Origin of the sequence: Paenibacillus lactis (genome assembly GCF_017873605.1) — a bacterium.
GTDB classification, from domain to species: Bacteria; Bacillota; Bacilli; order Paenibacillales; family Paenibacillaceae; genus Paenibacillus_AQ; species Paenibacillus_AQ lactis.
Genome location: NZ_JAGGKI010000009.1, coordinates 1 through 57,499, shown reverse-complemented (window position 1 = coordinate 57,499; position 57,499 = coordinate 1). Strand labels below are relative to the sequence as shown.

General features: G+C 52.2%; 55 protein-coding genes, 1 tRNA gene and 1 pseudogene (1 of these 57 cut by a window edge). 41 read left to right on the top strand and 16 right to left on the bottom strand.

Annotation, left to right across the window (positions count from 1 at the left end; all coding sequences use genetic code 11):
- From J2Z18_RS17240 to J2Z18_RS17220, 5 genes are all read left to right on the top strand, one after another.
- Positions 1-271, top strand: partial view of an AAA family ATPase gene (locus J2Z18_RS17240; RefSeq protein ID WP_007128572.1) — the end only. It extends 710 nt beyond the left edge of the window; only the last 271 of its 981 coding nucleotides appear in the window; its start codon lies beyond the left edge, outside the window; the stop codon is at positions 269-271.
- Positions 272-283: 12 nt separating this feature from the next.
- Positions 284-1,393, top strand: coding sequence for a DUF58 domain-containing protein (locus tag J2Z18_RS17235; protein WP_210095079.1), 1,110 nt, complete (start codon positions 284-286; stop codon positions 1,391-1,393).
- Positions 1,390-2,691 carry a DUF4129 domain-containing protein gene (locus tag J2Z18_RS17230; RefSeq protein ID WP_210095078.1) on the top strand — a complete coding sequence of 434 codons (1,302 nt, stop codon included), beginning with the start codon at positions 1,390-1,392 and terminating at the stop codon, positions 2,689-2,691. The genes J2Z18_RS17235 and J2Z18_RS17230 overlap by 4 nt, the downstream gene beginning before the upstream one ends.
- Positions 2,692-2,703: 12 nt before the next feature.
- Positions 2,704-4,656 (top strand): type I pullulanase, encoded by a 1,953-nt coding sequence (gene pulA / locus J2Z18_RS17225; protein ID WP_007128569.1) that lies wholly within the window; start codon positions 2,704-2,706, stop codon positions 4,654-4,656.
- Between the two features lie 105 nt (positions 4,657-4,761).
- Complete coding sequence (locus tag J2Z18_RS17220; protein ID WP_007128568.1) at positions 4,762-6,369, top strand: S-layer homology domain-containing protein; 1,608 nt, start codon at positions 4,762-4,764, stop codon at positions 6,367-6,369.
- Positions 6,370-6,606: 237 nt separating this feature from the next.
- On the opposite strand, the gene J2Z18_RS17215 is transcribed toward J2Z18_RS17220, so the two are convergent.
- Together J2Z18_RS17215 and J2Z18_RS17210 are read right to left on the bottom strand one after the other, a co-directional pair.
- Positions 6,607-6,843, bottom strand: coding sequence for a WGxxGxxG family protein (locus J2Z18_RS17215; protein ID WP_007128567.1), 237 nt, complete (start codon positions 6,841-6,843; stop codon positions 6,607-6,609).
- 226 nt (positions 6,844-7,069) lie between these two features.
- Positions 7,070-8,053: an iron-hydroxamate ABC transporter substrate-binding protein gene (locus J2Z18_RS17210; RefSeq protein ID WP_007128566.1), complete on the bottom strand. Its 984-nt coding sequence runs from the start codon at positions 8,051-8,053 to the stop codon at positions 7,070-7,072.
- 247 nt (positions 8,054-8,300) lie between these two features.
- Here J2Z18_RS17210 and J2Z18_RS17205 point away from each other — a divergent pair, with 247 nt between their 5' ends.
- Positions 8,301-8,756, top strand: coding sequence for a RidA family protein (locus J2Z18_RS17205; RefSeq protein ID WP_007128565.1), 456 nt, complete (start codon positions 8,301-8,303; stop codon positions 8,754-8,756).
- Between the two features lie 52 nt (positions 8,757-8,808).
- Here the strand turns inward: J2Z18_RS17205 and J2Z18_RS17200 are convergent, their stop codons facing one another.
- Positions 8,809-9,657, bottom strand: coding sequence for an alpha/beta hydrolase family protein (locus tag J2Z18_RS17200; RefSeq protein ID WP_007128564.1), 849 nt, complete (start codon positions 9,655-9,657; stop codon positions 8,809-8,811).
- Positions 9,658-9,947: 290 nt separating this feature from the next.
- Between J2Z18_RS17200 and J2Z18_RS17195 the strand changes: the two genes are divergently transcribed.
- The 8 genes from J2Z18_RS17195 to J2Z18_RS17160 all read left to right on the top strand — a co-directional run bounded on the left by J2Z18_RS17195 (position 9,948) and on the right by J2Z18_RS17160 (position 14,614).
- Positions 9,948-10,020: transfer RNA gene (locus tag J2Z18_RS17195), tRNA-His, on the top strand.
- Between the two features lie 118 nt (positions 10,021-10,138).
- Positions 10,139-10,399, top strand: coding sequence for a YqkE family protein (locus tag J2Z18_RS17190; protein WP_007128563.1), 261 nt, complete (start codon positions 10,139-10,141; stop codon positions 10,397-10,399).
- Between the two features lie 145 nt (positions 10,400-10,544).
- The gene (locus tag J2Z18_RS17185) at positions 10,545-11,258 is read left to right on the top strand and encodes a DsbA family oxidoreductase (RefSeq protein ID WP_007128562.1); all 714 of its coding nucleotides are present in this window, start codon (positions 10,545-10,547) and stop codon (positions 11,256-11,258) included.
- 95 nt (positions 11,259-11,353) lie between these two features.
- Positions 11,354-12,160 carry a GNAT family N-acetyltransferase gene (locus tag J2Z18_RS17180; protein ID WP_007128561.1) on the top strand — a complete coding sequence of 269 codons (807 nt, stop codon included), beginning with the start codon at positions 11,354-11,356 and terminating at the stop codon, positions 12,158-12,160.
- Between the two features lie 131 nt (positions 12,161-12,291).
- Positions 12,292-12,888, top strand: a complete 597-nt coding sequence (locus tag J2Z18_RS17175) for a DUF4269 domain-containing protein (RefSeq protein WP_007128560.1) — start codon at positions 12,292-12,294, stop codon at positions 12,886-12,888.
- Complete coding sequence (locus J2Z18_RS17170) at positions 12,881-13,342, top strand: DinB family protein (protein ID WP_210095077.1); 462 nt, start codon at positions 12,881-12,883, stop codon at positions 13,340-13,342. Before J2Z18_RS17175 ends, J2Z18_RS17170 begins: the two co-directional genes overlap by 8 nt.
- Before the next feature lie 119 nt (positions 13,343-13,461).
- Positions 13,462-14,115: a TVP38/TMEM64 family protein gene (locus tag J2Z18_RS17165; protein ID WP_007128558.1), complete on the top strand. Its 654-nt coding sequence runs from the start codon at positions 13,462-13,464 to the stop codon at positions 14,113-14,115.
- 175 nt (positions 14,116-14,290) lie between these two features.
- Positions 14,291-14,614: a hypothetical protein gene (locus J2Z18_RS17160; protein ID WP_007128557.1), complete on the top strand. Its 324-nt coding sequence runs from the start codon at positions 14,291-14,293 to the stop codon at positions 14,612-14,614.
- An 81-nt stretch (positions 14,615-14,695) separates the two neighbouring features.
- On the opposite strand, the gene J2Z18_RS17155 is transcribed toward J2Z18_RS17160, so the two are convergent.
- Genes J2Z18_RS17155 through J2Z18_RS17145 form a run of 3 tightly spaced genes read right to left on the bottom strand, consistent with a single transcriptional unit; the run spans position 14,696 to position 18,253 of the window.
- On the bottom strand, positions 14,696-16,819 hold the full coding sequence (locus J2Z18_RS17155) for a CotH kinase family protein (protein ID WP_210095076.1): 2,124 nt from the start codon (positions 16,817-16,819) through the stop codon (positions 14,696-14,698).
- Positions 16,820-16,837: 18 nt separating this feature from the next.
- Positions 16,838-17,536 (bottom strand): DUF4956 domain-containing protein, encoded by a 699-nt coding sequence (locus J2Z18_RS17150; protein ID WP_007128555.1) that lies wholly within the window; start codon positions 17,534-17,536, stop codon positions 16,838-16,840.
- Between the two features lie 3 nt (positions 17,537-17,539).
- Positions 17,540-18,253 carry a polyphosphate polymerase domain-containing protein gene (locus tag J2Z18_RS17145; RefSeq protein WP_210095075.1) on the bottom strand — a complete coding sequence of 238 codons (714 nt, stop codon included), beginning with the start codon at positions 18,251-18,253 and terminating at the stop codon, positions 17,540-17,542.
- A gap of 186 nt (positions 18,254-18,439) precedes the next feature.
- On the opposite strand from J2Z18_RS17145, the gene J2Z18_RS17140 reads away from it, so the two are divergent.
- From J2Z18_RS17140 to J2Z18_RS17125, 4 genes are all read left to right on the top strand, one after another.
- Entirely contained in the window at positions 18,440-19,786 is a 1,347-nt protein-coding gene (locus J2Z18_RS17140) for a sensor histidine kinase (RefSeq protein WP_210095074.1), read from the top strand.
- Positions 19,783-20,415, top strand: coding sequence for a response regulator transcription factor (locus J2Z18_RS17135; RefSeq protein ID WP_007128552.1), 633 nt, complete (start codon positions 19,783-19,785; stop codon positions 20,413-20,415). The genes J2Z18_RS17140 and J2Z18_RS17135 overlap by 4 nt, the downstream gene beginning before the upstream one ends.
- 215 nt (positions 20,416-20,630) lie before the next feature.
- On the top strand, positions 20,631-21,593 hold the full coding sequence (locus J2Z18_RS17130; RefSeq protein WP_210095073.1) for a DoxX-like family protein: 963 nt from the start codon (positions 20,631-20,633) through the stop codon (positions 21,591-21,593).
- A complete protein-coding gene (locus J2Z18_RS17125) occupies positions 21,577-22,254 on the top strand; it encodes a DUF4166 domain-containing protein (protein ID WP_210095072.1) in 678 nt (225 codons plus the stop codon). Before J2Z18_RS17130 ends, J2Z18_RS17125 begins: the two co-directional genes overlap by 17 nt.
- Here J2Z18_RS17125 and J2Z18_RS17120 read toward each other — a convergent pair.
- Together J2Z18_RS17120 and J2Z18_RS17115 are read right to left on the bottom strand one after the other, a co-directional pair.
- Positions 22,244-23,590 (bottom strand): MFS transporter, encoded by a 1,347-nt coding sequence (locus J2Z18_RS17120; RefSeq protein ID WP_210095071.1) that lies wholly within the window; start codon positions 23,588-23,590, stop codon positions 22,244-22,246. The genes J2Z18_RS17125 and J2Z18_RS17120 overlap by 11 nt on opposite strands.
- Before the next feature lie 273 nt (positions 23,591-23,863).
- A complete protein-coding gene (locus J2Z18_RS17115) occupies positions 23,864-24,745 on the bottom strand; it encodes an AraC family transcriptional regulator (protein WP_210095070.1) in 882 nt (293 codons plus the stop codon).
- Positions 24,746-24,901: 156 nt separating this feature from the next.
- On the opposite strand from J2Z18_RS17115, the gene J2Z18_RS17110 reads away from it, so the two are divergent.
- The 10 genes and pseudogenes from J2Z18_RS17110 (at position 24,902) to J2Z18_RS17065 (ending at position 35,078) form a co-directional block, all read left to right on the top strand.
- Positions 24,902-26,221, top strand: a complete 1,320-nt coding sequence (locus J2Z18_RS17110) for a sulfatase-like hydrolase/transferase (protein WP_210095069.1) — start codon at positions 24,902-24,904, stop codon at positions 26,219-26,221.
- 269 nt (positions 26,222-26,490) lie between these two features.
- Entirely contained in the window at positions 26,491-27,246 is a 756-nt protein-coding gene (locus J2Z18_RS17105) for a DUF2087 domain-containing protein (protein ID WP_210095068.1), read from the top strand.
- Between the two features lie 144 nt (positions 27,247-27,390).
- Positions 27,391-27,753: a GIY-YIG nuclease family protein gene (locus tag J2Z18_RS17100; RefSeq protein ID WP_007128545.1), complete on the top strand. Its 363-nt coding sequence runs from the start codon at positions 27,391-27,393 to the stop codon at positions 27,751-27,753.
- Between the two features lie 182 nt (positions 27,754-27,935).
- The gene (fakB, locus tag J2Z18_RS17095; RefSeq protein ID WP_210095067.1) at positions 27,936-28,778 is read left to right on the top strand and encodes a fatty acid kinase binding subunit FakB; all 843 of its coding nucleotides are present in this window, start codon (positions 27,936-27,938) and stop codon (positions 28,776-28,778) included.
- Between the two features lie 313 nt (positions 28,779-29,091).
- Positions 29,092-29,247: a hypothetical protein gene (locus J2Z18_RS17090; protein WP_186311147.1), complete on the top strand. Its 156-nt coding sequence runs from the start codon at positions 29,092-29,094 to the stop codon at positions 29,245-29,247.
- 87 nt (positions 29,248-29,334) lie between these two features.
- Entirely contained in the window at positions 29,335-30,699 is a 1,365-nt protein-coding gene (nagZ, locus tag J2Z18_RS17085) for a beta-N-acetylhexosaminidase (RefSeq protein WP_244869291.1), read from the top strand.
- Between the two features lie 369 nt (positions 30,700-31,068).
- Positions 31,069-32,007: pseudogene (gene rpoD / locus J2Z18_RS17080) on the top strand (RNA polymerase sigma factor RpoD); the annotation flags it as partial.
- Positions 32,008-32,204: 197 nt separating this feature from the next.
- Complete coding sequence (locus J2Z18_RS17075) at positions 32,205-33,227, top strand: UDP-N-acetylmuramate dehydrogenase (RefSeq protein ID WP_210095064.1); 1,023 nt, start codon at positions 32,205-32,207, stop codon at positions 33,225-33,227.
- Between the two features lie 125 nt (positions 33,228-33,352).
- Positions 33,353-34,282: a manganese-dependent inorganic pyrophosphatase gene (locus tag J2Z18_RS17070; protein WP_028406260.1), complete on the top strand. Its 930-nt coding sequence runs from the start codon at positions 33,353-33,355 to the stop codon at positions 34,280-34,282.
- 280 nt (positions 34,283-34,562) lie between these two features.
- Positions 34,563-35,078: a hypothetical protein gene (locus J2Z18_RS17065; protein ID WP_040738154.1), complete on the top strand. Its 516-nt coding sequence runs from the start codon at positions 34,563-34,565 to the stop codon at positions 35,076-35,078.
- An 84-nt stretch (positions 35,079-35,162) separates the two neighbouring features.
- On the opposite strand, the gene J2Z18_RS17060 is transcribed toward J2Z18_RS17065, so the two are convergent.
- Entirely contained in the window at positions 35,163-36,191 is a 1,029-nt protein-coding gene (locus J2Z18_RS17060) for an LCP family protein (RefSeq protein ID WP_210095063.1), read from the bottom strand.
- A 293-nt stretch (positions 36,192-36,484) separates the two neighbouring features.
- Complete coding sequence (locus tag J2Z18_RS17055; RefSeq protein ID WP_007128536.1) at positions 36,485-37,234, bottom strand: hypothetical protein; 750 nt, start codon at positions 37,232-37,234, stop codon at positions 36,485-36,487.
- A gap of 281 nt (positions 37,235-37,515) precedes the next feature.
- Here J2Z18_RS17055 and J2Z18_RS17050 point away from each other — a divergent pair, with 281 nt between their 5' ends.
- The 7 genes from J2Z18_RS17050 (at position 37,516) to J2Z18_RS17020 (ending at position 43,451) form a co-directional block, all read left to right on the top strand.
- Positions 37,516-38,283: an amino acid ABC transporter substrate-binding protein gene (locus J2Z18_RS17050; protein WP_007128535.1), complete on the top strand. Its 768-nt coding sequence runs from the start codon at positions 37,516-37,518 to the stop codon at positions 38,281-38,283.
- Between the two features lie 144 nt (positions 38,284-38,427).
- Complete coding sequence (locus J2Z18_RS17045; protein ID WP_007128534.1) at positions 38,428-39,087, top strand: amino acid ABC transporter permease; 660 nt, start codon at positions 38,428-38,430, stop codon at positions 39,085-39,087.
- 14 nt (positions 39,088-39,101) lie between these two features.
- On the top strand, positions 39,102-39,848 hold the full coding sequence (locus J2Z18_RS17040) for an amino acid ABC transporter ATP-binding protein (protein WP_007128533.1): 747 nt from the start codon (positions 39,102-39,104) through the stop codon (positions 39,846-39,848).
- A gap of 204 nt (positions 39,849-40,052) precedes the next feature.
- Entirely contained in the window at positions 40,053-41,546 is a 1,494-nt protein-coding gene (locus tag J2Z18_RS17035) for an alpha-N-arabinofuranosidase (RefSeq protein WP_007128532.1), read from the top strand.
- Positions 41,547-41,551: 5 nt separating this feature from the next.
- Positions 41,552-41,827, top strand: coding sequence for a DUF6171 family protein (locus J2Z18_RS17030; RefSeq protein WP_007128531.1), 276 nt, complete (start codon positions 41,552-41,554; stop codon positions 41,825-41,827).
- Positions 41,828-41,994: 167 nt separating this feature from the next.
- A complete protein-coding gene (locus J2Z18_RS17025; RefSeq protein ID WP_007128530.1) occupies positions 41,995-43,230 on the top strand; it encodes an MFS transporter in 1,236 nt (411 codons plus the stop codon).
- Positions 43,231-43,250: 20 nt separating this feature from the next.
- Positions 43,251-43,451, top strand: a complete 201-nt coding sequence (locus J2Z18_RS17020; RefSeq protein ID WP_210095062.1) for a hypothetical protein — start codon at positions 43,251-43,253, stop codon at positions 43,449-43,451.
- Here the strand turns inward: J2Z18_RS17020 and J2Z18_RS17015 are convergent.
- Together J2Z18_RS17015 and J2Z18_RS17010 are read right to left on the bottom strand one after the other, a co-directional pair.
- A complete protein-coding gene (locus J2Z18_RS17015) occupies positions 43,448-43,834 on the bottom strand; it encodes a DoxX family protein (RefSeq protein ID WP_007128529.1) in 387 nt (128 codons plus the stop codon). The two genes, J2Z18_RS17020 and J2Z18_RS17015, sit on opposite strands and share 4 nt — an antisense overlap.
- 321 nt (positions 43,835-44,155) lie before the next feature.
- On the bottom strand, positions 44,156-45,070 hold the full coding sequence (locus tag J2Z18_RS17010; protein WP_007128528.1) for an AraC family transcriptional regulator: 915 nt from the start codon (positions 45,068-45,070) through the stop codon (positions 44,156-44,158).
- Positions 45,071-45,262: 192 nt separating this feature from the next.
- Between J2Z18_RS17010 and J2Z18_RS17005 the strand changes: the two genes are divergently transcribed.
- Positions 45,263-47,026, top strand: coding sequence for a glycoside hydrolase family 35 protein (locus J2Z18_RS17005; protein WP_007128527.1), 1,764 nt, complete (start codon positions 45,263-45,265; stop codon positions 47,024-47,026).
- A gap of 138 nt (positions 47,027-47,164) precedes the next feature.
- On the opposite strand, the gene J2Z18_RS17000 is transcribed toward J2Z18_RS17005, so the two are convergent.
- On the bottom strand, positions 47,165-48,418 hold the full coding sequence (locus tag J2Z18_RS17000) for an MFS transporter (RefSeq protein ID WP_028407261.1): 1,254 nt from the start codon (positions 48,416-48,418) through the stop codon (positions 47,165-47,167).
- Positions 48,419-48,733: 315 nt separating this feature from the next.
- Here J2Z18_RS17000 and J2Z18_RS16995 point away from each other — a divergent pair, with 315 nt between their 5' ends.
- The 4 genes from J2Z18_RS16995 (at position 48,734) to J2Z18_RS16980 (ending at position 53,022) form a co-directional block, all read left to right on the top strand.
- Positions 48,734-49,780: a LacI family DNA-binding transcriptional regulator gene (locus J2Z18_RS16995; protein ID WP_040738151.1), complete on the top strand. Its 1,047-nt coding sequence runs from the start codon at positions 48,734-48,736 to the stop codon at positions 49,778-49,780.
- 24 nt (positions 49,781-49,804) lie between these two features.
- Entirely contained in the window at positions 49,805-50,965 is a 1,161-nt protein-coding gene (locus J2Z18_RS16990) for a Gfo/Idh/MocA family protein (RefSeq protein WP_007128524.1), read from the top strand.
- A 195-nt stretch (positions 50,966-51,160) separates the two neighbouring features.
- Complete coding sequence (locus tag J2Z18_RS16985; protein WP_007128523.1) at positions 51,161-51,892, top strand: ThuA domain-containing protein; 732 nt, start codon at positions 51,161-51,163, stop codon at positions 51,890-51,892.
- Between the two features lie 23 nt (positions 51,893-51,915).
- Positions 51,916-53,022 (top strand): Gfo/Idh/MocA family protein, encoded by a 1,107-nt coding sequence (locus tag J2Z18_RS16980; protein WP_007128522.1) that lies wholly within the window; start codon positions 51,916-51,918, stop codon positions 53,020-53,022.
- A gap of 257 nt (positions 53,023-53,279) precedes the next feature.
- On the opposite strand, the gene J2Z18_RS16975 is transcribed toward J2Z18_RS16980, so the two are convergent.
- From J2Z18_RS16975 to J2Z18_RS30520, 3 genes are all read right to left on the bottom strand, one after another.
- Complete coding sequence (locus J2Z18_RS16975; RefSeq protein WP_007128521.1) at positions 53,280-53,939, bottom strand: pentapeptide repeat-containing protein; 660 nt, start codon at positions 53,937-53,939, stop codon at positions 53,280-53,282.
- 127 nt (positions 53,940-54,066) lie between these two features.
- Positions 54,067-54,804, bottom strand: coding sequence for an FG-GAP repeat domain-containing protein (locus J2Z18_RS30525; protein WP_245256049.1), 738 nt, complete (start codon positions 54,802-54,804; stop codon positions 54,067-54,069).
- Positions 54,729-55,907, bottom strand: coding sequence for a polysaccharide deacetylase family protein (locus J2Z18_RS30520; protein ID WP_245256048.1), 1,179 nt, complete (start codon positions 55,905-55,907; stop codon positions 54,729-54,731). Before J2Z18_RS30520 ends, J2Z18_RS30525 begins: the two co-directional genes overlap by 76 nt.
- A gap of 180 nt (positions 55,908-56,087) precedes the next feature.
- Between J2Z18_RS30520 and J2Z18_RS16965 the strand changes: the two genes are divergently transcribed.
- Positions 56,088-56,267, top strand: a complete 180-nt coding sequence (locus J2Z18_RS16965) for a small acid-soluble spore protein H (protein ID WP_007128519.1) — start codon at positions 56,088-56,090, stop codon at positions 56,265-56,267.
- The last annotated feature ends 1,232 nt before the right edge of the window (positions 56,268-57,499 follow it).

The window sequence follows — 57,499 nt, the reverse complement described above, 5'->3', positions numbered from 1 at the left end:
GCAATCCAGAGCCGACGAAGCCGTAGTCGCAGGCGTAAGCCCAAGGGGCTGCCAGGCACTGCTTAAGGCCGTCCAGGTTCAGGCCGTTCTTGAGGGCAGAGCGTTCGTAACGCCGGACGATGTGAAGACGCTCGCTGTGCCGGCGTGGGCCCATCGTTTGCAGCTGCGCGGCGGCGTCAGAGGCCGGAGCTTGACGGAGGCGGCGGAGGATGTCATCAAGCGCTTGCTGACACAGGTACCGGTACCGACGGAAGCCGGCATCGCGCCTTAAGGGGGCTCGCGGATGGGAGCTTACTGGATTTTGCTGATCGCCGCTGTGATCATTTTTTTGCAGGGCATGCTCTTCAAGCGAACGGCGCTGAAAAAATTGACCTACAGCCGATCATTTAAGGCGTCATCCTGCTATGAGGGAGATTCGATCGAGCTGATTGAGACGATTGAAAACCGGAAAGCGCTGCCGGTTCCCTGGCTGCGGGTTGAATCGCAATTTCGGACAGGCCTTGCCTTTGAGAGCCAGCTGAATCTGAATATTAGCGAAGGACAGTACAACCAGAATCATAAGAGCTTCTTCAGCCTTCTTCCCTGGACCAAAATCGTGCGCAGGCACCGCATCACGGCAAAGCAGCGCGGCGTGTACCGGCTTGGAACCGTCTCCATGACGACGGGCGATCTGCTGGGGATCCAGTCCGTCGTGCAGAGCATGACGCTTCCCGGCGGGATTACGGTGTATCCGAGGCCGCTCGACGTCTCAGAGATGGAGCTCCCGGTACGAACATGGATCGGCGAGCTGCTGGTCCGGCGTTGGATTATGGAGGATCCGTTCCATATCTCCGGCGTGCGCGAGTACCGCAGCGGCGATCCGATGAAGGACATTCAATGGAAAGCCACCGCCAGGACGGGCAGCCTTCAGGTATACCGGCGGGACACGACCGCGGATTGCCGCCTTATGATCTACTTGAATATTGAAGACCATGAGGGGATGTGGACCAAGGTAACGCGGCCGGAGCCGATTGAATACGGAATTCGTCTGGCGGCCGGTATTAGCGCACACTTGCTCTCGCAAGGCATCGAGGTTGGATTCGGTACGAACGGGGCCGTGGTGGATGGAGAGGAGCAGGACATGCTTCTCCCTGCAGCCGGCGGCGAAGCCCAGCAGGATTTGATCCTTGAACTTCTTGCGAAGCTTGAGCTCACCCGTAAGCTGTCGTTCCATGATTATCTCCTGTCCATGCTGGATCGCCAGGAGGAATCGGTGGATATGATCTTGCTCACGACGTATGTAAGTCCCCGGCTGGAAGCATTGCTTGAGCGCTTTAGGATGAAAGGCCACTCCGTCGAGGTTGCGCTCCTCGAGGACGGGATGATCGTGGCAGGCAAGGAGGTGTCCGCATGAGGATCCGCGGATTCGGGTTGCTGCGGGCTTTCTTTAACAGCCTGGTAGAGTGCATCCTTTATTTCCCTGTGCTTTTCATTCCCGCCTATTACCTGTTCCCCGATTCCTTGACATGGCTTTGGCCGGCTGCAGCATGGGGAGCATATCTGATCGGCTATGCCGGCAGTGCCTATCTTCGCTTGAACCGGCAGTTCAAAGCAGTGATGTGGGCCGCTGTAGTATCCATCGCCTTGGGGGGCTGGATATTAGGCATAGACATCCTTCTGGCTTATGCGATTCCGGTACTATTTACAGCCAGCTATCGCGGAAGCCGGATGGAGCAGATCGATTGGAGCAGCATGTTTCCCGGAACCTATTACCTGGTCGGCCTGATCCTATACGGCGCCAGCAGCTTCGTGCTGGCCTTCATGGATTCATTCCGGACGGGAATACCGGTTCTTACTTGGTTCGGAGCAGGAGCATTGGCACTTACGCTGCTTATCGTAAATCAGCAGCTGGTGCTGGACGAAACGCTTCCGGGCAAGGATCAGCCTGTGCTGGAACGACGCGTGCTTCGATATAACCGCTCATTCGTCGTGGTGCTGCTTCTGATCATCGCAGCGATCGCTTTTCTTCCCCAGCTCCGTCATTGGTTCGAGGAGATGGCCCGGGGGCTGACCTCTTGGTTATCGGGACTGTTTAGTGCAGGTCCGGAGACACCTCCGGAATCGCAGGCGACGCCTCAACCGCCGCCTGAACTCCAGCTGCCCGACAGCGAGCAGAAGAGACCGAGCCGGTTCATGAAATGGTTGGAATCGGCGCTGGTTTACGGCGTATTTATCGCGATTGGAATCGGCCTTATGCTGCTTCTTTTGAGATTTGGGAAGCATCTGCCAAAGCTCCTCGGGATCCTCTCCAAGTGGATGAATCGGATGATGTCCCGGCAAGAAGCCCAAACGTCGCTGGGGTATGAGGATGAGGTCGAGGATATCGAGCATGAACGAGCCGGGCAGCGGCTGCGGCGGGCTCTCGGCAGCATGCGTTTGTCCAAGAAGGATCGCGGCGAAGAGCGACATGATCCGAATCAGATCATCCGCCAAATGTACCGCAGGATACTTTTGCAAAGCATCCGGGAAGGGTATAATTGGAAGGCAGCCTTAACGCCCCGGGAAACGGAGAACGATCTTAAGGATTGGCAGGAACATTCGCGGGAGCGGATGCCCGAGACCTTGGTCGAGCTCTATGAGAAGGCCCGTTATGGTAATCGGTCCTTAACGGAAGAAGAGGTGCAGCGGCTGCAGCACAGCAGGAAGAGATGAGGAGTGAAGAGCTTGTCCGTACAGAAAGAGAGCAATGCTGTTATCGATTATGGAGATCTGTCAGTAACCGGCGGCGTATCGGTGTTCTCCAAGGAATTTGATCAATTATTTTATTATGACGGTGACGATCTCGGCCTGACCTATCGTCCGCAGGAGAGCCTATTCCGCCTCTGGGCGCCGACGGCAAGCGAGGCCTATGTGTTAGTCTATTCCGATTGGAAGACAACGGAGGCGGACCGTTATGCGATGACCCGCGATGTATCGGGAACATGGCTCCTGCGGGTGAAAGAGGACCTGAAGGGCCGATTCTATACCTATCAGGTTCGCATTGGTGAGCAATGGAATGAAGCCATTGACCCTTATGCCAAGGCCGTAGGCGTTAACGGCGACCGCGCTTATATTCTAGACATGTCGACAACCAATCCGGAGCGCTGGACCGAAGCGAAGCCTAAGCTTGAAAGCGCTGTGGATGCCGTCATTTATGAACTGCATGTTCGGGATTACACGATCCATCCAGACAGCGGAGTTCATCTTAAGGGAAAGTTCGCAGGGCTGACCGAAGCGGGCACAAAAGGACCCGAAGGAATCCGGACGGGACTTGATCACATTGTGGAGCTCGGGGTTACCCATGTGCAGCTGCTTCCCGTATTCGATTACGCAACGGAAAGCGTGGACGAGACTCGGCTTGATGAGCCGCAATATAATTGGGGCTACGATCCGAAAAATTACAATGTGCCCGAAGGTTCTTATGCCTCGGATCCTTATGTGCCGGAAGTTCGGATTCGCGAGTTCAAGCAATTGGTCCAAGCGCTGCATGATCGCGGACTCCGGGTCATCATGGATGTGGTGTATAACCATGTGTACGATGGTTACTTAATCAACTTCACGAAGCTTGTGCCAGGTTATTATCTACGTTATAAGAAGGACGGCAAGTTTTCGAACGGCTCGGGCTGCGGCAACGATACGGCAACCGAGCGGCCGATGATGCGCAAATTCATTGTGGAATCCGTCCTGCACTGGGTCAAGGAATACCGCATTGACGGCTTCCGCTTCGATCTGATGGGCCTAATGGATGTAGAGACGATGAATGCAATCCGCGGAGCGCTTGATGAGATCGATCCGTCGATCATCATGATCGGGGAAGGCTGGGTCATGGACACCGAGCTTGCGCCGCAGCTGCGCGCCAATCAGCAGCAGGCTGACCGGATGCCGAGAATCGGACATTTTAACGATGGGTTCCGCGATGCGGTTAAGGGCGATATTTTTAAATATCAATACAAAGGCTTTATTAGCGGAGGAACTGGGCTCAAGGACCGGGTGAAGCAGGGTGTTGCCGGTGGTATTTCGTATTCGGCGGATATACGGTCATTTGCATCCGAGCCTGACCAGAATGTGAATTATGTAGAGTGTCACGATAACCATACGCTCTGGGACAAAATCCAGCTCTCCACGGCTGGCGAGAGCGATGATATTCGCCGGGACATGCACCGGCTGGCATCGGCCATCACGCTCACCAGCCAAGGGATTCCGTTCATTCATGCCGGTCAGGAATATTACCGGTCCAAAGGCGGGGTCGAGAACAGCTATAATGAGCCGGATGAGGTGAACCGCCTGGATTGGCGGCAAGCAGCGGAGCATCAGGACGGCGTCAAGTATATTCAGCGGCTCATCCAGCTGCGCAAGGAGCGTCCGGCATTCCGGCTGCGGGATGCGGAAACGATTCGTAAGCATCTGCGTTTCGAGGCTTGTCCGGAGCAGGCGATCGCCTTCACGCTGCGAGATCACGCCGGCGGCGATCAGGCCCGGCATCTCTATGTTCTCTATTATGCCGGCCGAAACGAGGCTACCTTAAGTCTGCCGGAGCTTGGAGAATGGACCGTCCTCTTAGGGGAAGAGACGATCAAACAGCTGTCCCCGACAACATTGACTGTGGATGGGATCGGGGCCGTTATTCTTTCCTGCTGAAGTACGGAAAGAGCTTAAGCGATATTACCAATAAATGAGCAATGCCCGATTCTACGATCATCTGATATGCTGAGATAATCAGATGATAGAATCGAGGCGTACCACTTGAAGAAGTATTTCCTGACGTTATGTGTTTTGCTGTTACTGGCAGGCGTGATTCATCCTGTTCAGGTATCGGGACTTGGGGCTCCAAGCCAGCCCGCGTTTCATGATATCTCCGGAAGCTACGCAAAGGAAGCGATCTTGCGTTTGGCGAAGCGGGGGATCATAAGCGGGGACGGCAATGGAGCTTTTTTGCCGAAAAACCACATCTCCCGAGCCGAATTCACGGCGATGCTGACAAGGCTGCTGAAGCTGTCACCCGTGAACAATGACCTGTCCGCGTTCCGGGATGTACGGCCTGCTGCCTGGTATTACGGCTATGTGCATGCTGGACTGAACGTATCGATCGTGCAGGGGAGCGGTGCATATTTCTATCCGAATGCGCAGATTACCCGGCAGGAGGCTGCCGTCATGATGGTCCGGGCGATGAAGGAGAGCGGTAAAGGCAGCGGGAGCAGTGCCTGGAGATACTCGGACTCGGGCTCCATTGCCGGTTGGGCCCGGAGCGCCGTAGGACGAGCAACGGAAACGGGATGGCTGCAGGGAGGCGAGGGCCGGTTCAGACCGCTGGATCCGATTACCCGCGAAGAGACCGCCATGCTGCTGGACCGCGTCCTTCGTACGGGCAACGTCCAATCCGTGCTGGACCGCCAAGAAGGAGCAAGCGTACGAATGGGATGGCTGTATAACGGAACGACCAGCCAGTATATAAGCTATGCTAAGAGGGCTGGACTGAACGTTCTCGTGCCGCGATGGTATTACCTGAACGCCTCTGGTAAGCTGTCGGATAATACGGATACGGCGCTGCTGAATTGGGCGCATAAGAACGGCCGTGAAGTGTGGGCGATGATAGGAAACCGGAGCAACGCCGAGATGACGCATCAAATCCTTAGCAGCGCCACGCTCCGGCAATCGGTGATCAGCAGCATCGCTGCCAATACCGTGAAGTATGAACTGGATGGAATCAACATTGATTTTGAGAATGTGATGCCCCAGGATCGTGAGAATCTGACGCTGTTCGTTACGTTATTATCTGCTGAGATGAAGCGCCTGGGTGCCAAGCTGTCGATTGACGTATCCCCGGATCTAAACACGGATTGGACGGCGGCGTTCGATTATGCGGCACTCGGCAGGCAGCTGGATTATCTCGTGCTGATGAGCTACGACGAGCATTGGGGCGGCTCGCCCAAAGCAGGCTCCGTATCGTCCATTTCTTGGTCGGAATCTGCATTACAGCGGCTCCTGACCCAGATTAGGGCGAATCAAGCGATTGTCGCCTTTCCGTTGTATACGAGGGACTGGAAGCTGGCCTCCAGCGTTTCCTCCGAGGATATCACCTTGGTGGAGCAGGGCCGGCGAATTCGAAGCTTTCAGGCTCCGATATCGTGGAATGCGGAAGCGGGACAATATGAAGCGGAATACCGCTCTGGCGGCGTTCAGCATCGGATCTGGACAGAGGACGCCCGTTCCTTGTCCGTGAAGCACCTGATGGCTTCGGCGTATCAAGTTGCCGGCTTCGCCTACTGGTATCCGGGAGCGGAGACCGTTGACGTCTGGAAGGCGATCCCGAACGCCCAGCGCTATGCTTCCTATTCTTTCTATATTCAATAGGTGTGCACTTCTTAAGCAATGGCTGGAAGTTAAATGAATAGTCGTCCGGGTAAGCCGGTTAAGGTTCACTTTGCGACAAAAGGCTGTATCTTGGCAAGCCAATGCCTGCTAAGATACAGCCTTTTTGATGTTTAACGAGATGCGGCTCACTACACAAACGTATTCATAATCTTACCAAACTGCCGGCAAAAAGGCGGTCAAAAAGAACAAAATCACGTATGCTTTTGAACTTTTTGACTATTGACGTTCAGGATTGCGGCGTCTCAGACCGGCGAGGCCAGCAAGACCGATTAATCCCAGCCAGCCCCAGTCTGTATCGTTGTCACGTGTAGCATTTGCGTTATAACTGTTGGTGTTCACGTTGTTGGCATTCACATCGTTTGTGTTCATGTTGTTATTATTCGCAAAAGCTGGAACCGCAAGAACGAGAGCCAAGCTTAATCCGGCTAAGAATGAAGCGAGGATTTTCTTCATTGAGGTGCAACTCCTTTCCGTTAAAGTTGATTTATTTAGTGGAGGACAGGTACCAGAATTATGTTGCCCTTTACAAAGGGGATTATTCTTTGCTTAGAAACAAGAAAAATATTTTCAAATATCAGAGCAAGCCCGAAATAATCAGGAATAACGTAAAAAAAAAAACCGAACCAAGCTCGGGAAAGAACTTGATTCGGGGGAGTCTGGTTTCGATCATTGTAATTCATTAATCGGTCGAGCCGTCGCCAAGGAATCCGGTCTTGAAAATATTCAGCAAATATTCAAGCGTAATCGGATCGCTATAAGTGGCAGCCTCCGTATCGATTTCAATGACATGTCCGTTTTTGACGGCCGGGATGCCCTTCCAAATATCGGTCTTCATGAACGCGGTATCGGCTTGCGAGTTTCGGCTAAGCACAATATAATCTCCCGCATAATCGGAGAGCACCTCTTGCGACAACGCAAAATATCCGGGGCCGAGGGCATCCTTCTCGACTTTTTCAGGCATTTTCAATCCCATGGCCTGATACAGGATTTCGGTGCCTCGCGCCCAGTTATTGCCGAATACGTAGAAGTTCTTGGCCGAATCGGTTTCAAACACGGAAACGGAGACATCATCGCCTTCCGTCGCTTTGATTTCGCTGCCGATTGCTTCCGCACGCTGCTTGAAATCATCGATCCATGCCTGAGCTTCCTGCTCCTTGTTGAGGAGCTTTCCGATCTCAAGCTGCTGGGATAAATAGTCCAGCTTTCCCCAGGTAAAAGCAACGGTAGGAGCGATTTGGCCCAGCTTATCGAGATTCTTCATTTCGGTGCCGGCAATGATCAGATCCGGATCCTGTTCGATAATCGTCTCGAGGTCCTCCTCCGAAACGACGGTTACGCCCTCCAACTTGTCCTTGAACAACGGATTCGCATTCGTCCACTGATCGACGCCAACCAGCGGTACGTCGAGCGAGAGCACGTTCGGTGCATACGTCAACGCTACGATCCGTTTGGGATGGGCAGGAACCTTCACGGGACCTTTCTCAGATTGGTACGTGATCGTCTCCTCGGATGGATTGGCGACCGTCGTCGTGTCCGCATTCTGAGTGTTATGAGTGTCCTGATTATTTTGAGTCGATGAGGCTGGCGTTCCTGAATCAGAGCCGCAAGCGCTGAGGATCACTAAAAGCAAAACGATAAAGGGAATGAACAGCTTGTTCTTCATTTCGATTCTCCTTGTATGTAGAATAATAACAGCAAACTAAACGATAATGATTATCATTTTCATATATGAGATACTGTAAAGGATCGTTTGCCGACTGTCAATCCATAATTTTCAAATCAGGGTAACAACAATTAAGCGAGTAAGAAATCTTTAGGCAGGGGGAACAGCATTTTGCTTGCAAAGGGAATTTTCCATGATACAATAATCGAAATTCAATGGAAAATATGATAAAGGGGAGTAGACGGACATGGGAGGGAATGTGGAGCAGCGGTTGGCGGAGATGGGGATCGTTTTGCCTGCGGCTAGCGTACCTGCAGCGAAATACGCCAATTACGTAATCGTAGACGGAATAATGTATGTGTCCGGGAAAGGTCCTGCGGGTCATCCGAGAGGCAAGCTGGGGGTAGATTATACGACCGAGCAGGGATATGCCTTCGCCCGTTCCGCCGGCATCGAAGTGCTGGCCGTATTGAAGGAAGCTTTGGGCTCTCTCGATCATGTGAAGCGCGTAGTCAAGGTCCAAGGGTTTATCCATGCTTCTCCGGATTATGAGGAGCATCACAAGGTGCTGAACGGCTTCTCTGATCTAATGGTTGAAGTGTTCGGGGATAACGGGAGTCATGCACGGTCCGTCTTTGGTGCGATATCCCTTAGGGACCAACTACCGGTGATTGTTGATTCCATGTTTCAGGTGGAGGTCTGATTGGGACGGCGGTCAAACTGATGGCATCCCGAGAGCCTAAACCCGGGAGCCGTTAAACTTTCATCAGCCAATCGCACATGCGATGAACCGCCGCTTCATGCTGCGGCGGGGGAAAATGATGCTTCAGATCCCGGTAGAAATGGGTCTCCACCTGCCGGCCAAGCTCCGCGAGCCTGTCCGCCATTCGATAGCTGTGCCCGATAAGGACCTGCTCGTCGAGGGTCCCGTGGACGATTAGCACCGGGATCTCAAGCTGCTCCGCGTAATGCAGCGGAGACCTAGCGAGATATCGCTCCGGCACTTTGTTCGGAGAGCCGCCGATAACCCGTTTCATCATCCGTCTGAGGTCGATCCGTTCCTCATATGTTTGGGCCAGGTCCGATACCCCGCTCCATAGAATGAGCTTCGCAACCACTGGCGAGATAACCGCTGCCTTGGCGGCATTGATCGCACCCCGGGAGAAGCCGAGCAGATAAATCCGGGCCGGGTCGATCCAAGGTATGTTCCTGAGCCAATCGATTGCGTTTACGACGTCCATCGTATCGGCTCCGCCGAACTCATCCCGCCCCTCGCTGCCTTCGTTTCCGCGATATGCAGGGGCGAAGATCGCGAAGCCGTGCATCGCGAACTCTTCGATCCACTTCAGGCGCACCGCTCCGACGCGGCCGATTCCGCCCCTGCAATAGATCAGGAGGGGAAGCTTGCGGGTTGATCCGCCAGGATGTTGAAATTGTTTATCCGGGCGCCATGAGCAAGCCAGTGTGCCTTTGACCGAAACGCCGGGCTGAGTACCGGCTATGTCAGCCATAGACTGGCTAATCGCATGGGGAAGCTGAGGCGGAAGACCCAGGTAACCCTTAACATGAAGCGCTTCGGAAAGATAATCAATATGATAAATCACGATGAATCGACCTCCAGCTGCAACACAATGCAAACGGTTTTTAGTAATTTTTCGTACACCCGTGCTTTCGTTTTTTTTTCGAATAACCGTTTCTTCAACATTCTCGTTAGTATAGTATTTACCGCAGAAAGAAATCAATATGTTTCGATCCAATCCGGCAGTGGCCGGCAATCCGCGAGAGCAGGGTTTTGATGAAGATGCATGGATCTGGATGGAAACTTTTACAATTTGCACAATCTTGAATCCTATGCTATATTAATTATCCGGACAGCTAGTCCATTTATAAGATGGCGGTCGTGGCGAAGGGGTTAACGCACCGGATTGTGGCTCCGGCATTCGTGGGTTCAAGTCCCATCGATCGCCCTTTATATTATACATAAACGAGAAGAGAGGGCCGCCAGGCCCTCTTTTTTTGCATCCTCCAGTGCTGTCAGTCCGCATGGAAGATGGTATAATGATGAGGAAACCGAGGTGAGTGATTATGGCTAAAAAGAAACGGAACATGCCCGCTCCAAGTGCTTCGCAGGCCGACAAGCCGGCAACGTTGAAGGATCTTCTGAACCCAGAGCTGCTTCAGAAATTGAAGGAAACCTCCGAAACATTAAAGGCCTCGGAGGCTGAGCGTTTGGAGAAAGAAAGACAGGAGCGCGAGGCAGCCCGCGCAGCGGAGCAGAAGCGCCGTGATAACGATTTTGAGTATTTGCTGGAGAACAGTGATATGGACTGGAAACGATATAAATGACAGGTGGACGATAGCCATCTTTTTTTTACGATCAGAAAACCGAATTTGCCTTTCCCTTATGTGGTGATAAAGGACTTTTCTTGCAGTAATCCAGAAAGAAAGTTACAATAAGTAAGTAAAATACATGCTTGCAGGGGGTAAGACGATGAAGGTTGAGATTTGGTCGGATTTTATGTGTCCGTTCTGTTATATAGGAAAGCGTCGTTTCGAGAATGCACTGGCCTTATTTCCGAATAAGGATCAGGTCGAGGTGGTTTACCGGAGCTTCGAGCTTGATCCGGACGCTTCGTATGAGCCGGGCGTGTCGATGGATGAATTGCTGGCTTCAAAATACGGGATGAGCATTGAGCAAGCCCGGGCGGCGAACGCCAACGTTACGCAGCAGGCGGCAAGCGTCGGCCTCACGTATCACATGGACCGCATCATTCCAGCGAATTCCTTCGATGCCCATCGACTGGTTCATTTTGCAAGCCAGCATGGAAAAATGAAAGAGATGACAGAGCGGTTGTTCTACGCTCACTTTACAGAGGGCGGCAATCTGCAGGACCGCTCCTTGCTGGCCGATCTGGCCGCCGAGGTTGGTTTGTCGCGGGAAGAGGCAGATGCGGTGCTTGATGGTGACGCGTATAGCTCGGAAGTACGCGCTGATGAAGCGGCTGCCCACCAGCTGGGTATTCGCGGGGTGCCTTTCTTCGTGCTCGGAGGCAAGTACGGCGTATCCGGCGCACAGCCGCTTGAGGTATTTACGGACGCTTTGGAGAAAGCCTACCGTGAAGCCCATCCGCTTGTGATGGTGAACGAGAAGGATGCGGGGATATGTGCCGACGGATCCTGCGATCTGCCCGGCAGCACGAAATAAATAGGTGATAGACAAACAGCCTGAGGATGCATAGCTCGTATGATCTTCAGGCTGTTCTCTTATCGCCGTCCTATCACAGATCGATGGAGGTTATCATGGACGAGCTCCCAACGAAAGAGGTAATCTTACATATTCAGCGCTCCGAAACGGAGTACATGCACGATCGGATGGATGCCATTGCGAAGCGGCCGGGCAACCCGGAGGGCGTCCTGATCGAACGGTTCGGCCATGCGTTGTGCCTGTACAGCAAGACCATGCCGTGGCTTTCCTTTAACACCGTAAAAGGCATTCAATCGGAGGACATCGGCCATCTGGATGCCATAGTTGATTTCTACCGGTCGAGGGATCGGAGATTTCAGATCGAGATCGTGCCCTCCACGGCAAATGAGGAACTTTTGAAGGCGCTTGCGGAACGAGGGCTGTACCAGTCAGGGTTTCATAATTCGATGTATATGCATCCGGTCAACATGGAAGAAGAGGCGGATTCGGCTATCGAGATCCGGCATGTCACCGAGCATGAGTTCGAGCGGTATGCGACGATCCATTGCCGGGGAACCGGACTTCCTGATCAGGGGATTCCGTCCGTGGCCGCAAATAACCGGGTGCTCGCAGCGCGGAAAGGCTGGAGATTTTATCTTGCCTATGTGCAGGATGAGCCTGCCGCGGCTGGTGTGATGTACATAAATGAAGGCATAGCCTCTCTAACTTTCGGGGCGACGCTGCCCGAATATCGCAGGCACGGACTGCATCGGCTGCTCCTTCGCCATCGGATTCGGATCGCCCAGCAAACGGGCTGCAGCTTAGTCGTCGGCCAGTGCGGGTTCTTGTCACAAAGCCACCGCAATATGGAAGCGGTCGGTATGCGGCTCGGATATGTCCGGACGACGTGGACGGAAAGGTAGGACCTGGGGGATAGCTACAGGATACGATCCTTCTTCCAGACCGGCAGCCTAATTTGCGGGGAGGTTTTGTTTGTTAGTTTGTTGGTTGGTTCGATGGCGTGCAGCAGGCCGGGAAAGGAAAAAGATTGAGCATGCAGGACATAAAGTTTCTGAATATCGATTATTTGTATCAGGGTACGGAGAAGCAGAGGCAGGCCGCGCTCGTCATGGATGACCTGAGGCTGTTTGCCCATCTGGCACCGTATGATCCGATTCTCGTTGGCACGATCCCTATTGGCATCGACATCCCGGGAAGTGACCTCGATATCGCCTGCCGCGTTACGGACTTCGCTGCATTTGAACAGACCATCCACGAGGTTTTCGGACATCTGCCGGATCTGTCGGTCGATAGCCGAAACGTTAATGGCATGGATCGCATCGTGGTCCGCTTCCGGTACAAAGGCTGGATGTTCGAAATATTCGGCCAGCCTGTGCCGACGAAACAGCAGAACGGATACCGGCATATGGTCGTAGAGTATCGGCTGCTTCAGCTGATAGGCGAAGCCGGAAGAGAACGGATTATCGAACTGAAGCAAGCGGGAATCAAGACGGAGCCGGCTTTTGCGGAGCTGCTGGGAATTCCAGGCGATCCTTATGCAGCTCTGCTGGACATGTATAACTGGTCGGATGATAGACTAAACGGATTTTATCATAAATTATTAGCGAGGGAGAGGAACGAAGATGAGTGAGAAAGAACAGCTGCTCAGCGAATATGGGGAATGGATCGATCGGGTAAAGGAGCTTGCAGATCGGGATGAAACGTTGTGGAGCACCCCGCTGGCCGAAGGCAAGTGGACGGTTCGCGAGGTTGTCTGTCATATTTTCAGATGGGACGAATACTTTTTCGCAGAGGCGATTGAGAAGATTGCGCGCGGGGAAGCTCCGACCTCTGAACACTTGAACTATGACGAGTTTAATGAAAATGCCAGAGATTATGCGAAAGCAAGCACAACCGAGGATTTGGTCCGCCAGACGATTGCAGCGCGGGAGCAGCTGATCGAAGCGATCCGGTCCATGCCGGAGGATGTGTACGACGGGGATTACACGGATAAAGACGGTCATCCGTTTAAGGTCGCGCAGTTTATGAAGGATTTTATTTGGCATGACAAACATCACCTAAGACAGCTGGAGCTGATCGGATAAGTGTAAGCTGATTGCTGGACTGACACCGGCTCCCTGAAAAGCAAGCTAATCCTTATATAGATTCAGGGTCGGTATTGATTTATACTATAGGCAACTGACGATAGAAATGAGTGAACGCAATGCCGACGGGTTATTTGGATATCACGTCTTATTTTACGGAGAGCAACCTGGAGTGGTTTCTGGAGCAGTTCAGAGCGCTTGGCCCTTTGCCGGGGATCCTGCTGACCTTCATGAAATCCTTCGTTCCGCCAATGCCGACGATTGTGATCGTAGGGGTGAATGCCGCCGTATACGGGTTATGGGAAGGGTTCCTGTATTCTTGGATCGGCATGATCGCAGGCTGCCTGACAACCTTTCTCCTGGTGAGGAAAATATCCGACAGCCGCTTTCTCGCGCGCTGGGCAGCCAAGCCCAAGGTACAGCGGGGAATGCGATGGATTCAGAAGAACGGGTTCAGTTACGTGTTCTTGCTCGGCATTTTACCGGTCGGTCCGTTTGTCGCCGTTAATATTGCCGCCGGTCTGGCGAGAATGCATATCCTATCCTACCTGCTGGCCGTAACATTAGGAAAAGGCATTATGGTATTCTGCGTATCCTATATAGGTGCGAACCTGTCCGACATTGCAGCCGAGCCGTATAAGCTTGTCGGCGTTCTGGCCTTTATCGCTCTATCCTTATGGGGGAGCCGGCGGCTGGAAAGCTATTATGTAAACAGTCATGCGAAGAAAGCGGAGCATTCTCCCGTTACCGACCTGAACAGCGAAGCACCTTGATGTTGTCATGCGGTTAGCAGGGGATTGAACCATCGTGATCGGTGCATGCACGGCCCAGAGATGAGATAACCTACGTCGATGGTGTGCGATTACGGGATATCATAGAAGTGTTAGAAGGCTTCCGGCTGGTCCGGAACTGTCCACGCTGATCATAGTATGAGGGGAGGGGTGCGTGATGGCCAAGCTGGGAAGCGCCATGCTGGAAATCGTCCGAATGATGGTCTTATTCATGCTCAGTACTGCAATCATAACGAATATCGAACTGGCTGTTTTGCAGTCATGGGTGTTATGGAAAGACTATTATATCCTGTTCCTGTTCTTAGGGAATGTGCTTGGGTTTATGGTTCTGTACCGTAATCGTCTGCAGTTTGGCGGATGGTACCGCTCCAAGGCCACGCAACGGAGAATGTCCCGCCAGATGACAGCTGTGACGATTACCGCCGCAGCCGTTATGATTGCGCTGCCTGTCATTCTGGATTTACTTGGGCGTTTAGCATAAAGGATTATGGTATGTAACCAACAAGCTCCATTCATTCGCTTTGGAATGAATGGAGCTTGTTATGTGATGATGAGATGTGAGTTACAGCTTTTTGCGTTTATACAGCGTAACGATAAGACAGGCCGCAATGAGAAGGAGGACGGAGATCCCGGTATAGACCAGCTCTTGCATATTCCCTTGCTCCTGGTCTTGACTGTTGTTCCAATCCTGCAGTCCCATGCCCCGGCCGCCCGGCATTCCGCCGCCCATCCCGCCGCCGAATTCGCCAAAGCGATTCGTTTGCTGCTCCTGATTGGCATTCGGCTGCCCGGTTTGAGCGTTGGTGTCCGGGGCTGACGCATTCCCGGGCACCGCTCCTTGGCCAACTGCGTCCTGTTGTGATGGTTGCTGGGCTCCTTGCTGCGACTGCTGAAATTGCCGAGCTCCTTGTTGGGATTGCTGTGACGTTACCAGCGAGGACTCCTGCTGGGCTTCTTGCTGTGATTGCTGCTGCGACAGCTCCGGTGTTTGTTCACCAGCCTGCGCCTGCGATGCGGGAACGGTGTTCTTGTTATCGGCCGTGCGATTTGCTGCGGCTGCGCTATCGGCCACCGTGTTTGTCGCCGTGTTGCCGGAGCTGTTAGCGGTTATCCAACGATCCACTTGCGGTGTCACGTCCTGTCCGCCGTTGGCACCTTCAGCAGCGCCCGGGCCATTCTGCGGCATACCGCCGTTGGTATCGTCAGCTGCGCCCAGGCCAGTACCGCTCTTAGCAGCGTCCGCATTATCCTGCTCCATATTACCGCTGGCTCTGTTTGCAGCGCCAGCGGCATCCTCGGGCATACCGCCGATACCGCCAGCAGCACCTGCTTCACCCTGCGGCATGCTGCCTGCAGGATCTGCATCGCCCGGCTGCATGCCGCCCAAGCCTCCGGGACCCATGCCGCCACCGCTGCCGCTGCCGTCTCCGGAAGAAGGGAGCGTGCCGTCCAGCTGCTGCTGGATATTCTCCGTTGATTGCTGGACGAATGTGAGGAGGGCAGGCACGGCTTCCTCGTACTGCTCGTACGTATAGAAAGGCCGCGGTTCCTGCTGCACGTGCTCGGATATCAGCGCCTTGAGCTGTTCCACGCGCTTCGCGAACGTTTCCTGCTTGAGGTATCCATCCAGCATGTCCTGAAGGATGGCGTGATAGCGCTCCTTGTATTCACCCACCTCCAGGAGCTTCGCAACGAGCGGCCGCTCGGCTACGGCCCCTTGGGTCGGTTCGTCGATCAGGATGCCGGAACCGCCGAACCCTCCAAAGGCCATGTTGTAGTCCCAAGGGAGAATGGAGAAGACCCCCTTATTCTCATATAAATAATAATTCTGTTTGTTCATGCCGAGATAGCTGTCCATATTCGATGCGGCCACATTTAGGGCGATATACCTCAGCGCCTGGTCCACATCAAGAACCTGCTCGTAATCGGAACCGTTATTCAGCTCATCCAGCATGTCGATCAGAACGTCGTCATTGGAGGATTTGGACTTCATTTCTAGGCCCGTGTACGAATCCGGATCCTGACCGAGCCAGGTCAGATCGCTGCCGGCGCCGGTCATGACGCCCTTATACAAGGCACCGTATGCATTCCCGAAGTGGCGCTCCAGATAAGAATCGCCGATCTGCTCGACGGCAAGGTAGAATCCCCAAAGCTCGCCGTTAATATAGACATTGACGTACGAGAAGCCAGGCGTTGGCAGGCCACCGGATGCCGCCAGCTCGTAGGCGAGAAATTCTCTCATGTACGTTGCGTCGCTGTAGTTGTTGTTGAGATTGATTTTGCTGATCCCGTCCAGCGTTTGATTCACATATTCATCGAAGGACAGCTTGAAGCTATAACGATCGGAGTCGGAGTTGACCACGCTCCGCAAGCTCAAGTTGCCTTTGGTCCGAATGCCGACATGTTCGAACTTCTGCCCGTTATAATCAACCGACGCCTCTTTATACTCCTCCGCTTCGGCATTGTCGATCATATCCGCAAAATCCGCTTCATCGATCGTAATCTTCACATCGATGACCTGATCCTTCGGGAACACCGTGGACACGCTCTCCTGCGCGGCTGCGCTCCCATCCTCCGCCTTATTTGCTTGGCTTGCACGGGGTGCCAGCCAATCCTGACAGCCGGATAAGAGAAGCATCAAGGCCAGCAGAAGGGACAGGGGAGCTGCGGCATATTTTGTTTTCATATCGAGACACCACCTGTCTTAGGATACATAATCGCCGCTGTAGCTGATCAGGACCGCGTTATGGACGCCGGGGAGTCCGGACAGCTTGTTGACGAATTCGCCCTCGGCATCCTTCAGTCTGACTTCCACCGTCAGCTCGATGTTCCCGTTTGAAACGGTTTTTTGCTTCAGATTGTAACGTTTTACCGCTTCGGCGATGCGAGTGCGAACCGCCTGCTCGCTCTGCTCGTCTTGGCAATGGACGACAAGAAGATAGGGGGTGTCGACTGAGGCTTTTTTTATGAAGAAGAACAGAATGAGGCCTACGACCACGGAACCGATCGCCGCCAGCGTATAGAAACCTGCGCCGGTTACGATGCCTGCAACAGCTGCCCAGAACAGAAAGATCAAATCGGTCGGGTCTTTGATCGGGGTCCGGAAACGAACGATGGACAGCGCGCCGACCATACCGAGCGAGAGCACGAGATTGGAGTTGATGGCGATGATCACAACCGCCGTAATCATGGTCATTCCGATCAGGGACACGTTGAAGCTCTTCGAATAGAGCACCCCGCTGAATACCCGTTTATACAGCAGATATATAAACAATCCGATGACAAAAGCGATGGCGAGCGTAATCAATATTTTGGCGATGCTGATATCGGATGCGAAGTTCTCGAGGACGGATTTTTTGATAATATTAGAAAAGTTGGTCGTTTCGTTAGACGTTGCATTCATGAATTATTGATCCTCCCAAGCGTTATACTTTAAAAATTTTCGGCAAATAACGTATTTCGATGCGGACTGGCGCTGAAGTCCCTCCAGCTGCAGGGCAATCTTGATGTAATCCGGTATATACTCGTCATACTTGACTTCAAGAATGATCAGATTCTCATCAATAGCCTGGATCGACAGCAGCTCCCGGTTGAACAGATCCACCGAGTGGAGCCCTGTGCGCAGCTCCTTGTCGAACGTGATCCGGACATTGCCGTTTGCGCATACGTACGGTTCACGGACATAATCGACGATGACCTTCGGGCGCAGCAGGTTATGCTTCATCTCGTGATAGAGTTCCATCATCAGAGGCTTGTCCGGCTGGTACAGACATTCGTAATCCCCCGCCATAATCCGGTCCGTCATCTCCCGGGTAAGGGGCTCTTTCAGCTTCGCGATGTAGTCGCGGAACTTTATCTTTTTCTCAAAATGGATCACGTCGTCCTTCACGTTATAGATGCGAATCCGGTATTTTACGCGGTCCCGGACGCCGGCCAGCTTCTCGTGCAGCGCCTTATTATTGATATCGTCGAAATACAGGCTTCGAATATGGTATTCTCCGGACGGTCCCGCATGGTTATCGTGACGGATCAAATGGTTCAACCGCTGCCGGATGATCCGGTATTGATGCATGTTGACAAAAAACTTCAGTTCATTCCGGTATTTCAATCCTTTGTTCATGCTTCCACCTCATTTCTGTCAGTTCGCTTATTTGCTTCTGAAACCATGCTATCAATCGTTTCTGATTTCTGGCTTAAATCCAGCTGAATGTAAACTGAGTGTTTTCGTGATGTAAAGCGTGCTCCATTTGTCGAACAGGTATGGTAGGATGAAACTAGAAAATGAAAGAGGATAGGGCGATGTGAAATGCTATACTATGTGGCGGCCTTATGGATCGCGGCAATCGTGCTGCTGGCGAACCAGCCGCGGCAAGAGGTGAATCGCTGGGCGGCTTTCTTCTTATTCAGCTCAGGCGTAGGCGGCTTAACCCAACTCCTAGAGCCGGACGGCTTTATACCGGCTTCATTTGAGCCGATCATTCAAAGCTTCAATCATACGATGTCGCCTTACGGGGTGCTTGTATTTTGCATCGTGTACACCCGGCAGCAGATAGATCCGGTCAAGCTGCGCTACTTCAAGCTCGGGCTGCTGTTGCCCCCGCTTATAACGGTACTCCAAGTCATCGTTTTTCCTGAGCATCGGATCGATTTCGGGCTGCTGCTTGTCTGGACAGCTCCGTACTATTTCATATCGTGCTATTTATTAATTCGGGCCTATGTACAAGAAATGAATCCGAACAGACGCAGAAGTCTGCTGATCACGGCCATGATTATGGTCCCTACGCTGCTGGGCGTGATGCTTCTGATTAATGTCGGGAGCCTCTTGTATCCCGGTTATGATTTCTTTCAATATGTATCGCTGCTAATCGTATATTCGTTCGTCGTCGGGTTGATCTGCGTGTTCGTGTATGGTGTGCTCGGCATGCGGCTGAAGGTTGAACGGGATCCGATGGACCGTACAATGCAGGCGGTTTCGACGGGAACCTCCCTGCTGAACCACACCCTCAAGAATGAAATCGGAAAAATCGCTCTGAGCACGGAAAATGTGAAGCAAATGTTGCAGCCGAACCAAGGGGCTGCGCTTGAGCAGCTCGGGATCATCACACAGGCGTCGGAGCATCTCCTTGCCATGACGGAGAGGATTCAGCAGCAAACGAAGGAGCTCGTCCTGAAGGCGCAGCCGGTTCGGCTGGATCAACTGGTCAAGGAGCTCTTGCATCGCGAGCACGAAATGCTGCGTAGTCATGGGGTTGAGGTCAAGCTCCACATCCGGCAGCGCCCGTGGCTGCTGATCGATCCGGTTCATGTTACCGAGGCGGCGGGCAACCTGCTGCAAAATGCAGTCGAGGCTACACCCAGGGCCGGGGTGATCGAATTGACGGTCGATGCCGGACGACGGGGCGCGGTGATCTCGGTCAAGGATTATGGCAACGGTATTCCGGATGGGCTCCAGGCGCGGGTATTTGAACCTTTTTACAGCACCAAGAAGGATCGACGAAGCAATTACGGATTAGGTCTTTCCTATGCATACCATGTGATGAAAAAAAGCGGGGGATCGATAGGCCTGGAGAGCCGCCAGGGGGAAGGAACCGAAGTGTCCCTGTATTTCCCCCGCCGGGTGTTGGTACGACTGGCAGGAAGGGGGGAGGAATGAGCCCGATACAAATTTTTCTGGTTGAAGACGATCCCGATTGGATCAAGGCGATGACTGTTTTTCTGAACGGACAGGAGGACATGCTGGTAGCGGGGGCCGCCCAGACGCCGGAGCAGGCAGCCGCCATGGCACGCGTCCTTTCGTTTGATGTTGTGTTGATGGACATACAGCTCACCCCGGGACAGCTGGACGGCATTTACACGGCCGCCGACATTTTGGAAATCAGGCCGCAGGCCAAGGTGATCATGTTAACCTCCATGGATGACGAGCAGACGATCACACAGGCCTTTACGGCAGGAGCCGTGCAATATATCGAAAAGGCGAGGTTCAAGGAGCTGCCGGGGGCGATCCGCGGTGCCCTGCTGCATGCCGGTCCGATGGAGGCGCTGCTGAAGGAATTTTCCCGGTTGAAGCGGGAGGAGCAGCTGCGGGGCTTAACACATGCGGAACGGGAGGTATTCGAGCTGATGGAGAAAGGGTACACCCATGCGCAGATCGAGCATAAGCTGTTCAAATCGGAAAGCACGTTAAAGAATCAAATTAATAAAATCCTGAAAAAGCTTGGCGTAAAGAGCGGCAAAGAAGCCGTTGAAAAGGTGCGGCGAAAAGGGATCATAAAGGATCGTTAGCGGTTAGGGCGAACGCCCGGTGCAAGGTTTTGAGCCAAAAACATAGCGTATTTATTGTGGGGGGTACTACGAAACGTAGTACCTTTTTTGGTTGTGGTTCTATGAAAGTCGGAACTAACGGGAAAGTGGATTCGGCTGTATGCTGAATGCATGAATACCCGGTGAACGAAAATGCTGTTACGCCGGTAATGAAGCTGGTATGGAGGAGTCGGAGCATGAAGAGAAAGCCGATCTATGTGGAGATTGATATCGAGTCGGATCTCGATACGCTGTGGAAGCATACGCAGCGTCCGGAGCTGCATCAGCAGTGGGACGTGCGGTTCTCGAGCATCCATTACTTGCCTAAAGGCGATTCCAAGCATCAGCGGTTTCTATATAAGACCCGAATCGGATTCGGTCTTACGATCACCGGAATTGGGGTGACCCATGCGTTTTCGCGACGGGAAGACGGGGATCGGATGTCAGTGCTGCGTTTTGGCTCTGATCAGAACATATCTTTGATCCGCGAAGGCAGCGGATACTGGCGATACCGGGATGGAGGGAGAGGGGTCATAACCTTCTCGACCCAATACGATTACAAGACACGATTTGGCCTGATCGGCGCTTGGTTTGACCGGCTGGTGTTTCGTCCGATGTTCGGGAAGGCTGCAGCCTGGAGCTTTGACGTGCTGCGGCTGTGGCTGGAGAGGAGCATTCCGCCTGCCGTGTCGATCCGGCAAACATGGATCCATGCTTGCAGCGTATTGACGCTGGCACTGCTGTGGATCTACGAAGGATTGGTGCCGAAGCTGCTGTTCCCGGAGGGCGGGGAGCTGGAGATGCTGCAGCACATCGGCTGGTGGAGCGGTCAGGAACGCGCAATCCTTGGAATGCTGGGCGTTTTTGAGATATGTATTGGCTTGATCAGCCTTACATTTCATAAGAGCCGATGGTGGTACAGGCTCGAGTCCGTCCTGCTGGCGGGACTGATGCTGGGAGCGCTCATCCCGGAGCCTGCCTGGCTTAAAGCACCGTTCAATCCGCTGCTTCTGAGCGGCACGATGCTCGTTCTATGTCTGCTTGCCTCCTGGTCTTCGACAGATTTGCCAAGTGATTCCCGATGCTTGCGGGAGCCGGGCACTCCAAGGACAAGCAAGGTGCGGCAGAAGGAGGAGAGAGCCCATGATATCCATTTATGAGAAGGCGCTAGGCCGGGAATTTCGGAAGCTTCATCCCAAAATCCAGGAGAGGTTCGGGTTCGGCAGCAAGGATATGGTGGCCTCGATCGGCGAAGGGACTATGGATGAGATTTGGTATGCGCGCTGGGCAAAGCTCCCGCTCTACATCGGAACGGTGCGCCACATTATGTTCCCTGAACGGGGACTCCATATCCCGTTTCGGATTGAGAACTACGCCTATTTGGATCGTTACGGACGAGAGACGGTGACTTGGTGCAGAAGCTTTCAATTTCCATCGGGCATTAGAAGATTTGACGCGACGATGATTTACAGCCAAGAGCGAAACGGCATTGTGGATTATCTGGGAAGCAAGCAGCATTTAGCGGTAGACCTTGAAGTGTCGGTCAGCGGCAATGGCGGAATATGTATTCGCTCAGGCGAGCAGCGGTTCTACGAGGGGTGGCTTGGGTTTCGCTTTCCGGCGGGACTCACGGGAACGGCCGATGTGTGCGAATGGTATGATGACCGGCATCAAACCTACCGGATTCGGGTGGATGTGTTTAACCCGCTGTTCGGGCCTGTTTTCCGCTATCGCGGAAGCTTTCAGGCCCGATTCATATCGACGCGGGGCAGCGGCGTTCCTTCGCATGTCAAGCCGCTGCGCGAAGAAGCTAGAGCGTAGACGCGGCGGATTCAGGCACCTTCTTACGCTTAGGCTCCCGGAACATGCGGTAATACAGAAACGACGAGAAGACGTAAAGCGTGCCGGTGATGCAAAAGGTGATCGCATAACCCCAATAGCTGCCGTAGGTGGTAACCAAAGCGGACTGCACCGGGCCCATCGTCGCCCAGCCCATCATGAACGCCGTCTGGGTCACGGAATTTGCGATTCCGCGTTTGTCGTCCGGTACCCGGTCGATCAGAATGGAGGATTGGATCGGGTTGGCCGCGTTCATCAGTGCTTGACGGAACAGGAATCCGATGGACGCCACGATCAGGATGTTGGTAAAGCCGGTCAGCACCAGGAAAGGCAGGGACATGACCTGGAAATAGACGACGGCCCGAACGGCGCCGACCCGGTTAACCAGCGTAGGCCCGATCAGCATGGATACGATCGTCATCACTTGTCCCAGGGAGATCAGAATGCCGACCGCCGAGAGCGATACCGAGAACCGATTCGTGAAATACAGATTCAGATACGGCACGACGAGGCCCGAGCCCAGCCCGATCAGCAGCTGGGCCAAGGCGAATTGACCGATGATTCTATAATCTTCGCGGTGTGCTGTCTTACCGGAACCGGCCGCTGCAGGCTGCAGTGAAGGCTTGTCTTTCGTGAAGGACGGCTGCTGCTTCGGTACCGTTTCCTGGTCGGGATGGACAGGCTGCGGTTCCTGCGGTTCGAGTGATTCCCACTTGTCGGTTGTAAATAGCAGCGGAACGAAGGCAGCGAAGGTGGCAACGCCCCCGATGAGCAGTGCGAACTTCAAGCTGCCGACTTTGTTCATGCCCAGCGCCTGCAGGGCATCGGCCAGGAATCCCCCTCCCATGCTGCCAAGCACCTGGGAAGCAAGCACTAGGGAGGCGTGAATGCTGAAGATGCGCATGCGCGCCTGCTTCGGCGTGTTTTCCGCCAGAAAAGGAATGGCGAGCACCTGGAAGAACGAAGCGAACAATCCGGTGTATATTGCCAGCCCCATTAAGCTGAATTCGCTTTCAAAGAGGGAGCGGGCGATCAATCCTGCACCGCTGAGCAAAGCGCCGAGCACCAGGATCCGTTTGCGGCTGGTGCGGTCTCCGATCAAGCCGATCGGGATAAACATCAGCGCGGTAGCCAGGGATTGAACGCTGACTACGGTACCGTTCATGGAATCATTATAGCCGAGGCTTTGTATGTACAGATTGTAGAGCACGCTGAACATGCCTGTACCGAACTGGTACAGCACATTGGCGAGGAAAAAAAGCTTAATATTACGCGGCCAGGTTCGCAGCTCATTTGCTGACCGTTGTATAATTCCCATGATGATACCCCCTAATTTTGACAGCAGCAACCTCTATATTTTAGCAGGTTCGCTTCATAGGAGGAAGAAGAGATTGTAGGAGAGTCAGAAAACAGTGCCCATATTATGGTAAAAAGCGAAGCCGCTCAGGGCGCTGCTGACGGAAGGCAGTGTCGAAAATCCATCCGGGCCGCCTGGAGGTCTAAAGAACATCAGATGAATCCCGATAGCATCCAGATGGATCGCATAGTATCCAGGCAGATCTCGATAGTATCCAAGTGGATCGCCGTTATATCAAGGATGCCCTTCTCGTGCCGGAGATGAAAGGCGTTGTGTCTTCATGAAAGCACTCGGGGTTATTCCGAAATACCGTGTGAAGGCACGGGAGAAGGTAAACAAATCCGAATATCCCAGGGATAAGGCGGTATGCGTAATGCTGGTGCCCTCGGCGGATAACAGGCGGGTTGCTTTTTCCATGATCAACTGCTGCATGTAGCGGGACGGGGAGATGCCGTACCTGCGGGTAAACGCTCGGGTGAAATGACTGCGATGAACGCCGGCCCAAGCTGCGAGCTGTTCCACGGACAAATTCTCCGTGCAATGAAGCTGCATATACCCGGGGATGGATTCAAGCCAGTCGCACGCAGCCGAAGAAGAGGCTGAGTTCCGGTGCCGGTTCGGATCGATGCTGTGGATCAATTGAAAGCCCAGCGACATCAGCTGAAGGCTATGGTCCAGCTGGGGCTGCCGGAGCAATCGTTGAATCTCCTTGATGACAGCCAAGGCGTTGTCCCCGAATGCATGTTGACGATAGGGCCGCTCCGCGCATAACTCGACATGCTTCAATATGGATGGCATTTGCTCGCCCATAAAAGCCGTCCAGGTGATCGTGGTAGACGGCTGGTCGCAATCCTTGACGTACGTATAGACCGAACCGGGGAAGAGGCAGAACAGATCCCCTTCCGAGAGGGAGACGCTGCTGCCGTCCCAACAGAATCTTACCTTGCCGCTGGCAACGAAATGTATACTATAGAACTCGACGGACCGGGGACCGACTTTTTCAGTGAAAAAGGGTTGAGAACCGGATTTGTATATCCATAAACCCAATTGAGTTTCAAATGAAGCCGGGTTGTTAAAGTATTCTTCTCTGGATGAGTGAAGGTTATTAAATGTCATGGTTCCTCCTGCCGGCTATGCCTCAGCCATTTCTTTTGTTATTTCAAACTATGCAACATATTGTATAACGATTGCAAGAATTGAGCATTCCGCGCAGTCCTGCCAAAGGTTACGATGATGAGGTACAAGTCATGCATGGTAGAGGTGAATGGAGACATGAAACAACCGAATTTTATCGTTATTTATTGTGATGATCTAGGTTATGGGGACCTTGGATGTTATGGATCCGATACTGTGACAACCCCAAATCTGGATAGTTTGGCGGGTGAAGGCATTCGTTTTACGAATTGGTATTCCAACTCTCCGGTCTGCTCTCCGTCAAGAGCCTCTTTATTGACAGGCAAATATCCGGCCCGAGCGGGAGTAGGCGAAATCCTGGGGGCAAAGCGCGGATTGGATGGACTTCCCTCCACCGAAGTGACACTGGCGAAGGCGCTCAAGCCCGCGGGGTATCGAACGGCATTGTATGGAAAATGGCATCTTGGCGTATCCGAGGAAACCAGTCCGAACGCGCATGGGTTTGATGAGTTTTTCGGATTTAAGGCGGGCTGCATCGATTTTTACTCGCATATTTTTTACTGGGGCCAAGGCCATGGCGTCAATCCTCTGCATGATCTATGGGAAAACGAAACGGAGGTTTGGGAGAACGGCCGGTATATGACAGAATTGATCACGGAACGTTCGGTTGATTTCATCAAGCGATCTCGAGAGCAGGAGGATCCGTTCTTTTTGTTCGTATCGTACAATGCGCCGCACTATCCGATGCATGCCCCGAAGGAATACATGGACCGGTTTGCTCATTTGCCTTGGGATCGGCAGGTCATGGCTGCCATGATTGCCGCGGTGGATGACGGCGTGGGGGAGATCGTGAAGGCCCTGAAGGCTGCCGGTTGTTACGAGAATACGGTCATCTTCTTCTCCAGCGATAACGGACCGTCCTCCGAGAGCCGGAACTGGCTCGACGGAACGGAAGACGTGTATTACGGCGGGACCGCGGGAATCTTTCGGGGACATAAAGCAAGCCTGTTCGAGGGCGGAATCCGTGAACCTGCCATACTGAGCTGGCCGAACGGATTGGAAGGCGGACAAGTACGCGATGAGGTTGGAGTTATGATGGACATCGTACCGACCTTTCTGGATCTGGCTGGCGTCGATCCAGCGACAGGACCGCTTGAAGGCGCAGAGCTGGATGGAAGCAGCCTGAAGGAAATGCTGCTAATGGGCGAGCCGTCGCCGCATAAGCAATTGTTCTGGGAGTACCAAGGCCAACTGGCCGTTCGGGAAGGCGATTGGAAGCTGGTGCTGAACGGGAAGCTTGATTTCGAGCGCCTGGTGCCGGATAAGGTTCATCTGTCCGATCTGTCGAAGGATCCCGGGGAGCGCTCCAATCTGGCGGATCTTCACCCTGAGATCGTGGAGCGGCTAAGCCGGGACGTTCAAGCTTGGTATGAGGAAGTAGAAGCAAGTAGATCATAAGCTTGGCTGTAAAGTGTATCAATGAAGTCCTAGTGGTCGTGCAATGAAGCCCCGGTAACGGGGCTTTTTCAATTTTGACGACAGCAGGTTTTATTTTCCGAATATTTTTTAATAGAGCGAAATGGGGCAAAGGTAAGTATAAATCCTCCGATCTGGCAATATAGGCTGATCCATTGTATTTCGTTGAAATAATAGACATAATAACAAAATGTCTATATAATCAATATATGATTAACATGATGCTCAATATATGAAAAGTGGTGGTTGAATTGGATCATACGGAACGATTTTGGAATGCGTCGGTCGATGAATTGAAGCGGGGCTATGTTGAGGACGAGGCGAGCTTCATGTGCCTGTTATGCGGTAAATCCGTCGAGAAGGGGATCATTTACCCCGATCATGACAAGCTGTATGAAGCTGAACGATACATGAAGGTTCACATTCAGCGTGAGCATGGCTCGGTATTTCAATATTTGTCGGGCTTGGATAAAAAATTGACAGGGCTGACTGAGCATCAAAACCGGCTGCTGCAGCTGTTTTATCAAGGGAAGAGCGATAAGGAAGTCCAGCAGGAGATGGGGATCGGCAGCGCGTCCACGATCCGAAATCACCGGTTTGCGCTGAAGGAGAAGGAACGCCAGTCGAAGGTGCTGTTGACCATGATGGAGCTGCTTAAAGAGAAGGATAATCATGCGCCGGCGATCGTGGAAATTCCGAAGCAAGCCCGAATGGTCGATGAACGCTATAACGTAACGGAGGAGGAGCGGCAGGCGATTTTGGCAAAGGTGTTTCCGCACGGAACTCAAGGCCCGCTGAAGACCTTCAAGCTTAGGGAGAAGCAGAAGTATGTCGTGCTTCGGGAAATCGCGACTCGCTTTGAGCCCGGCAGGGTATACACTGAGACGGAGGTTAATGATTTGATCGGCCGCGATAATCCCGATTACGTTACGATTCGTCGTTATTTGGTCGAATACGGCTTTATCGACCGGAAGGATGATGGCAGTGAATATTGGCTGACGACATAGCTGGTCACGTTGGTGGGCAGTTAACAGGAACAATCAAGAGCCGAACAGCCAGCTTGTACTTATGGTCTAAGGCTGTAGCATCGGGAAGCTTAGAGCCCGGGTTGTTAGAGGCAGTGCAGTAATACAAGAGGAGGCAAGGTAACAATGAACCGTAGAGCGGAATTGACGCAGATGTACAAGGAAATCAAGATCATCGCCGGTGTCTACCAAATCCGGAACAAGGTGAATGGAAAGGTGTTTGTCGCGGGCACGCCGAACTTGAAAACGATGAACGGCAAGCGCTTTGAACTGCAGATGGGAACCAGCTATAACAAAACGCTGCAGCAGGAGTGGAACGAATTTGGCGAGGATGCGTTTGAATTTGAAATTTTGGAGCAGATCGAGCCTAAGCCGGGCGTCTTCTTCGATATGAAGGACGCGGTGAATAAGCGGGAAGAGCATTGGATTCGGAAGCTTGAGCCGTTTGGCGAAAAAGGATACAACCCGCCGCCTAAAAATAACGGATAAGAATAGGGACCATTCCACGACAATCCTGCAAAACCGCGAATGTCGATTTTGCAAAAATACGAATACAGTGGAGATATTCCTTCCATTTGCATGCGCAGCTATGGTGAGATATGATGGGTTCAGCGGCTTAAATCGCTTCCATAACTATTTCATAAATACGAAAGCGAGACGTGAACAACATAATGAGATCCATAGCATGGGTTACCGACAGCACAAGCACGATCGATCCCGCGTTCGCCCGGGACCATCATATCTATATTGTGCCCTTGCGATTGATTCTTGGACAAGAAACGTATCGGGAAGGCATTGATGTGACGGCTGAAGCCTTTTACGAGAAAATGAAGGATGAACCCAAAGTCAGCAGCTCACAGCCTCCGATCGGGGAATTCATCGAGTTATACGAATCCCTGAAGGGAAAATATGATGATGTCATTGCGATCCATTGCTCGTCCGAGCTGAGCGGGACATTGCATTCGTCGATCCAGGCTGCCGAAATAGCTGAGGTACCCGTGGTAGGAATAGATTCGAGAGCAGGAGCCTTTCCGCTCCGCGAGATGATACGATCCGGCATTGAGTGGCACAAGCAGGGCGATACCGTACAGACGATCAAGGAGAAAATCCAGGCCTTGGTCCATAATATGTCCTTCTATCTGATCCCCGCCAGTCTTCACCGGCTGCACAGCAGCGGCAGAGTATCCGGGACGCAGCTGCTTCTGAGCAATCTGCTCCGGATCCATCTGTTGCTTCGGTTCGAAGAGGGCAAAGTGATTGTGGAGGATAAGATCCGCACGTTCAAGAAGGCCAGACAGCGAATGCTGGAGACGTTGAAGCATGAGATTCAAATGATTAAAAAGGTCTGCATTATGCATGCGAACAACGAGGAGGAAGCGGAGGAGCTTCGGAAGGAAATCAGCGGCGCGCATCCGAGCGTGAAGACGGAAGTCATGACGTTCATCCCGGTCGTCGGCGTTCATGCCGGCGAAGGAACGATCGCGATGTCCTGGATTCGGCATTATCCTGCATAATCATTGACATATTATTGGTAGAGCCTGCAGAAGTTAACTGCAGGCTCTTTCCTGCTTCACGGCCGCAGTTTGTTGCTGCTGTTCATGCGAAAGTGCGCATATGGCGGATTTCCTCTGACATGGAAAGAGCGATACCGCCTGCAGGAAGCTGTCAGCGGTTCGAATCCGTACGCCGAGCATGCATCCATACTAGGATGGGTAATGGCTTTCGAGAGATTCGAATCCGTGGAACAAGTTGTATAGGTAATAGGCCAAGTTTGAGCCGGATGTGAAGAAGACGATCAATGAGCGAAACAGGGAGGAGTGACCCATTGTGAAGATTATCATTACGCAAGCCGAAGCGATGGAACGGAAAATATGGGATGACGTTATGCTGATGTTCGGTCTAAATGAGGACGACAAAATCGCCGACACGGAACAATTCATTTTGACGGAGGAACAGGCCAGGCAGCTGAACCTGATCGGTTAGGAAAAAGGAAATTGAAGTTTCGGGGCCGAATAAATACGTAGCAAGGTTTATAAAAAGGGTGGTGGCTCTAAGAAGATGAAGCAGTTAATGAAACATAAGCAAGCAGGGATATGGGCGATCATTCTGGTCATGATCTTGATGCTGCCGGCTTGTCAAGGCGGAGCAGGAACCAATATGCCGGGAAGCGGATCTGCGGATTCGGCATCCGGGAATGGACAGCAGCAGGAAGGCGACGCCGCCAAGCCGCCTGCTGAACACGAGGAGCAGGGTGGGCCCGCAAGTAACACGGGGGCTTCGGATTCTGAAGAGGAAGGGGATCCGTCCAAGGAAAGCGGGGCAGCTTCAGACCCTGCAATGGCTGCCGCAGCCGCACAGCTCTCCAAAATGACAGACAAAGAGAAGATTGGCCAGCTTGTCATGGTCGGGATCGAGGGTACGCGCATGGACGACGTCGCCCGCAAGATGCTGGATTCCTACCACGTCGGCGGGTTTATTTTCTTTAAGGATAATATCGCTAGCACCAGCCAAGCCGTAACGCTGCTTAACGAGCTGAAAAAGGCGAATGCGTCTAATCCGGTGCCGCTATGGCTGAGCATTGATGAGGAAGGAGGGCGGGTCACCCGCTTCCCGGAGGAATATGTCAAGCTGCCGTCAAGCGGAAAGGTGGGGAGCGGGAATGACCCCGACGTCACCCGTCAGGTCGGCGAGCTTATTGGACGGAAAGTAGGCTCGATCGGTATAAACATGGTCTATGCGCCGGTGCTTGATGTGAACAGCAATCCGGACAACCCGGTGATCGGGGACCGTTCCTTCGGTGAGACGGCAGAAGAGGTGGGCAGGCAGGGCATTGCTTCCATGAAAGGGATTCAGGAAGCGGGCGTCGTGCCGGTCGTGAAGCACTTCCCGGGCCATGGCGATACCTCAGTCGATTCCCATCTTGGGCTTCCTGTCGTAACTCATGATATAAAGCGGCTGCATGAGCTGGAGATTGCGCCATTCCGTAAAGCGATCGAGCAAGGCGCAGACGTTGTGATGGTCGGGCATCTGCTTATGACGGCGATTGATGAGATAACGCCGTCCTCCTATTCCAAGGCGGTCATCACGGATCTGTTAAGGCAGGAGCTGGGCTTTGATGGTGTCGTCATCACGGACGACATGACAATGGGTGCCATTACGAAGAATATCGATGCCGGCGAGGCCGCGGTAAAGTCGATCTTGGCCGGAACCAATATCGTCATGATCGGACACGATTATGCACAGGAGGAGGCTGTCATTCAAGCCATCACGGAGGCCGTGGAATCGGGCGTGATTTCCGGGGAGGTGCTGGATGAACGCGTGCTGGCAACCCTGGCGCTCAAGCAGCGGTACCAATTGAACGACGAGCCGGCGGACATGCCGGACATCGAACGGTTAAATGAGGATACGAGGGCAGTGCTGAAGGAGATAAAGTAAGCCTTTTCTCCTTCAGCGTCAAGCCAAGGCAGGACAGGGGGACTGATTTCGTCATGATCCGGTCTTGGCCCGTTCTCGCCATCCTTATGTACTTGAAGAACATCCGTGAACATATACTACAACAGGCATTCCCGGGATTGAGCAACGAATGCCCCTTTGGATCTCCCGGTACGTATTTCAATCAAAAAAGGCAACCTCTTCAAAAGAGATTGCCGTGCTGGAACTAGAATATATTAGAAGTTGAAAAAATAGGCGTAATATGATAGAATGAAGGATAAATAATTATTAGGTAGATGTCATAATGACCTAATGATAGATTAGCACAAAATTATAGGATTGTCAACAGGGGGGCATAGAATGGAGAACCGTCAGAGTGCGGATTTTGCATTGGATCGTGAGGTAGTGGATGCGGAAAAAGCGGCTAATTCTCCCGCGGAGGATTTTGCAGTTCATGATGACCTCTCCCTTCCGCCAGGCATCAAGATTAGCGATCCGGTTCGCATGTACCTGAAGGAAATCGGCCGTGTTCCCCTTCTCTCAGCCGATGAGGAAGTGGAGCTGTCCAAGCGTATCGAGGAAGGCGATGAGGATGCGAAGCGACGTCTGGCGGAAGCCAATCTTCGTCTAGTCGTCAGCATTGCCAGACGTTATGCAGGTCGGGGCATGCAGTTCCTTGATCTGATACAGGAAGGCAATATGGGATTGATCAAAGCGGTGGAGAAGTTTGACTACTCCAAAGGCTTCAAGTTCAGCACCTATGCGACATGGTGGATTCGGCAGGCGATTACCCGCTCGATTGCCGACCAAGCGAGAACGATTCGAATTCCGGTTCACATGGTAGAGACGATCAATAAGCTCGTCCGTGTATCCAGACAGCTTCTGCAAGAGCTTGGGCGGGAGCCGTCACCGGAGGAAATTGCCAAGGAGATGGATATTACGCCGGAGAAGGTCCGGGAGATCCTCAAAGTTTCACAGGAGCCTGTATCGCTCGAGACGCCGGTTGGTGAGGAGAGCGATTCGAACCTGGGGGATTTCATCGAGGATCAGGATGCGCTGGCGCCAGCTGACGCTGCCGCCTTCGAGCTGCTTAAGGAGCAGCTTGAGGAAGTGCTCGATACCTTGACGGATCGTGAAGAGAACGTGCTTCGGCTTCGCTTCGGACTTGAGGACGGGCGGACCCGAACGCTTGAAGAGGTCGGTCAGGTATTCGGCGTTACGCGCGAGCGGATTCGACAGATTGAAGCGAAGGCGCTCCGTAAGCTTCGTCATCCGAGCCGCAGCAAGCGTCTCAAGGATTTCCTGGAGTAATCGATCGTTTCGTTCACGAAGTGGATCAACACCCCTTGATTGCAGTGCGCGCGCTGCAGTCAAGGGTTTTTTTATGGACTCATGCTTGTGACCCCTCCGATTGACACCAACCGACGAGTTGCATCATAATTATGTAGCATCCCCACAGGCAGGCGATTATCCGCTGTGTGAAAGTGAAATGATAGGGAGTGTCTAAGATGACTTTACATAAATCTGCAATTGATCGATTGTGCAAGCGCCATGTTCCGTTATCCGATTATTCAACTTACGGGGTCGGCGGCTTGGCGAATTATTTGGCTATGCCGGAGACTTCAGCAGATCTTGCGGAGCTGCTGCAGGATTGCAAGCGGCTCGGAATGCCGTGGTATATATTCGGCATGGGCTCCAACATCCTGTTTCCGGACGAACCGAATAAGGACATGGTGTATATTTCCTTGAAGCGGCTTGTCGAGCTGGCGGTCAGGGATGACAAATGGTATGTGGCGTCTGGAACGCCGATGTCGCTCTTGTCGCTTATGGGCTTGATTGGCGGGGGCGATTCGCTGGACTTTACGTTCCTGCTGCCGGGCTGCGTCGGGGCAGGCATCTATATGAACGCTAAGTATAATGCCAGCCAAGTATGCGACATTCTTGATACGGTTTATTATATCGACACGATGGATCCGGGGCTCAGCGTCCGTTCAATCCCGGCTTCGGAATGCCAATTCGCTTACAAACAGTCGATATTCCAGCACCATCCATGGATTATTATCGGGGCAGATCTGAACACGCCGGTCAGCTCCGAGGAGCAGATCAGCTCTACCGCGCTGCTGTTGCAGGAGTGGAAGACGAGAGGAAGTCACCCATCCTCGTTGCCGTCGTTCTTCTCCTTCTTCCTTGGCGAGGTTCATGCGCTCGCGGGAAGAGGCATACCGACCCCGCAGTCGATGCTCGACATTATCAAGTACCGGACAAGTAAACGGCATTTCGATTACCCTTCCTGCGGCTCCGTATTTAAAAATAACTATGATTATGGAGTTGCCATCGGCTCCTTGGTGGATCAGCTGAATTTGAAGGGGACGGAATACGGCGGGGCGATCATTTCCCCGCATCACGGCAATATGATCCTGAATCAGAATCATGCCAAAGCGACGGATATATTATATTTGATGAATGTCATTACAGAGGCGATTCATCAACGGTTCGGTTTTATTCCAGAGCCTGAGATTGTCTTGGTGTAAAAGGGACCATTCAAAAATTCTCTGTAAAGTCATTGGAATAAGGAGCATTTAACGCTATAATCAGATAGGTGACATCTGTTTATGGATTTAAACGGTTAATCTAGGATGTGAAAGGGGAATAACCTATGGCTAAAACATTGATCTTTGGACACAAAAATCCGGATACGGATACGATTTGCTCGGCAATCGCTTATGCCGATTTGAAGAAACAGCTCGGACTCGACGCTGAACCGGTACGTCTCGGCGAAGTGAACGGAGAGACCGCTTATGCGTTGAAATACTTCAACGTCGAAGCACCGCGTCTGGTAGAGACCGTTGCGAATGAGGCTCAGGACGTCATTCTTGTCGATCATAATGAACGCCAGCAAAGCGCTAGCGACATCGAACAAGTTCGGGTGGTTGAAGTTATCGACCATCATCGGATCGCCAATTTTGAGACAAGCCAGCCGCTGTACTACCGCGCTGAGCCTGTCGGCTGCACCGCTACGATCCTGAACAAGATCTACAAAGAGAAGGGCATTGCAGTCCGTAAGGAAATCGCAGGGCTGATGCTGTCCGCCATTATATCCGATTCGTTGCTGTTCAAATCTCCAACCTGCACAGAGGAAGATGTTGCTGCTGCCCGCGAGCTCGCGGAGATTGCAGGCGTCGATGCGGAAAGCTACGGACTCGACATGCTGAAGGCCGGTGCCGATCTGAGCGACAAAACGATCGAGCAGCTTATTTCCCTTGACGCGAAGGAATTCAGCATGGGCGCAGCGAAGGTTGAAATCGCCCAAGTGAATGCGGTTGACACAAACGACGTTCTGTCCCGTCAAGCAGAGCTTGAAGAGGCCATTCAAGGGATTATCGCTAAGAAAAACCTGGATCTGTTCGTGTTCGTTGTTACAGACATTCTGAATAACGACTCGATTGCGCTCGCGCTTGGCAAGGATGCCAAGGCGGTTGAAAGAGCCTACAATGTGTCGCTTTCGGATAATAAAGCGCTGCTCAAGGGCGTTGTATCCCGTAAATCGCAAATTGTTCCCGTGCTTACCGAAGCTTTCAATCAATAATACTTATGTTAAGGCCTGTCCCTGCTGAACCATTGGTTCGGCAGACAGGCTTTTTTTGTTGCGGACAGCGCGGCGGATGTGCATTCACCGTCATTGAAATGCGAAGGTTGAGATATTGTAATGAATTTACACCGCTTTGACATCCTTTTTGGCGCGATGCTCCGTATAATCGTAGTATGAATCATAAATAGAGGATTGTTTCAATCTCACGGAATTCGGGTAATATACGGTGAGAAAACGATCTTTCACACTTAGTAATGTTGAGGGAGCGATGAGAAGTATGAAGAAGACGGCTTGGAGATTGGGAGCGTTGATGCTGCTTGGTTTGTTCATGATCCATTCGGTTGGCGTAGCCTCGAGCAACAATTATGAGCCGGTTCCGAAAGCTTCGAATCAGGAGGCTGCCTATATCAATGCGCTTGAGGTGAAAGACGGACAGGTCTATCTGGAAATCGATCCGATTGAATGGTACGAAGGCGAGGAAGCAAACGCGATCTTCCGAGAGCGGGAGCAAGACCCGGAAATGACCGAAGCCCCGGACGGCTATTATATTGTTAATGATACGGAAGAGCGGATTACATTGCCCGTAGCGGGAAACGCTGAGGTTCGCCTGCAGCTGTATGATCATACCGGACGGTATGAGGATGCCCAGGTCGTGTGGAATCAGCAGGTCAGCCTCGACAAGTTCACCGATATCTATCGAAAAGACGATATTGTGGATATGAAATGGTTCCCGTTCCACATCACGGTGGAAGACGGCGAGGTCGTGAAGATCATCCAGCAATATGTGCCGTAACTTGGGCCTTGAAGGCCCAAGAAGGCTTTATGAGTACATCCGGCTCGTCCTGGGATCAGATCAGCGCTGCACTGAACCTTTTGCCTAGTCCATATCTTGAGGGTGAATAAGGTCTTGTTTATTAATATCGCTATTTAACCAATTTGAGATAAGCTTTTGAGTGTATTCTAAATCTTCTGCATCAAGGTCATAGTACCAGGTGGTTCCTCTCGTTTTTCCCCGGCCTTGTAACATGTGGTTCTCAAAATCAGGCGGCGTATCATTTAAATAAACAGTTTCAGCCAATTTCAGGATCAGATCAGGGTCCATGTTAGTGGTGAAATTGGACCCCGCAATATCGATTAATTCAGGAACTTTAGCGACGTTCTTGAAATCTAAAATTTTGTTCGTAACGGCTCTAATAAATATTCGCTGCCGCTCGGTACGTTTAAAATCGGAGTCCTCTCGGTAACGAACGTAACTTAAAGCATCAAGACCGTCATACATCGGTTGGTTAGGCTCTATCCTTAATTTTTCATGCTTCGGGTTCTTATTTTCAATTACTTTGGTTATCGGAAGCTTTACACCTCCAATTGCGTCCACAATGTCTATAACTCCTTTAAAATTCACTGTAGCGTAATAATCGACTCGGTTCTTGAGTAAGGACGCAACTGTGTCCATACTCATTTTTTCTCCGCCATGAGCATACGCAGAGTTGATTTTTGATTTTACATCCCTGCCTATTATTTCAGTATATGAATCCCGGGGGATCGAGACTAATAGGATTTTGTTATCTTTAGGTCGAATTACGGAATATATGATCGTATCTGATCTGCTGGGCTCTTGATCACGCTGATCAATCCCCATTAGGAGCAAGGAAAAGGGTTTACCTTCATAGGCGTGAGTATTTCTAATCTCGTACCCAAACGGTTTGTAGGAATTGTCTAACGTTTCTTTGATATCTTTTTTGAGCAGTGTATTAAAGGCAAGCAACGATAATTCTTTTCTGAACAGATATCCAGCGCCGACAAGCAGGATGAGTATGATGAGCGATATCCCGATCCGTTTCTTGATATTGATTCTGCTGCGGCCCTTAAGCCTCCTCCTTGACACCGTTCTAGGTTCCAGTTCCATATAACGTTACAACTCCTCAATAAATAGTTTTGAAAATGAAAATGGTTAACGGATGCCGAGTAGAAGTTGATCCCGTGAAGAAGGGGTCGAAGGGTTTGCCAATATATCATTCGATCGATTTGAGAGAAGTAAATCTCGGCATTATATCCCTATTCTAGTTTAATTTCCAGAAAAATCAACAAACTTCTTGGTAGATTTGCAATGCTGTCTCTCAATGACAAGAAGTGCCGCTGCATGCATAGCGACACTTCTTTGTTATATTATTTGTTTTTGACTCGGATCGCCGGCATGGACTAAGAGTCCTTGCGGCCTGGATGTGCGGGCGGCGCCAGCTTTCCATTAACGACATCGCTGACGAACTGCGGAAGCTTCGCCTTATGCTCCGAATATTCTTCCTTGGAAATTTTCCCTTCCGACAGTTTTCGGTCAAGACGCTTTGTAAATGCCTGAACCTGCTGATCGATCACGGACTGCACGGCTACTCCTTGCTCCTTCGCCAGCTGGGCAAGGGTTTTACCGGACCGGAGGGATTCCTTCAATTGGTCATCCGACAGCTTCAGCATTTGGGCAAGCTCATGCTCGGCGGCAATCATTCTTCCTTGGCGATGATGTACCCGCTGCTTCTTCCACCCGCCTTTGGCATCGAGAAGTCTGTCGGCAGCCGCGGAGTAATCAATGGATTTACCGAGCTGCTTCGGGTGTGCCGCTACTTTCTCCTTCAACATCTCGACGAGCTTCGCTTTTATATCCTCTCTGGAAACCCCTTGCTCTTTGGCAATTTCAGCGAGCGAGGAGGTCTTGAGCTTGTCCCGCAGAACCTCTGGCTCTAGCTTGAGATAATCGGAGATGGCTTTGAACATGCGGCCGGGTTTATGCTGACCGTGGCCGTCTTGCGCGGCAGGGCGAGAAGGAGAAGAGGCCTGATTCTCATTACCTGCAGGCTCCTGCGCCCATGTCGTGCCGGGCAGATAAGCGAGTCCCATGACGATGGCGATCGTCATCAAGACAAGTCTTCTGGTGAAATTCAAATATTTACGGTTCATATGGGTTACCGCCTTTCTGGATGTTTGGTGTAACGTTCGTCATTGTTTCCCGTTTTGCTGAGTTCATCATTAAAATAACCTTAATATAGGATGAAAATACATAAATTACATTATTTCGACAATGTTGATGAAGCTTCTGTGAACCTATCGACTCTTTTCTGCTAATATGGTATTATGGTGTCCTGATAACGCACTAAAGCAAAACGCAGAAATTTTCATATTGCACGGATCACCGATATCCTGAATATGGCTGCATGAATTGTCACAAGGGGGATTTATACATGAAAAAATTGGCGTCATTATTGGCAGGATTGGTTATCCTAATGACTGTGATCGGGTGTTCAAGCACAGGCGGCAGCTCGAATGAGCTGGTGATCGGCATCGACGACAAATTTGCTCCGATGGGCTTCCGGGATGAGAACAACGAAATCGTCGGTTTCGATATTGATTATGCGCGTGCCGCTGCAGAGAAGATGGGGATGGAGGTAAAGTTCCAGCCGATCGACTGGAAAGCGAAGGAATCGGAGCTTAGCAGCGGACGGATCGACCTGATCTGGAATGGTTACACGATTACGGATGAGCGCAAGGAGAAGGTTCTGTTTACGAAGCCTTACCTTGAGAACAGCCAGGTAGTGGTTGTGCTTGAAGGTTCAGATATCAGTACCATTAGTGACCTGGCCGGCAAGAATATCGGCCTGCAGTCGCTTTCGTCCGCAGCCGATGCGCTCAGTGCGAATGCTATCCATAGCCAAGTGAAGGACATTTCCGAATTTCCGGACAACGTGCTTGCCTTAAGCGATTTGAAGAATGGCCGGGTGGATGCCGTCGTGATTGACGAAGTCGTTATGAAATACTACATGTCCAAGGAAGAAGGCACCTTCAAGATTTTGGACGAATCTTTGGCGCCTGAACAATATGGCATCGGAGTGAAGAAGGGCAACGAGGAGCTGCTGAACAAGCTGCAGAAGGCTTTGGATGAGCTGAATGCCGATGGAACAGCAGCATCCATATCTGAAAAATGGTTTGGCGAAGACAAGGTACTGAAATAATTTGCAGAACCAAAGGTTACGAACGCAGTCTTTCCATAGCTAATGATCAAGAAACCGGACTTTGACCCAAGGCTCCGGTTTTGTTGACGACATTAATGAAAAACTCTGAATTTGAGTTTTCATAACGGGAGTATAGTGATCAACATGAATTTGGATTATATCATTCAGATCGGCAAGCCGATGCTGGAGGGCGCACAGACAACGATACTGCTGTTCTTCATCGCCATCATTGCATCCATCCCGCTCGGCTTTGCCTTAACATTAATGGCGAGAAGTTCGGTGAAGCCGCTCGCCTGGTTTGCGGGAGTTTATATCTACGTCATGCGGGGCACGCCGCTGCTGCTGCAGATGCTGTTCATCTGCTTCGGCCTGCCTGTGCTGCCGGTCATCGGGGAGTATCTCGTTTTTGATCGTTTTGTTGCGGCATGCTTGGCCTTCGTGCTGAACTATGCCGCCTATTTTGCCGAAATTTTCAGAGGCGGCCTGCTGTCCATAGATAAGGGACAGTATGAAGCCGCACAGGTGCTCGGCCTTAGCAGATGGCAGACGATGGTCAGAGTCATCCTGCCGCAAATGTTCCGCGTGGCTCTGCCGGCCGTATCCAACGAATCCATTACGCTGATTAAAGACACCGCGCTGCTGTATGCGGTGGCGGTACCGGAGCTGCTTCATTTCGCGCATACAGCCGTCAACCGCGACTTTACGATCATGCCGTTCGTGTTAGCCGGCGCCATTTATTTGCTGATGACGCTCGTACTTACGCTGCTGTTCAGATACCTCGAACGACGATTTAAATTTCAATAGAAGGAATGGCTGCTATGGCGATTATTGAAGTATCCCACATGAAGAAATCATTCGGACAGCTGGACGTGCTGAAAGACGTCAGCTTCGATATACAACGGAACGAAGTCGTGGCCGTTATCGGCCCCTCCGGCTCGGGAAAGAGTACAATGCTTCGGAGCCTTGTCCATCTGGAAGAGATCAATGGCGGATCGATCAAGGTCCAGGACCAATATCTGGTGAAGGACGGCGCATATTCCGCTCAAAAACAAATCAAGACGATCACTTCCCGCATGGGGATGGTGTTCCAGCACTTTAATCTGTTTCCGCATCTCACCGTTCAAGAGAATTTGGCGCTCGCACCGAAATACGTGAAGAAGGAATCGAGGGATGAAGTGGCAAGAAGGAGTGCTGCATTGCTGCAAAAGGTCGGCCTTGCGGATAAAGCGGGAGTCTACCCGGCGAACCTGTCCGGGGGGCAGAAACAGCGTGTCGCCATTGCGAGGGCGCTCATGATGAGCCCCGACATCCTGCTGTTCGACGAGCCGACGTCGGCGCTCGATCCCGAACTGACGGGGGAAGTGCTTGAGGTGATCCGGCAATTGGCCAGGGAGAATATGACGATGATTATCGTTACCCATGAGATGGGATTTGCACGGGATGTAGCGGACCGGATCCTCTTCATGGATCACGGACAAGTGATCGAGTCGGGAACGCCGGAGCAAATCTTTTATCATCCGAAAGTCGATCGAACCCGGGAGTTTCTTAACCGGGCGATGCGTTAACCAATATAGACCTGCTGCACTTACAGGACCACATCGTCCTGCAGGTGAAGCAGGTTTATTTTTTGGGCGAAAAATATGTATTTTTAGTGAAAGCGTTTAATTTCCGGGTTGACGAATGGAGAAATGCCCGATATCATTGTTTTAAAGAAATATGAATTGATTCATATAAATATTTATAAAAGTACAGCGAGGAGCGAGTAACCAATGAGTCATGTTATTACGATTAACGCCGATGTGTCGCATGGAACGATTAACCGCAATATTTACGGGCATTTCTCCGAGCACTTGGGACGCTGCATTTATGAAGGGATCTGGGTCGGCGAAGATTCGAAGATTCCTAACACGGAAGGAATCCGAAATGATGTATTGGAAGCTCTGAAGAAGCTCAAGATTCCGGTACTGCGTTGGCCGGGCGGCTGCTTCGCGGATGAATATCATTGGAAGGACGGCATCGGACCGCTGGAGAACCGCAAGCGGATGATCAATACGCACTGGGGCGGCGTGGTCGAGAATAATCATTTCGGTACCCATGAGTTTATGCGGCTGTGCGAGCTGCTGGAATGCGAACCATACATATCGGGCAACGTCGGAAGCGGCACGGTTCAGGAAATGTCGGAATGGGTCGAGTATATGACGTTCGACGGGGTGTCTCCGATGGCTGAATGGCGTAAGGAGAATGGCCGGGAGAAGCCTTGGAAGCTCAAATATTTCGGCGTGGGCAACGAGAACTGGGGATGCGGCGGCAATATGCGTCCGGAATATTATGCGGACCTGTATCGCCAGTACCAGACCTATGTCCGGAATTACGGTGAGAATAAGGTGTACAAGATCGCCTGCGGCCCGAACGTGGACGATTACCGCTGGATGGAGACGGTCATGAGGGAAGCCCATCCGTTTATGAATGCGATCAGCCTCCATTATTACACGATTCCGGGCGAATTCTGGACAGGCAAGGGCCCTGCGACCGGATTTACGGAGCAGGAATGGTTTACGACCATGAAAAAGGCGCTCCATATGGATGAGTTGATTACGAGACATTCCGCGATTATGGATCAATATGATCCGAACAAGCGGATCGGTTTGATCGTCGATGAATGGGGAACCTGGTATGATGTGGAGCCTGGAACGAATCCCGGCTTCCTGTATCAGCAAAACACGATTCGGGACGCTCTCGTTGCCGGCTTGACGCTGAACATCTTCCATGAGCATAATGACCGTGTCGTCATGGCGAATATCGCCCAGATCGTCAACGTGCTTCAGTCCGTCATCTTGACGGAAGGAGAGAAAATGCTGCTGACGCCGACTTACCATGTGTTCAATATGTATAAGGTGCATCAAGACGCGGAACGTCTGGATGCCCACATCAGCGGCTCCGAATATGAAATGGACGGCGAAAAGATTCCGCAAGTCTCCGTCTCTGCATCCAAGGATGCCGAAGGGAAAATCCATGTCAGCCTGTGTAATGTAAGCCATGATTCGCAGGCGGATGTGTCTGTTGCCCTCCGCGGTCTTGGCGGACCGATCTCCAAAATCAAGGCAGAGCAGCTGGCCGCAGATTCGCTGGACGCCCATAACACCTTTGAGGAACCGGACGCGCTTACGCCGTCGACCTTCAGCGCTTATGAGGTGGAGGAAGGCGTCCTCCACGCGAAGCTGGCTCCGATGTCGGTGACCGTCTTCGAAATTACGGCGGGGTAATCCGCATGGCGGATAACCGATGCAAGGGCTGCCGCGACGATTATGTCGTCGACAGCAAACAGATTGAGCGTGTGCTGGCGTCCCCGATGTTCCGCTCGGACCGCTGCGTCTCCGACAGCGAGTATGAAACTCGCCTGCATGCCTGCATGTCATGCCCGAAGCTGCAAGGCGGCACCACATGCCTGGTATGCGGCTGTATCGTGCAGATCACGGCAAAGCTGAAGGAGAAGCGTTGTCCATATCCCGGAGAAGACCGATGGTCGGCTGAGGCCGTATCTTGACGCTTCCCGGTACATTAGCCTGCTTCCCGTGTATTAAACACGGGAAGCAGGTTTTTTTAATGGAGGATTTCCTCGTCACAAGGGACCCGAGGTTTACAAATTCTGACGGCCGATGATATGATTTTAAGATACATATTGAGACTTAGGGCTTAGGAATGGAGGCTGCAATGAATAGAGGAATCTTCGCCTGTTACTGGACCGCTCATTCCGGCACTTCGCTGGCTGATGTGGTATATATCATGGTGATCACTACCTATATGTACCAGGAATCGGGCTCTGCATTCATCGCCGCGCTGTTTCCGCTGCTCAATGCAGCAGCCAAATTCGTGGCGGGATTCACGGTGCCGCTTCTTATGGAAAGGTACCCGTTTGCCAAGCTTCTCACTAGGCTGCAGCTTGTAAAAGCGTTGCTCGTTACCGCGCTTGTGGTGTTTTTTCCATACATCGCTCCGCACGTTTATCTGCTGTGCATCTTGATCCTGCTGATCGCCTGCGCTCACGGCTGGGGGACTCCGCTCCTGCAGTCGATCGTGCCGCGAATCGTGCCGTCGGACCGGCTTGTAAAGGCGAACAGCTCCCTGTCGGTGACGGAGCAATCGCTGCAAATTGCGGGCTACACCTTCACAGGCTTCCTGGTGACCCAGATCGGGCATCAACCGACGTTAATCATTACGGCCATCCTGATCTGGGTATCGGTGATCAGCCTGCTGCTTGTCGCACGGGTAATGCCAGGTGACGATTCGGGCCCGCGGCGTGTGAAGCCGAATCGTAAGGCGATTCTTGAGGGGTGGTCGTATTTATGGCGTATCCCGACGCTTCGCATCGTAACAATCATGGATATGATTGAAGGCGTTGCCGGAACGATCTGGGTCGGTGCCATTACCTTGGTTTACGTGAAGGAAGTGCTGCATCAAGGAGAAGCATGGTGGGGCTTTATTAATGCAAGCTATTATGCGGGCGCGATTCTGGGCGGTCTGCTGACGGTTCTGTTCTCATCGTTTATCCAGAAGCATTTGATCGCTTGTATGGCTGCAGGCTCCGCCGAGTTCAGCCTGCTGACGCTGTGGTACGGGCTGAACAGCATTCCGATGGTTGCACTCGTGCTGTGTATCGGAATGGGACCGGCGTATCAGCTGAGGGACGTTGCACAGCAAACGGCTTTCCAGACGAGCATCGAGCCATCCATGCTGCCGAAGGTATACGCATCGCGCGGCATTCTGCTTTCAACGATTACGAGCATTTCAATCGCCGTCATCGGTCTGATTGCGGATACGCTCGGCATTCGGATGGTCTACATCATCGGTGCCGCTTGTATTGCGGTTTCGGCGGGACTGTCCTTCGTCATCGTAAGCTTGCAAAAGAAGCAGACCCAAGCGGTGGACTCAAGCGGGAGAACGGCTTAGCAAGAAGATTGAAGTTTATTTTGGCGCTGTGGAAATCCATTATCAAGAACAAGAAAGCTGCACCTGATATCCGGACAAACCGGAAGATCGGTGCAGCTTTCTTAATGTTGATTTCCTATCATGAGGGGCACGATGGCCGGAGTATGCTTGGAATGCTGTCGCTGCCGATCATCGGGCAATCGGCCGTTGGCTGCTCGGTTGAAACGCCGGCTTACACCTAGCGCTTCTTGGTAAATAATGAATCGACGGATAGCAGGCTGCTGCCGCTCAGCGCAAGATGGGCCGCCATGGCAAGAAGCGCAATGTCGAGCTCGTAGCCGTTCAGGAATCCCATCCCGAGCTTGGCCTGTACGATGGCAACAATCAGCACGATTCCTAGAACAACGGAAGCGATGCGGGTGGCGAAGCCCAGAATGAGAGCAATTCCGCCGACGATTTCGATTATGGCGACAACCGAAGCCATGAATGCCGGAATGCCAAGGCTCTCGAAGAAGCCCTCGATATTGCCGATGCCACTCCCGAATTTATCCAGCCCATGGGCCAAGAAGATAATCCCTAGGACAACCCTTATGATCAAAGTGCCTGCAGAAGCATAGCTTTTCATTTTGAGTCGTTCACTCCTTTTTTTAGATGTTTTAACCGTGACTATGACGGCGTCAAACCCTAGTAATGTTATTAGCTAACTTTTCGTATAGGAATAACAATACGTTGTATCATACAGACTCATCTATTCATTGTCAAGTAACTAACTAAAAATCACTTAAAGGAGAAATGTTCAGCTTGAAGCGGCTCAAATCCAGAGTTTTTGGCTTGCTTGATTTGGAAGACACATCCTAATAACGAATAGCCGCTCTGCCCGTGAAGCGTCATGAAGGGACGGTACCGCGCTGCCGATCTCCCGGGTAATGCGGGGGCAGTGTCAATGTTAGGTACGGGGCTTATAATCGGTCGGCGATTGTCCGGTCCAGCGGCGAAACTGTCTCGAGAAATGGCTTGCTGAACGGAAACCGAGCTTGTCGGCGATGGCATAGACCGGCAGGTTAGTCGTTACCAGGAGTTCCTTAGCCAGGTTGAGCTTCTGCCTGCTGACATACTGCCTTGGGGACATACCATAAATCTTGGTGAACTGCTTGCTGCACTGGCTGCGGCTCAGATTAAGCTCCCGAGCAACGCGGCTGACCGAAGCATCCCCGGATAATCCCGACAGCAGCTTCTCTTCGATGGCATGTGCTACATCGGCCGTCATCGCTGATGCTGGGCGAGGAGCCGCCGATGAAGGGGCTTGGGAAGGAAGCGCAGGACCCAGCACGGGGGAATTTAGAAGCATAAGCACCTCATGTATGATCAGCAGGGTGTAGGATTGCAGAAGCAGCCGCTCTTCGAACGAAAGCTCGTGCTGGAGCTGACCGGTCTGGTCGGAGATCCCTTCCTTGATGTTCAGACTCCGCGGGATAATTCCCTCCAGCTTTTTTACATATTCGCCGAGCTTGGTCCGTTCTCCCACGGATCTCGGAAAATGGCGGAACGGCGCAGAGGACAATCTGCTCCGAATGTCGGTATCGTCCAGATCAAAATGTACATTGAAATAACCGTACGGCCTGCTCGAACGGTTCGAAGATTGATGACGCACCCCCGATTTGATCAGCAGCCATTCGCCTTCCCGCAGCGTGAAGCGATCCCGGTGGATTTCCTGTTCAACCTCGCCCTCCATGCAATAGAGAAGCTCGAACAGATGGTGATGATGTCTCGGATAGTGCCACCCCGGCGGTTGATGATCGAAATGGCAGCCTGTTACCTGCAAGGTATTGATCATATTGGGGAATCGGAATTTAATATCCATGGGAACCGGGACTCCTTTATCGAATGAATCAGCGTATCGTGTAATCTATCATATCATATGGATAGGCGGATCCATGCGAGAAAATGGCACAAATGGTATAGAAGATGCTCCATTTGGAGATTGAGTGAGCCGTTCTTTTCATAGATGATACGTATGTAGAATCATGTATTGGAAAACGGAGGGGATGTTTCCATGACACAATTGAAAGCGGTTAACCAGCAGTTTGTTCTTGGCGAGGAAGCGATTCAAATCTTATCGGGCGCGATTCATTACTTCCGTGTTGTGCCTGAATATTGGGAGGATCGGCTGCTGAAGCTGAAAGCATGCGGCTTGAATACGGTCGAGACTTATATACCATGGAATTGGCATGAGCCGGATGAAGGAAGGTTCAATTTCTCCGGCATGGCGGATATCGAAGCCTTCATCACGCTTGCGGGGAAGCTGGGGCTGCACGTTATCGTCAGACCGAGCCCCTACATCTGCGCAGAGTGGGAATTCGGCGGGCTGCCGGCATGGCTGCTGCAGGATCCGCATATGCAGCTTCGCTGCTTGGATCCGAAGTTCCTGAAGAAGGTCGATGCCTATTATGACGAGTTAATCCCGCGTCTGGTGCCGCTCTTGTCCACGAACGGCGGACCGATCATTGCCGTCCAAATCGAGAATGAATACGGCAGCTATGGCAATGATACGGCATACTTGCAATATCTTCAGGAGGCATTGATCGCAAGGGGCGTGGATGTGCTGCTGTTCACTTCGGACGGTCCAACTGACGGCATGCTGCAGGGAGGAACCGTTCCGGGTGTAACGGCCACCGTCAATTTCGGTTCCAGGCCCTCCGAAGCGTTCGCCAAGCTGCGGGAGTACCGGTCCGAAGATCCGCTGATGTGCATGGAGTATTGGAACGGCTGGTTTGATCATTGGATGAAGCCGCACCATACGCGTGATTCGGAGGACGCAGCGTCGGTGTTTGCCGAAATGCTGGCCCTTGGGGCATCCGTTAATTTTTACATGTTCCATGGCGGGACGAATTTCGGATTTTACAATGGCGCGAATTATCATGACAAATACGAGCCGACCATTACAAGCTATGATTATGATGCGCCTCTATCGGAGTGCGGCGATGTTACAACGAAGTATGAGGCGGTCCGGCAGGTGATTGCAAAGCACCAAGGTGTGGAGCTCGGGGACTTGCCGGCGCTGCCTGATCCGGTGCGGAAGAAGGCATACGGGACGGTCAGCATGACTTCCTATGCCGATCTGCTTGAGAATTTGCCGGTATTGGCCTCCAGCGAGAAGCACCGAACACCGGTGCCGATGGAGCTGCTTGGTCAAAACTACGGTTTTATCGTATACTCCACAAAAATTTCCGGTCCGCGGCAAGGCGAATCCCTGCATCTGCAAGAAGTGCATGACCGAGCCCAGGTGTTTCTCGATGGCGTATACCAGGGGACCGTGGAACGCTGGAATAATGCGCCTATTTCTTTGGACATTCCAGCAGCAGGCGCCAAGCTGGACATCGTTGTGGAGAACATGGGGCGCGTCAATTATGGTCCCCGCTTGAAGGATTACAAAGGGATTACCGAAGGCGTGCGGATGAATAACCAATTTCTGTACGATTGGAGCATTTCCTGCCTGCCGATGGATCATCTGGAGGCAGTGCCGTTCGGGCCGTTGCCGGCGCCTAATGCAGGGCGGAAGGACCGTCCGGCATTTTATAAGGGAGAATTCCATGTGGAAGATCGGATGGACACGTTCGTTCGACTGGACGGCTGGGTGAAGGGCGTCGTCTGGATCAATGGGTTCAATCTTGGGCGATACTGGGAGCAAGGACCTCAAGCGACGCTTTACCTGCCCGGTCCGCTGCTGAAGAAGGGAAGCAATGAAATCATCGTATTCGAGCTGCATCACACGGATAAGGCAAGCATCGAACTGGTCGACAAGCCGGATTTGGGCTAATACGAGCGGAAATGGCAGCAGGAGCTTACGCGTAATGCCATGAAATGGTCAATCGAAAAAAAGAGGATGTCCCCTGGTGGACGTCCTCTTTCTTGTGTGCGCCCGGCATGGGGCGATAACTCGGCGGTGAAAGCCTGTTTAAACCAGCTGCTTACGGTTCTTCAAGTATCGGTACAGCACAATGCCGAACAGCGAGCATATCAGGGCGCATAAGCCGATAAAACCGTAACCGGCCTGAAGACCCCGCAGCAGCCCCAGTTCGGTTCCGCTGCCGTACAATTGTTTGAAGCCGCTCGTGATGGCTCCGATGGCGTAGTTGCCGATTACGCTGCCGATGCCCATCATCGTGACCGTGAAGGTAATCGCCGTATCGCTCTCCTTCGGGTATCGCTTGGCAATCAGGGCCATCACCGTCGGATAAATCGGAGCGATGCCGATTCCTGCCGCTGCGAATAGAAAGGCATAGGATTCCCCGCCGAAAATGGCGATAAAGGTGCAGATGCCCGTGAATCCCGAGAGGATGATAATCGACAAGGTGAATCCGATCCGGTCCGTAATCGGCCCTAGCAGCAGGCGCGCCGCGGAGAAGCACAGGAAAAATGCGGATAGCATGCCGGCTGCCGCAGCCGGATCCCAGTTGTACGATTTTTCAAGAAAATTAACGAGCCAGCCGCCGACTGCCATTTCCGATACGACGCCGAAGGACAGGATGATGACGATCAGCCACAGCGCCCGATCCTTGATTAACTGCTTCAGAGGCGTCCGCTCGGATTCAGGATGATCGTCGCCCGGAAATTTGCTCATCAGCGCAGGGATCATCGGCAGTACGGAGAGCATCAGCATCGCCAAATACATGCCCCGCCAATCAATGGTGTAGCCGAGAACGGTGACGGTCATCAATCCCGAGGCGAGCATCGGAGCGACGGTAGAGCTGATGCCATAGAAAAAATGCGACAGGTTCATCATCGTTCCCGTATTCCGGACGAATATTCTTGCAGCCAGAATGGCGAGGCCAATCTCCAGCATCCCGTTCCCGATGTACATCAGGAAGTACGAAGCAGTGAACATCGGGTAGCTGTGGGACAGGAAGATGAAAATGCCTGAGACCGCCATCGAACCAAAGGCAAGCATGCTCACCCATTTGATGCCGATCTTGCGGGTCAGGATGGCCGTAAATGAGCAGGCGATCAAATAACCGAGCGCATTGAGCGACAGCAAGGTGCCGATCTGCATTTCATCCAGCCGAAAATCCAGCTGAATCCGGGGAATGGCCGGTCCTTTAATATTTTCCGAAATTCCAAAAATGATAAAGCCGAGGAAGATCGTTGCCAAATGGAGAATGTAGCTTTTTTTCTGCGGGTTGCTTACGGTTGTTTGCAGTTGAGTGTTCATTCGTAATCCCCTATCCTTTATGTTCATATGTTAGCTAAATAGCATGATTGGCGTCACCCCGACATCTTCCCAAGTAATAATCGTGCAGCTTTCTCTTTCATATTGAGTTGGGGTTCTGCGTCCAGCCCGTCCATTATACAACATTTGGACAAACATCCGGCCGAGCTTAAAAAGAAAGAACTCATAAAGTTTATAACGTCAATGCCGGATATACAACTGAAACAAGAAGAAATCAGGAACAATAGGCCATGTATCTGTTGACATCGGCTGGACTCCATGAGAAAATGTACGCGCGTACATAAAATTGCAGGAGGCATGGTGATTATCGCTAGTCGTAAGGAAGTCGCACAGCTTGCCGGTGTATCGGAAGCCACCGTATCCCGGGTATTAAACGGGGTTGGTCCGATCCGGGAGGAGACCCGGCAGCGGGTGATGGAAGCCGCAGAACGGCTCGGATATACCCCGAACGCGCTGGCCCAAAGCTTTGCGCGCCGCCGGAGCGGCAACCTCGGCGTTGTCATGCCGTATCTGCCGAAAGCACGGATCTTCTCCGCGTATTATTTCTCGGAAATTTTAAGCGGCATTGGCAGTAAAGCGCTGGAGGGCAAATATGATTTATTGATGCTGTTTCGCGAACCGGGCGGCACCATGGACTATTTGAATTTGTTCCGGACTCAGAAGGTCGACGCCTGCATCATCCTTGGAGCCAAGGACGAGGAGGGCGAACGAGCGGCTATCCGGCAGCTGAGCGAAGGAAGACACCCCTATTGCTTGATTAATCAGCACTTTGAAGGGGAGAGCTTTCACGTGATGGACGCCGATCATGTGGAGGGCAGCTACGAAGCCGTGAAACATCTTATTGAGCAGGGCTTTCGGAGGATCGCCTTTCTCAACGGCCCTCCGGAATATTCCAACAGCCGGGATCGTATGTCCGGGTACTGCCGGGCATTGGAAGAGGCGGGAATCGAGCTTGATGAATCGCTGCTGTTCGAAGGTAACTTCAGCCGGAAAAGCGGATTTGCAGCAGCGGAGAAGGTTGCTGCCCGTTTGAAGGGCATCGACGCCGTATTTGCGGCGAATGACCGGATGGCGATCGGGCTTCAGCAGGGCCTGCGCTCGATGGGTGTCCCGGAGGAGGAGATGCCAGCCTTCGTCGGCTATGATGATTCGGATGCCGCCGAGCTCGGAGCCCCGCCGTTAACGAGTGTAAGGGTTCCCTTCTATGAACTGGGCTGCTTGGCCGCTGAGCATGTTCTCGGCATGCTGGAGCAAACGCCGTCTTCCGCTGTGAGCCGTATCCCGCTTCACCGGAAACTGCCTACCCGTCTGGTTATCCGTGCTTCATCGTTGAAACGAAAGTAATGAATAACAAAGGAGGAATGAACAATGAATCAACTGCGAGTCGGAATGATTGGCTACAAATTTATGGGCAAGGCGCACAGCAACGCGTACCGGAGCCTTCCGATGTTTTTCCCGAATGCCCTGAAGCCGGAAATGAAGGCGATCTGCGGCCGCAATGCTTCGGCGGTTCAGGAGGCGGCGGATCAGCTTGGATGGAATGAAAGCATTACCGATTGGCGCGAGCTGATCCAGCGGGAGGACATCGATCTGATTGATATCAATGCTCCTAGCGATGCCCATAAAGAAATTGCGATTGCGGCTGCGAAGGCCGGCAAGCATATTTTCTGCGAAAAGCCCCTGGCGTTAACGCTCGCCGACGCAAGAGAAATGCTTCAGGCAGCCGAGGACGCAGGCGTCCGGCACATGGTCGGGTTCAACTACCGGTTCTCGCCGGCGGTCCGGCTTGCGAAGAAGCTGGTTGACAGCGGCAGACTCGGACAAATCTATCATTTCCGCGCATGGTTTCTGCAGGACTGGATCATGGATCCGCAGTTCCCGCTCGTATGGCGGCTGCAGAAGGAAGTGGCCGGCTCAGGCTCCCATGGCGATCTCGGCGCCCATCTGATCGACCTGGCTCATTATCTGGTCGGCGACATGCAGGAGGTTATTGGGATGAGCGAGACCTTCATCAAGGAGCGTCCGATTGCCAGCGAGATGACGGGGCTGAGCGCCAAAGGCAGCGGGGATGGGCCTAAAGGCAAGGTGACGGTGGACGACGCTACGTTGTTCCTGACCCGGTTTGAGAACGGCGCCCTTGGCAGCTTCGAGGCCACGCGTTTTGCTGCAGGCCATCGCAGTACGAACGCCTTCGAAATCAACGGAAGCCTGGGCAGCGTCAAATTCGATTTTGAACGGATGAACGAGCTGGAGGTTTATTTCACATCCGACGAGGAGGATGTACAGGGCTTCCGGCGGGTGCTTGCAACGGACCCTGTCCATGATTATATGGAGGCTTGGTGGCCGCCGGGGCATACGATCGGTTTCGAGCATACCTTCATCCATGAAGTCCTGGAGCTGTCCCAAGCGATTGCGGAAGGCAGACAGCCTGTCCCTAGCTTTGAGGACGGCGTGAAGTGCCAAGCTGTTCTGGAAGCCGTGGATAAGTCCATTGAAGAACGCCGGTGGGTGTCACTGTCGGAGATGTAAGCAAGACCATACAGAAGAATTCGGTGACTCGCGAAAGCGTGTGGTGTAATTGAGATTGCGATGTTAGAGGTATCATTGTGACGGCAGCCGGTGGAAGCGGATGCGCGAGAGCGTGAGAGCGTTAGCCGAACGAAGACTTTGAACCGGACGTTATCGAGCTTTTATTATACAGATCATATAAAGGAAGTGCGGAGTATGAAAAAGGCATTAATCGTATGGGGCGGATGGGATGGCCATGAGCCGGAGCAGGTGGCAGGCATCTTCGCCGGACTGCTGCGCGAGGCGAAGTTTGACGTTGAGGTTTCAGATACCTTGGATGCGTTCAACGACGGAGAGAAGCTGAAAGAATTGGATCTGATCGTCCCGGTATGGACGATGGGCGACATATCCAAGGAGCAGGTTGCGAATGTATCCGAAGCGGTGCAAGGAGGAACCGGCATCGCCGGATGCCACGGCGGAATGTGCGACTCGTTCCGTAACAATGTCGATTGGCAGTTTATGACCGGCGGCCAGTGGGTCGCGCACCCCGGCAACGACGGCGTTGAATATCTGGTAGAAATCAAGCAAAGCTCCAGCCCGCTGGTTGAAGGCATTCAGGACTTCACGGTGGTATCCGAACAATACTATCTGCATGTCGATCCGGCGGTTGAAGTGCTGGCGACGACCCGTTTTCCGGTCGTATCCGGACCGCATGTGCTGAACAAGGCTGTTGACATGCCGGTTGTCTGGACCAAGCGATGGGGATACGGTCGCGTGTACTACAACTCCTTGGGACATCATGCGGATATCGTGGATATGCCGCAGGTCAAGGAATTGATGCGCAGGGGCCTGCTATGGGCGGCTGAAGGCAAGACCTTGTACGGCGGCGGCGATCTCAAGCTGTTCAACGGCGAGCAAGGGTATACCGGGATGGGAGACAGCCAGTAGGCTGCACAAAAGGAGACGAAGTCATGAACAAGGTTAAAGCAGGGATCATTGGCTGCGGAAAAATCAGCGGCATCTATATGGAAAACTGTCAAAAATTCGATATTCTGGAGCTGAAGGCATGCTCGGATATTGACCGTTCCCGCGCAGAGGAGCAGGCTGCCCATTACGGCATCCCCCACGTATACACGACGGAAGAGCTGTTGGCCGACCCCGAAATCGAAATTGTCATCAATCTCACCATTCCGGCGCTGCATGCCAAGATAACGCTCGATGCGCTGCAAGCCGGGAAGCATGTATACGTGGAAAAGCCCTTGGCCGTCACCCGGGAGGAAGGGCTGGTCGTGCTGGAGACTGCGAGAGAGAAGGGGCTGCTGGTCGGCTGTGCCCCGGAGACCTTCCTCGGAGCGGGGATCCAGACGGCATTAAAGCTCGTCAGGGACGGCAAGATCGGCACGCCGATCGCGGCTACGGCATTTATGATGAGCCGGGGACACGAATTTTGGCATCCGGACCCTGAATTTTATTATGCCGCAGGCGGAGGACCGATGTTTGATATGGGACCATACTATTTGACGGCGCTTGTTCAGCTCCTCGGCCCGATTCGCAGCGTCAGCGGCATGACTGGCAAAGCATTGACCGAGCGGACTATTACGAGCGAGAAGAAGTATGGGCAGAAGATTCAGGTGGACATTCCGACGCATGTGGCCGGACTGCTCCGGTTCGATAACGGCGCCATCGGGACGCTCATTACCAGCTTTGACGTGTTCGGCGGCAGCACGCTTCCGAATATCGAAATTTACGGCACCCAAGGAACAATGCTTGTACCGGACCCGAATACGTTCGGCGGTTCCGTGAAATACCGCTTGACCGGAGAAAGCGAATGGACCGAGGAGCCGCTTCTGCCGGGTTACGATCAGAACACAAGAGGCATCGGACCTGCGGACATGGCGTACGCCATCCGAAACGGACGATCCCACCGCGCAAGCGGCGAATTGGCTTATCACGTGCTGGAAGCCATGTGGGCATTCCATGATTCCTCCGATTCGGGCAAGCAGTACGAGATGAAGAGCACTTGCGAAATGCCGGCGCCGCTTCCGCTCGATCTGCCGTTATACACGTTGGATCAATAGAAGCGAATTTTATAAGCGTAATTTAGTATTTTGAATCATGATGAATAATGCTTAAACAAGGGGCTCCTCTGGCGAAGGTCTGATGACACTTCGCAAGGGGCCCTTTTTCGGCCTAGAACTAAAGTGACTCCCAGAACTTGACTCCCACGTTACTCCCGCGGTTCATGAAGACTTTGTGCTTGGTAAAGCAGCTCGGTGATCTCCGTTTTATGAATCTGCTAAAGTCCTCTAAGCTTCGTGAAGCTGTGTACCGGAATCTATTCCTTGACGACAAGGCCGAAGATTCTGGTAAACAAAATAGCCTGCGCAGGGGATATGATGCAGCCCTGAAGGTCCTCCAGCGTAACGCCTAAATTATGGAAATCCGTCCGGCTCAGATCGATACCGGCAAGCTTCGTCCCGGAGAACTGCGTCTTATCGATCTGGCATTCGGCAAATTCCACCTTCGAAAGCTCCGAATGATAAAAATCCGATTGGATCAGCGTCGTCGACTGAAAGGATACGCCCTTCATATTGGCAAATCGAAAGGTGGCATAATCGCCTGCGCACTGCTCGAACCGGACGTTTCGAATGGTGGCTGCCGCCAGATCGATGCCTATCAGCTTACAATGATGGAACTCTACGCGATGCAGGATGGCTTCGCTGAAATCGACGTTGGATAGATCGCATTGCCGAAATACGATATCGGTGAGCTCGGCGTGCCGAAGCGAAGCCCGTTCGAAGGCCACACTATCAAACGTCATTCGATCGAATAGCACTTTATGTGCCGTAATATCGGAGAGCGTCTCGTCCTTGCAGGAGAACTGCTGGAAAGATGCTTCGTCATCAATCCCTGCATCGGACAGTCGGATTGGCTCAAGCTGTCTCGGGAGTTTGGGCTTGATAATCTTTAAGGGTGGCGCTTCTGCATGGGACATGGTACTTCCTCCACATAAGGTATTAGAGCCAAAGGTTGATGAAATCCATGACGGCTTCTATGAAAGTCTCGATCTATGGAATGTGATGAAGTTAAAATTCCTTTGGCAAATGCAGTATACCATGTCCTTAAATTCTTGTCCGGTCCAGCGTGTTGATCGCAACATCGAGGATTCCGCCAGACTGATCCGGAGACCAGGCGAGCAAGCTCGCCCGGCCGGAGCCGGCAAGATCCAAAGTCAGCGGGAGGATTTCCTTCCCCGGAAGCCATGGCCCAAACCGACTAGCCTCCGGTCCGAATGTTTTTCCGCTGCTGTACATAATGTACCAATATCCCTGGACCCGATCCATGAGCAACAGGTCATCACACCCGTCCCCATCCATATCCGTTACACGAAACGACGTGATGCTGTCGAGCTGGGATGCATCCGTTCTAAACCAAACTCCCTCATAGTTGAAGCGACCTCCTTGGCCAACCCAAACCTCGAAGATTCCGCTGGATGGATGCCACAGGACGAGGTCATCCAGCCCGTCGCCGTTTACGTCGCCGATGTCTAGAGTCGGGGTTGTTCCGGGATCATATTGGATCCGCTCCGTTTGAAGCAAAGGTTGTCTAAAACCGTGCAGGTCCGAAAAGGCAAGAGCGACTAGGCCTGAGGCACGGTTCCATAACAGCAAATCGTCCCGTCCATTTCCGTTAAAGTCGCCGGTGTGTGCATCCCAATCCGCATAATCCGGCGAATGAAGCCATACTCCAGATGGATGCATGCCGCCTTCGGCCGTACCGAGTGCTACATGACATTGCCCGAGCTGAGAATACCACACAGTAATATCATCGATGCCGTCACCGTTGAAATCCCCCACCATTTCCTTGCCGCCGGCACGATCGGGCCAGCCAGAATAGGCCGCATGCTGCAGAGGCCATTATCGATTTTAATCAAGCTGTTGGCGTTTAGCGAAGCACGGTACCAAGTGTCGGAATCAAGCTTGCGGATAAGCAATGCCGCTTCTTGGCGGGCTTGTGAGCCGGGACGGCCTGCAATCGCATGGACCCGGTCGCCGTTACTCCAAGGAAGACTGCTCTCCCTGAAGTCCGGGATAAAGGGCATGAAGGAGGTTACAGAGACAAATGTGCGGCCAGTGCTCTTGATCGCGCTTATAATTCTTTTTAACGGGGAGGACGGATCATATTGAGCGGTGCCGTCTACTTGAAGCTCTATATAAGGAAACTCTAGATAGGGATGGTAAAAGAATGAAGCCAGCTCGGTTAGCCGAAGCTCCCGCACCGTTTGCTGGATCCGCCGGACATCCCCCTCGATGTTGTCACCCGCCACATAGTATAGCGGGGTGGGCACGTAATAGGTTCCGTTACTCAAGCTATGTCCAGATGGGCTGAAAAGGGCTGCGGCATTTAGGCTTGGTGCATGAGGAGGAGTTTCGTACATCAGTCCACAGCAGCTTTCAAGAATTCGCCGCTGCGCCGGAGAAACTGTATAATGCGGCGTTTCGAACCAGACCGCAGTAAGCCCGGCCTGCTCCATTAAGCTCCGGGCGAGCTTCAAACGCCGGTAAGCATAGGATCGGGTCAGTTCACGGCGTGAGCTGGCGGCGAAAGGGGCATCGTCCGGAGGGCAGTCCTGCAAGCAGCCGTCATAGGCGAATTCGAACCCGTCCCCGGTGGTGGCATTCGCATATTGGTGGGTATATCCATGTACTCCGAATGATGCGCCAAAATGCACCATTTTATGAAGGAGACGGAGGAAACGGACGGATACGGGGTCGTCAGGATCGGTCAACGACCTGTCGATCCCTCGGGCCGGGTCGATATACCGAGGAATGACGGCAAGATGGAACGGTATGGATTGGGTGTGAAGCTCGTTTGCAATCACGAGCAGCTTGGCTTGCTGTTCTTCCGCTTCGTACCATCCGCCGGGGCTGATGTCCTCAAGCCGGACTAATGCTTTTGACATGGAGCAGACTCCTTTGTTTTAAAGTGAGTTCATCTTAAATATATGTATGCAGCACATGGGCTGGCGCCATTGGTCCCTTATAACGGAGAATGCTACGGGAATGCTGTAGATAACTTTGAGAATAATCAAGGAGAATTGAAGAATACTAAGTATTGCCAATCTTGATATGGAGGTACAAGCATGAATATACACCGTGCCCAGGAAATTGCCGCTTCGCCGGTCATGGCGAATGTGCTGCTCAACGGAACCCCGATCTATATCCAGCATGTGGACGAGGATCGTGAGACCGCCCGCGTATTCCCGCTCGATCAGCCGGAGAATGAGCAGGAGGTTCCGTTGGATCTGTTGATCGAGCAATAGCTGTGAGGCTTCGCAACCAGGAGAGCAGCAGCGTTTTCAAGCGCGAAGTTTATAAATTATCAGGACTGCATACTCGATGGAGGAGCTGCCTCGTTAAAGAAATGCAGCAACCAAAAAGATGTCGGTGCCCGGACTTGACTACCGTGCACCGACATTTTTATGTTATCCACGATTGCTGACTGTCACGCAGATAGCTGGGATACCACATAAATGTCGATATACGCAGACAGCTATGATCTGCACGATATCTGTGATTGCATAAAAACTCGTAACTTTTATCGTTACTTTGTAACACAAAAAAATACTTTGTAACTCAATAATATACTTGTAACACAAAAAAATACTTGTAACTCAATAATATACTTGTACATATAAAAGATTCTTTACTTATACGATTCTGTAACTAGAACATTCTCAGTGACTCATAGTGATTCATACCGTATAGATTCACAAACTTATAAAGCTACCTATTGCTATAGAGGTCTATAACTCAAAATGGATTTCTGTAACTCAAAAAAAGATACCTGCAATTTCAAAATAGTACCGTAACTCAAAACAGATACCTGTGATTTCAAAATAGCACCGTAACTCAAAGCAGTTACCTGTGATTTCAATATAGTATCGTAACTCAAACCTGATCACCGTAAATCGAAAACCGTGATTGGAATAGAGCCTTTGTAACTTAAGTAGTCTGTGACTGACTCATACCTGAGATGGAGATAGTACCGTATACATGAAACGCTTTGTAAAATAGGTTGGGGATCCCTACAGACTATGAATCTTTTTGAAGACTCGACAATAGAAGAATTGAGAGATGTAACGGTTTACTATAGAATGTTCTGAAAAGAAAGAACAGGAATGATGGCAGTCATTCGAGAATGTTCCTTTAGGGACTTGTCCGGGCAAAGGGAGCTCCAAGAGCCGAGCAAGTCCCAAAAAGGGACTTGTGCTGGCCAAAAAGAGCTCCAGGAGCGGAGCAAGTCCCCAAAAGGGACTTGTGCGGACCAAAAGGAGCTCCAGGAGCGGAGCAAGTCCCAAAAAAGGACTTGTCCTGGCCAAAGGGAGCTCCAAGCGCCGAGCAAGTCCCCGAAAGGGACTTGTGTGAGCTAAAATGAGCTCCAGGAGCGGAGCAAGTCTCCAAATGCTCTTCTGTCAAGAAAGTAGACACCTCTAAGCTAAGCTATACACTCGTAATAGCACTGCTCAAAACGCACCGGGGACATATACCCAAT

Bases quoted from the DNA above. Each gene is read 5' to 3' on its own strand.
- J2Z18_RS17235 (WP_210095079.1), top strand. From the start codon at position 284: ATGGGAGCTTACTGGATTTTGCTGATCGCCGCTGTGATCATTTTTTTG.
- J2Z18_RS17230 (WP_210095078.1), top strand. From the start codon at position 1,390: ATGAGGATCCGCGGATTCGGGTTGCTGCGGGCTTTCTTTAACAGCCTG.
- J2Z18_RS17215 (WP_007128567.1), bottom strand. From the start codon at position 6,843: ATGAAGAAAATCCTCGCTTCATTCTTAGCCGGATTAAGCTTGGCTCTC.
- J2Z18_RS17210 (WP_007128566.1), bottom strand. From the start codon at position 8,053: ATGAAGAACAAGCTGTTCATTCCCTTTATCGTTTTGCTTTTAGTGATC.
- J2Z18_RS17205 (WP_007128565.1), top strand. From the start codon at position 8,301: ATGGGAGGGAATGTGGAGCAGCGGTTGGCGGAGATGGGGATCGTTTTG.
- J2Z18_RS17190 (WP_007128563.1), top strand. From the start codon at position 10,139: ATGGCTAAAAAGAAACGGAACATGCCCGCTCCAAGTGCTTCGCAGGCC.
- J2Z18_RS17185 (WP_007128562.1), top strand. From the start codon at position 10,545: ATGAAGGTTGAGATTTGGTCGGATTTTATGTGTCCGTTCTGTTATATA.
- J2Z18_RS17180 (WP_007128561.1), top strand. From the start codon at position 11,354: ATGGACGAGCTCCCAACGAAAGAGGTAATCTTACATATTCAGCGCTCC.
- J2Z18_RS17175 (WP_007128560.1), top strand. From the start codon at position 12,292: ATGCAGGACATAAAGTTTCTGAATATCGATTATTTGTATCAGGGTACG.
- J2Z18_RS17170 (WP_210095077.1), top strand. From the start codon at position 12,881: ATGAGTGAGAAAGAACAGCTGCTCAGCGAATATGGGGAATGGATCGAT.
- J2Z18_RS17165 (WP_007128558.1), top strand. From the start codon at position 13,462: ATGCCGACGGGTTATTTGGATATCACGTCTTATTTTACGGAGAGCAAC.
- J2Z18_RS17160 (WP_007128557.1), top strand. From the start codon at position 14,291: ATGGCCAAGCTGGGAAGCGCCATGCTGGAAATCGTCCGAATGATGGTC.
- J2Z18_RS17155 (WP_210095076.1), bottom strand. From the start codon at position 16,819: ATGAAAACAAAATATGCCGCAGCTCCCCTGTCCCTTCTGCTGGCCTTG.
- J2Z18_RS17150 (WP_007128555.1), bottom strand. From the start codon at position 17,536: ATGAATGCAACGTCTAACGAAACGACCAACTTTTCTAATATTATCAAA.
- J2Z18_RS17145 (WP_210095075.1), bottom strand. From the start codon at position 18,253: ATGAACAAAGGATTGAAATACCGGAATGAACTGAAGTTTTTTGTCAAC.
- J2Z18_RS17140 (WP_210095074.1), top strand. From the start codon at position 18,440: ATGCTATACTATGTGGCGGCCTTATGGATCGCGGCAATCGTGCTGCTG.
- J2Z18_RS17135 (WP_007128552.1), top strand. From the start codon at position 19,783: ATGAGCCCGATACAAATTTTTCTGGTTGAAGACGATCCCGATTGGATC.
- J2Z18_RS17130 (WP_210095073.1), top strand. From the start codon at position 20,631: ATGAAGAGAAAGCCGATCTATGTGGAGATTGATATCGAGTCGGATCTC.
- J2Z18_RS17125 (WP_210095072.1), top strand. From the start codon at position 21,577: ATGATATCCATTTATGAGAAGGCGCTAGGCCGGGAATTTCGGAAGCTT.
- J2Z18_RS17120 (WP_210095071.1), bottom strand. From the start codon at position 23,590: ATGGGAATTATACAACGGTCAGCAAATGAGCTGCGAACCTGGCCGCGT.
- J2Z18_RS17115 (WP_210095070.1), bottom strand. From the start codon at position 24,745: ATGACATTTAATAACCTTCACTCATCCAGAGAAGAATACTTTAACAAC.
- J2Z18_RS17110 (WP_210095069.1), top strand. From the start codon at position 24,902: ATGAAACAACCGAATTTTATCGTTATTTATTGTGATGATCTAGGTTAT.
- J2Z18_RS17100 (WP_007128545.1), top strand. From the start codon at position 27,391: ATGAACCGTAGAGCGGAATTGACGCAGATGTACAAGGAAATCAAGATC.
- fakB (WP_210095067.1), top strand. From the start codon at position 27,936: ATGAGATCCATAGCATGGGTTACCGACAGCACAAGCACGATCGATCCC.
- nagZ (WP_244869291.1), top strand. From the start codon at position 29,335: ATGAAACATAAGCAAGCAGGGATATGGGCGATCATTCTGGTCATGATC.
- J2Z18_RS17075 (WP_210095064.1), top strand. From the start codon at position 32,205: ATGACTTTACATAAATCTGCAATTGATCGATTGTGCAAGCGCCATGTT.
- J2Z18_RS17070 (WP_028406260.1), top strand. From the start codon at position 33,353: ATGGCTAAAACATTGATCTTTGGACACAAAAATCCGGATACGGATACG.
- J2Z18_RS17065 (WP_040738154.1), top strand. From the start codon at position 34,563: ATGAAGAAGACGGCTTGGAGATTGGGAGCGTTGATGCTGCTTGGTTTG.
- J2Z18_RS17060 (WP_210095063.1), bottom strand. From the start codon at position 36,191: ATGGAACTGGAACCTAGAACGGTGTCAAGGAGGAGGCTTAAGGGCCGC.
- J2Z18_RS17055 (WP_007128536.1), bottom strand. From the start codon at position 37,234: ATGAACCGTAAATATTTGAATTTCACCAGAAGACTTGTCTTGATGACG.
- J2Z18_RS17050 (WP_007128535.1), top strand. From the start codon at position 37,516: ATGAAAAAATTGGCGTCATTATTGGCAGGATTGGTTATCCTAATGACT.
- J2Z18_RS17045 (WP_007128534.1), top strand. From the start codon at position 38,428: ATGAATTTGGATTATATCATTCAGATCGGCAAGCCGATGCTGGAGGGC.
- J2Z18_RS17040 (WP_007128533.1), top strand. From the start codon at position 39,102: ATGGCGATTATTGAAGTATCCCACATGAAGAAATCATTCGGACAGCTG.
- J2Z18_RS17035 (WP_007128532.1), top strand. From the start codon at position 40,053: ATGAGTCATGTTATTACGATTAACGCCGATGTGTCGCATGGAACGATT.
- J2Z18_RS17030 (WP_007128531.1), top strand. From the start codon at position 41,552: ATGGCGGATAACCGATGCAAGGGCTGCCGCGACGATTATGTCGTCGAC.
- J2Z18_RS17025 (WP_007128530.1), top strand. From the start codon at position 41,995: ATGAATAGAGGAATCTTCGCCTGTTACTGGACCGCTCATTCCGGCACT.
- J2Z18_RS17015 (WP_007128529.1), bottom strand. From the start codon at position 43,834: ATGAAAAGCTATGCTTCTGCAGGCACTTTGATCATAAGGGTTGTCCTA.
- J2Z18_RS17010 (WP_007128528.1), bottom strand. From the start codon at position 45,070: ATGGATATTAAATTCCGATTCCCCAATATGATCAATACCTTGCAGGTA.
- J2Z18_RS17005 (WP_007128527.1), top strand. From the start codon at position 45,263: ATGACACAATTGAAAGCGGTTAACCAGCAGTTTGTTCTTGGCGAGGAA.
- J2Z18_RS17000 (WP_028407261.1), bottom strand. From the start codon at position 48,418: ATGAACACTCAACTGCAAACAACCGTAAGCAACCCGCAGAAAAAAAGC.
- J2Z18_RS16995 (WP_040738151.1), top strand. From the start codon at position 48,734: ATGGTGATTATCGCTAGTCGTAAGGAAGTCGCACAGCTTGCCGGTGTA.
- J2Z18_RS16990 (WP_007128524.1), top strand. From the start codon at position 49,805: ATGAATCAACTGCGAGTCGGAATGATTGGCTACAAATTTATGGGCAAG.
- J2Z18_RS16985 (WP_007128523.1), top strand. From the start codon at position 51,161: ATGAAAAAGGCATTAATCGTATGGGGCGGATGGGATGGCCATGAGCCG.
- J2Z18_RS16980 (WP_007128522.1), top strand. From the start codon at position 51,916: ATGAACAAGGTTAAAGCAGGGATCATTGGCTGCGGAAAAATCAGCGGC.
- J2Z18_RS16975 (WP_007128521.1), bottom strand. From the start codon at position 53,939: ATGTCCCATGCAGAAGCGCCACCCTTAAAGATTATCAAGCCCAAACTC.
- J2Z18_RS30525 (WP_245256049.1), bottom strand. From the start codon at position 54,804: ATGGTGGGGGATTTCAACGGTGACGGCATCGATGATATTACTGTGTGG.
- J2Z18_RS30520 (WP_245256048.1), bottom strand. From the start codon at position 55,907: ATGTCAAAAGCATTAGTCCGGCTTGAGGACATCAGCCCCGGCGGATGG.
- J2Z18_RS16965 (WP_007128519.1), top strand. From the start codon at position 56,088: ATGAATATACACCGTGCCCAGGAAATTGCCGCTTCGCCGGTCATGGCG.